At 40.8% G+C, this 57671-nt stretch carries 57 protein-coding genes and 5 pseudogenes (1 of these 62 running past the window's edge); 7 read left to right on the forward strand and 55 right to left on the reverse strand.

What is annotated here, in order from left to right:
• Nucleotides 1-631 precede the first annotated feature (631 nt).
• The 6 genes and pseudogenes from gla to B4W83_RS13645 form a co-directional block, all read right to left on the reverse strand.
• Nucleotides 632-1501, reverse strand: coding sequence for an aquaglyceroporin Gla (gene gla, locus B4W83_RS02095; protein WP_000348129.1), 870 nt, complete (start codon nucleotides 1499-1501; stop codon nucleotides 632-634).
• A 222-nt stretch (nucleotides 1502-1723) separates the two neighbouring features.
• Nucleotides 1724-2401, reverse strand: coding sequence for a mucin-binding protein (locus B4W83_RS13770; RefSeq protein WP_083022218.1), 678 nt, complete (start codon nucleotides 2399-2401; stop codon nucleotides 1724-1726).
• Nucleotides 2399-2935 (reverse strand): annotated as a pseudogene (locus tag B4W83_RS13875) (mucin-binding protein); the annotation flags it as partial. The gene B4W83_RS13770 and the pseudogene B4W83_RS13875, both read right to left, overlap by 3 nt.
• Nucleotides 2936-3520 (reverse strand): annotated as a pseudogene (locus tag B4W83_RS13880) (mucin-binding protein); the annotation flags it as partial.
• Nucleotides 3478-4593, reverse strand: a pseudogene (locus B4W83_RS13235) (MucBP domain-containing protein). The pseudogenes B4W83_RS13880 and B4W83_RS13235, both read right to left, overlap by 43 nt.
• Before the next feature lie 1813 nt (nucleotides 4594-6406).
• Nucleotides 6407-6523: pseudogene (locus B4W83_RS13645) on the reverse strand (YSIRK-type signal peptide-containing protein); the annotation flags it as partial.
• A gap of 278 nt (nucleotides 6524-6801) precedes the next feature.
• On the opposite strand from B4W83_RS13645, the gene B4W83_RS02120 reads away from it, so the two are divergent.
• Nucleotides 6802-8520 carry a phospho-sugar mutase gene (locus tag B4W83_RS02120; protein WP_000121691.1) on the forward strand — a complete coding sequence of 573 codons (1719 nt, stop codon included), beginning with the start codon at nucleotides 6802-6804 and terminating at the stop codon, nucleotides 8518-8520.
• Between the two features lie 111 nt (nucleotides 8521-8631).
• Nucleotides 8632-8979: a DUF6568 family protein gene (locus B4W83_RS02125; protein ID WP_000434638.1), complete on the forward strand. Its 348-nt coding sequence runs from the start codon at nucleotides 8632-8634 to the stop codon at nucleotides 8977-8979.
• Between the two features lie 278 nt (nucleotides 8980-9257).
• On the opposite strand, the gene B4W83_RS02135 is transcribed toward B4W83_RS02125, so the two are convergent.
• The 5 genes from B4W83_RS02135 to B4W83_RS02155 all read right to left on the reverse strand — a co-directional run bounded on the left by B4W83_RS02135 (nucleotide 9258) and on the right by B4W83_RS02155 (nucleotide 13918).
• Entirely contained in the window at nucleotides 9258-10094 is an 837-nt protein-coding gene (locus B4W83_RS02135; protein WP_000759194.1) for an amino acid ABC transporter substrate-binding protein, read from the reverse strand.
• A 12-nt stretch (nucleotides 10095-10106) separates the two neighbouring features.
• Nucleotides 10107-10736, reverse strand: coding sequence for an amino acid ABC transporter ATP-binding protein (locus B4W83_RS02140; protein WP_000891768.1), 630 nt, complete (start codon nucleotides 10734-10736; stop codon nucleotides 10107-10109).
• 9 nt (nucleotides 10737-10745) lie between these two features.
• On the reverse strand, nucleotides 10746-11387 hold the full coding sequence (locus B4W83_RS02145; protein ID WP_000120831.1) for an amino acid ABC transporter permease: 642 nt from the start codon (nucleotides 11385-11387) through the stop codon (nucleotides 10746-10748).
• Nucleotides 11388-11532: 145 nt separating this feature from the next.
• The gene (locus B4W83_RS02150; RefSeq protein ID WP_001065939.1) at nucleotides 11533-12762 is read right to left on the reverse strand and encodes a tetratricopeptide repeat protein; all 1230 of its coding nucleotides are present in this window, start codon (nucleotides 12760-12762) and stop codon (nucleotides 11533-11535) included.
• On the reverse strand, nucleotides 12752-13918 hold the full coding sequence (locus B4W83_RS02155) for an AI-2E family transporter (protein ID WP_000435449.1): 1167 nt from the start codon (nucleotides 13916-13918) through the stop codon (nucleotides 12752-12754). Before B4W83_RS02155 ends, B4W83_RS02150 begins: the two co-directional genes overlap by 11 nt.
• A 143-nt stretch (nucleotides 13919-14061) precedes the next feature.
• Here B4W83_RS02155 and B4W83_RS02160 point away from each other — a divergent pair, with 143 nt between their 5' ends.
• Entirely contained in the window at nucleotides 14062-15075 is a 1014-nt protein-coding gene (locus B4W83_RS02160) for a lactonase family protein (protein WP_000665626.1), read from the forward strand.
• On the opposite strand, the gene B4W83_RS12850 is transcribed toward B4W83_RS02160, so the two are convergent.
• The 10 genes from B4W83_RS12850 to B4W83_RS02215 all read right to left on the reverse strand — a co-directional run bounded on the left by B4W83_RS12850 (nucleotide 15072) and on the right by B4W83_RS02215 (nucleotide 22538).
• Complete coding sequence (locus B4W83_RS12850) at nucleotides 15072-15245, reverse strand: hypothetical protein (protein WP_007285142.1); 174 nt, start codon at nucleotides 15243-15245, stop codon at nucleotides 15072-15074. The two genes, B4W83_RS02160 and B4W83_RS12850, sit on opposite strands and share 4 nt — an antisense overlap.
• 118 nt (nucleotides 15246-15363) lie before the next feature.
• Nucleotides 15364-15783 carry a F0F1 ATP synthase subunit epsilon gene (locus B4W83_RS02170; protein WP_000192870.1) on the reverse strand — a complete coding sequence of 140 codons (420 nt, stop codon included), beginning with the start codon at nucleotides 15781-15783 and terminating at the stop codon, nucleotides 15364-15366.
• 10 nt (nucleotides 15784-15793) lie between these two features.
• The gene (atpD, locus tag B4W83_RS02175) at nucleotides 15794-17200 is read right to left on the reverse strand and encodes a F0F1 ATP synthase subunit beta (RefSeq protein ID WP_000094362.1); all 1407 of its coding nucleotides are present in this window, start codon (nucleotides 17198-17200) and stop codon (nucleotides 15794-15796) included.
• Between the two features lie 85 nt (nucleotides 17201-17285).
• A complete protein-coding gene (locus tag B4W83_RS02180) occupies nucleotides 17286-18164 on the reverse strand; it encodes a F0F1 ATP synthase subunit gamma (RefSeq protein WP_000301237.1) in 879 nt (292 codons plus the stop codon).
• 15 nt (nucleotides 18165-18179) lie between these two features.
• Entirely contained in the window at nucleotides 18180-19685 is a 1506-nt protein-coding gene (atpA, locus tag B4W83_RS02185) for a F0F1 ATP synthase subunit alpha (RefSeq protein ID WP_000996633.1), read from the reverse strand.
• A gap of 14 nt (nucleotides 19686-19699) precedes the next feature.
• Nucleotides 19700-20236: a F0F1 ATP synthase subunit delta gene (locus tag B4W83_RS02190; protein ID WP_000359026.1), complete on the reverse strand. Its 537-nt coding sequence runs from the start codon at nucleotides 20234-20236 to the stop codon at nucleotides 19700-19702.
• Nucleotides 20236-20730, reverse strand: a complete 495-nt coding sequence (atpF, locus tag B4W83_RS02195) for a F0F1 ATP synthase subunit B (RefSeq protein WP_000558555.1) — start codon at nucleotides 20728-20730, stop codon at nucleotides 20236-20238. The genes B4W83_RS02190 and atpF overlap by 1 nt, the downstream gene beginning before the upstream one ends.
• Before the next feature lie 13 nt (nucleotides 20731-20743).
• Nucleotides 20744-21460 carry a F0F1 ATP synthase subunit A gene (gene atpB / locus B4W83_RS02200; protein WP_000392851.1) on the reverse strand — a complete coding sequence of 239 codons (717 nt, stop codon included), beginning with the start codon at nucleotides 21458-21460 and terminating at the stop codon, nucleotides 20744-20746.
• A gap of 34 nt (nucleotides 21461-21494) precedes the next feature.
• On the reverse strand, nucleotides 21495-21695 hold the full coding sequence (locus tag B4W83_RS02205) for a F0F1 ATP synthase subunit C (RefSeq protein ID WP_001054890.1): 201 nt from the start codon (nucleotides 21693-21695) through the stop codon (nucleotides 21495-21497).
• A gap of 429 nt (nucleotides 21696-22124) precedes the next feature.
• On the reverse strand, nucleotides 22125-22538 hold the full coding sequence (locus B4W83_RS02215; protein ID WP_000499170.1) for a GNAT family N-acetyltransferase: 414 nt from the start codon (nucleotides 22536-22538) through the stop codon (nucleotides 22125-22127).
• 225 nt (nucleotides 22539-22763) lie between these two features.
• Between B4W83_RS02215 and B4W83_RS02220 the strand changes: the two genes are divergently transcribed.
• Nucleotides 22764-23811, forward strand: a protein-coding gene (locus B4W83_RS02220; RefSeq protein WP_087148660.1) for an IS630 family transposase whose coding sequence is annotated in 2 segments (ribosomal slippage) — nucleotides 22764-23260 and nucleotides 23259-23811 — 1050 coding nt in all. Because the reading frame shifts where the segments join, the coding sequence is not laid out codon by codon here.
• A 161-nt stretch (nucleotides 23812-23972) separates the two neighbouring features.
• On the opposite strand, the gene greA is transcribed toward B4W83_RS02220, so the two are convergent.
• From greA to B4W83_RS02280, 13 genes and pseudogenes are all read right to left on the reverse strand, one after another.
• Nucleotides 23973-24455 carry a transcription elongation factor GreA gene (gene greA, locus B4W83_RS02225; protein ID WP_000818760.1) on the reverse strand — a complete coding sequence of 161 codons (483 nt, stop codon included), beginning with the start codon at nucleotides 24453-24455 and terminating at the stop codon, nucleotides 23973-23975.
• 61 nt (nucleotides 24456-24516) lie between these two features.
• Nucleotides 24517-26118 carry an endolytic transglycosylase MltG gene (gene mltG / locus B4W83_RS02230; RefSeq protein ID WP_001291668.1) on the reverse strand — a complete coding sequence of 534 codons (1602 nt, stop codon included), beginning with the start codon at nucleotides 26116-26118 and terminating at the stop codon, nucleotides 24517-24519.
• 80 nt (nucleotides 26119-26198) lie between these two features.
• A complete protein-coding gene (locus B4W83_RS02235; RefSeq protein ID WP_000702440.1) occupies nucleotides 26199-26693 on the reverse strand; it encodes a GNAT family N-acetyltransferase in 495 nt (164 codons plus the stop codon).
• Nucleotides 26690-27151: a GNAT family N-acetyltransferase gene (locus tag B4W83_RS02240; RefSeq protein WP_000405299.1), complete on the reverse strand. Its 462-nt coding sequence runs from the start codon at nucleotides 27149-27151 to the stop codon at nucleotides 26690-26692. The genes B4W83_RS02235 and B4W83_RS02240 overlap by 4 nt, the downstream gene beginning before the upstream one ends.
• Nucleotides 27152-27160: 9 nt before the next feature.
• Complete coding sequence (murC, locus tag B4W83_RS02245) at nucleotides 27161-28495, reverse strand: UDP-N-acetylmuramate--L-alanine ligase (protein ID WP_001127123.1); 1335 nt, start codon at nucleotides 28493-28495, stop codon at nucleotides 27161-27163.
• A gap of 10 nt (nucleotides 28496-28505) precedes the next feature.
• A complete protein-coding gene (zapJ, locus tag B4W83_RS02250; RefSeq protein WP_000808233.1) occupies nucleotides 28506-29123 on the reverse strand; it encodes a divisome accessory protein ZapJ in 618 nt (205 codons plus the stop codon).
• A gap of 47 nt (nucleotides 29124-29170) precedes the next feature.
• Complete coding sequence (locus B4W83_RS02255) at nucleotides 29171-32269, reverse strand: pilus expression-regulating Snf2 family helicase (RefSeq protein ID WP_001096284.1); 3099 nt, start codon at nucleotides 32267-32269, stop codon at nucleotides 29171-29173.
• Nucleotides 32270-32361: 92 nt separating this feature from the next.
• Nucleotides 32362-33528: a MalY/PatB family protein gene (locus B4W83_RS02260; RefSeq protein WP_000521386.1), complete on the reverse strand. Its 1167-nt coding sequence runs from the start codon at nucleotides 33526-33528 to the stop codon at nucleotides 32362-32364.
• Nucleotides 33529-33535: 7 nt separating this feature from the next.
• Entirely contained in the window at nucleotides 33536-34630 is a 1095-nt protein-coding gene (locus B4W83_RS02265) for a cystathionine gamma-synthase (protein ID WP_000031969.1), read from the reverse strand.
• Between the two features lie 157 nt (nucleotides 34631-34787).
• Nucleotides 34788-35510 carry an ABC transporter ATP-binding protein gene (locus B4W83_RS13240; RefSeq protein ID WP_025170631.1) on the reverse strand — a complete coding sequence of 241 codons (723 nt, stop codon included), beginning with the start codon at nucleotides 35508-35510 and terminating at the stop codon, nucleotides 34788-34790.
• Nucleotides 35511-35696: 186 nt separating this feature from the next.
• A pseudogene (locus B4W83_RS13245) lies at nucleotides 35697-36470 on the reverse strand (ABC transporter transmembrane domain-containing protein); the annotation flags it as partial.
• Between the two features lie 171 nt (nucleotides 36471-36641).
• Nucleotides 36642-38600 (reverse strand): peptide ABC transporter substrate-binding protein, encoded by a 1959-nt coding sequence (locus B4W83_RS02275; protein WP_000748867.1) that lies wholly within the window; start codon nucleotides 38598-38600, stop codon nucleotides 36642-36644.
• Nucleotides 38601-38805: 205 nt separating this feature from the next.
• Nucleotides 38806-40428, reverse strand: a complete 1623-nt coding sequence (locus tag B4W83_RS02280) for a putative polysaccharide biosynthesis protein (RefSeq protein ID WP_000017786.1) — start codon at nucleotides 40426-40428, stop codon at nucleotides 38806-38808.
• A 105-nt stretch (nucleotides 40429-40533) separates the two neighbouring features.
• Here B4W83_RS02280 and B4W83_RS02285 point away from each other — a divergent pair, with 105 nt between their 5' ends.
• On the forward strand, nucleotides 40534-41979 hold the full coding sequence (locus B4W83_RS02285; RefSeq protein WP_000590274.1) for a UDP-N-acetylmuramoyl-L-alanyl-D-glutamate--L-lysine ligase: 1446 nt from the start codon (nucleotides 40534-40536) through the stop codon (nucleotides 41977-41979).
• A gap of 45 nt (nucleotides 41980-42024) precedes the next feature.
• Here the strand turns inward: B4W83_RS02285 and B4W83_RS02290 are convergent, their stop codons facing one another.
• The 16 genes from B4W83_RS02290 to B4W83_RS02370 form a co-directional block, all read right to left on the reverse strand.
• Nucleotides 42025-42219 (reverse strand): CsbD family protein, encoded by a 195-nt coding sequence (locus B4W83_RS02290; RefSeq protein WP_000051203.1) that lies wholly within the window; start codon nucleotides 42217-42219, stop codon nucleotides 42025-42027.
• 99 nt (nucleotides 42220-42318) lie between these two features.
• On the reverse strand, nucleotides 42319-42969 hold the full coding sequence (locus B4W83_RS02295; protein WP_000614472.1) for a DUF1803 domain-containing protein: 651 nt from the start codon (nucleotides 42967-42969) through the stop codon (nucleotides 42319-42321).
• Complete coding sequence (locus tag B4W83_RS02300; RefSeq protein WP_000892242.1) at nucleotides 42953-43465, reverse strand: YiiX/YebB-like N1pC/P60 family cysteine hydrolase; 513 nt, start codon at nucleotides 43463-43465, stop codon at nucleotides 42953-42955. The genes B4W83_RS02295 and B4W83_RS02300 overlap by 17 nt, the downstream gene beginning before the upstream one ends.
• A gap of 86 nt (nucleotides 43466-43551) precedes the next feature.
• A complete protein-coding gene (locus B4W83_RS02305) occupies nucleotides 43552-44487 on the reverse strand; it encodes a manganese-dependent inorganic pyrophosphatase (RefSeq protein ID WP_000036028.1) in 936 nt (311 codons plus the stop codon).
• 208 nt (nucleotides 44488-44695) lie between these two features.
• Nucleotides 44696-44980, reverse strand: a complete 285-nt coding sequence (locus B4W83_RS02315) for a GIY-YIG nuclease family protein (protein WP_000349609.1) — start codon at nucleotides 44978-44980, stop codon at nucleotides 44696-44698.
• Nucleotides 44970-45719: a tRNA1(Val) (adenine(37)-N6)-methyltransferase gene (locus B4W83_RS02320; protein ID WP_000390772.1), complete on the reverse strand. Its 750-nt coding sequence runs from the start codon at nucleotides 45717-45719 to the stop codon at nucleotides 44970-44972. Before B4W83_RS02320 ends, B4W83_RS02315 begins: the two co-directional genes overlap by 11 nt.
• A 53-nt stretch (nucleotides 45720-45772) precedes the next feature.
• A complete protein-coding gene (locus B4W83_RS02325; protein ID WP_000689593.1) occupies nucleotides 45773-46132 on the reverse strand; it encodes a S1 RNA-binding domain-containing protein in 360 nt (119 codons plus the stop codon).
• Nucleotide 46133: 1 nt separating this feature from the next.
• Nucleotides 46134-47534 carry a bifunctional Cof-type HAD-IIB family hydrolase/peptidylprolyl isomerase gene (locus B4W83_RS02330; RefSeq protein ID WP_000339011.1) on the reverse strand — a complete coding sequence of 467 codons (1401 nt, stop codon included), beginning with the start codon at nucleotides 47532-47534 and terminating at the stop codon, nucleotides 46134-46136.
• An 82-nt stretch (nucleotides 47535-47616) separates the two neighbouring features.
• Nucleotides 47617-48120, reverse strand: coding sequence for a GNAT family N-acetyltransferase (locus B4W83_RS02335; RefSeq protein WP_007284852.1), 504 nt, complete (start codon nucleotides 48118-48120; stop codon nucleotides 47617-47619).
• A 273-nt stretch (nucleotides 48121-48393) separates the two neighbouring features.
• The gene (gene rpsR, locus B4W83_RS02340) at nucleotides 48394-48633 is read right to left on the reverse strand and encodes a 30S ribosomal protein S18 (RefSeq protein ID WP_000068664.1); all 240 of its coding nucleotides are present in this window, start codon (nucleotides 48631-48633) and stop codon (nucleotides 48394-48396) included.
• Between the two features lie 31 nt (nucleotides 48634-48664).
• Entirely contained in the window at nucleotides 48665-49135 is a 471-nt protein-coding gene (gene ssbA, locus B4W83_RS02345; RefSeq protein ID WP_000609598.1) for a single-stranded DNA-binding protein SsbA, read from the reverse strand.
• Nucleotides 49136-49146: 11 nt separating this feature from the next.
• Complete coding sequence (gene rpsF / locus B4W83_RS02350; RefSeq protein WP_001151777.1) at nucleotides 49147-49437, reverse strand: 30S ribosomal protein S6; 291 nt, start codon at nucleotides 49435-49437, stop codon at nucleotides 49147-49149.
• Nucleotides 49438-49588: 151 nt separating this feature from the next.
• Entirely contained in the window at nucleotides 49589-50932 is a 1344-nt protein-coding gene (gene asnS, locus B4W83_RS02355) for an asparagine--tRNA ligase (RefSeq protein ID WP_000167155.1), read from the reverse strand.
• A 19-nt stretch (nucleotides 50933-50951) separates the two neighbouring features.
• Nucleotides 50952-51317 carry a VOC family protein gene (locus tag B4W83_RS02360; protein WP_000565214.1) on the reverse strand — a complete coding sequence of 122 codons (366 nt, stop codon included), beginning with the start codon at nucleotides 51315-51317 and terminating at the stop codon, nucleotides 50952-50954.
• Entirely contained in the window at nucleotides 51310-52497 is a 1188-nt protein-coding gene (locus B4W83_RS02365) for a pyridoxal phosphate-dependent aminotransferase (protein WP_000777796.1), read from the reverse strand. The genes B4W83_RS02360 and B4W83_RS02365 overlap by 8 nt, the downstream gene beginning before the upstream one ends.
• A complete protein-coding gene (locus tag B4W83_RS02370) occupies nucleotides 52494-52982 on the reverse strand; it encodes a cell wall elongation regulator TseB-like domain-containing protein (RefSeq protein ID WP_000747178.1) in 489 nt (162 codons plus the stop codon). Before B4W83_RS02370 ends, B4W83_RS02365 begins: the two co-directional genes overlap by 4 nt.
• Nucleotides 52983-53239: 257 nt before the next feature.
• Between B4W83_RS02370 and B4W83_RS02380 the strand changes: the two genes are divergently transcribed.
• Nucleotides 53240-53788, forward strand: coding sequence for an NADPH-dependent FMN reductase (locus tag B4W83_RS02380; protein WP_000039623.1), 549 nt, complete (start codon nucleotides 53240-53242; stop codon nucleotides 53786-53788).
• A gap of 126 nt (nucleotides 53789-53914) precedes the next feature.
• Here B4W83_RS02380 and yaaA read toward each other — a convergent pair whose 3' ends face one another.
• The 4 genes from yaaA to B4W83_RS02410 all read right to left on the reverse strand — a co-directional run bounded on the left by yaaA (nucleotide 53915) and on the right by B4W83_RS02410 (nucleotide 57187).
• Nucleotides 53915-54643: a peroxide stress protein YaaA gene (gene yaaA / locus B4W83_RS02385; protein ID WP_007284851.1), complete on the reverse strand. Its 729-nt coding sequence runs from the start codon at nucleotides 54641-54643 to the stop codon at nucleotides 53915-53917.
• Nucleotides 54644-54826: 183 nt separating this feature from the next.
• Nucleotides 54827-54991, reverse strand: a complete 165-nt coding sequence (locus B4W83_RS02395) for a YczI family protein (protein WP_000508264.1) — start codon at nucleotides 54989-54991, stop codon at nucleotides 54827-54829.
• 178 nt (nucleotides 54992-55169) lie between these two features.
• Complete coding sequence (locus tag B4W83_RS02405) at nucleotides 55170-56765, reverse strand: hypothetical protein (RefSeq protein WP_000822860.1); 1596 nt, start codon at nucleotides 56763-56765, stop codon at nucleotides 55170-55172.
• A gap of 11 nt (nucleotides 56766-56776) precedes the next feature.
• Complete coding sequence (locus tag B4W83_RS02410; RefSeq protein ID WP_000412227.1) at nucleotides 56777-57187, reverse strand: peptide deformylase; 411 nt, start codon at nucleotides 57185-57187, stop codon at nucleotides 56777-56779.
• Between the two features lie 128 nt (nucleotides 57188-57315).
• Here B4W83_RS02410 and B4W83_RS13650 point away from each other — a divergent pair, with 128 nt between their 5' ends.
• Complete coding sequence (locus B4W83_RS13650) at nucleotides 57316-57438, forward strand: hypothetical protein (protein WP_281623698.1); 123 nt, start codon at nucleotides 57316-57318, stop codon at nucleotides 57436-57438.
• A gap of 8 nt (nucleotides 57439-57446) precedes the next feature.
• On the opposite strand, the gene yghU is transcribed toward B4W83_RS13650, so the two are convergent.
• Nucleotides 57447-57671, reverse strand: partial view of a glutathione-dependent disulfide-bond oxidoreductase gene (gene yghU, locus B4W83_RS02420; RefSeq protein ID WP_001277397.1) — the final stretch only. The gene runs 573 nt beyond the window's last position; 225 of the gene's 798 nt are visible here — the last part of the coding sequence; the start codon falls outside the window, past its right edge; its stop codon occupies nucleotides 57447-57449.

The raw sequence follows: 57671 nt of genomic DNA on the forward strand, positions 1-57671 counted from the left end.
TTGAACTTGAAATTTGGCCTTGGGGAATTTCTTCAAACCACATCAGCTTGGTCAGTTCTACCTGCGACCTCAAAACTTGTGCTTTGGTCAAGCTGGGTTTAGTTTCCTAGTTTGCTCTTTGATTTTCATTGAGTATAAGATTGCAGATAAAACGATAACAATCATAGGACACAGCAGAGCCAATGTTGGTCGAAGAATAGCCCCCTAATCGCTTATTTTATGGCAAAATGAAATAAAAACTAAACATTTTGTTGAGGAAGGCAAATCAATTCCTCACAATGTTCGAGAAAGAAGGGCGGACTATTCCAACTTCAACCCACTATAAAGCAGACTTACAAGATAGGGAACCCATCTCCGATAATATAATATATAGTAGAATGAAAACTGCACAATTTGATTGGGGAATTCAAACTAATTTCTCACAATGTTTGAGAAAAAGGGTCTATTATTTCAACTGCAACCTACTATAGCCCATTAAAGTTGGAATAACCCACTGAGACTTTTAAACCACTGCTGGAGAGGAGTTTGTGTCGATTTTCTTTCATTTCCCTGAAAAATCAAAAAGAGAGAACCAATCTGATCCTCTCTTACTTATAAATGGTGCTCACTCAAATGTTAAAGGAGCTATTTCTTAGAGATAAAGGAATTTGAATACAGCTACTGCCGCAATTGCTGCTGCAATAGGTGCTACTACTGGTACCCAAGAATACCACCATTTTGAATCGCCTTTATTCTCACCAAGAACTGATTTCGGAAGGAAAGCATGAAGGAGACGTGGCCCCAAGTCACGAGCTGGGTTCAAGGCAGGTCCTGTAGGTCCTCCAAGTGATGTTACCAAAGCCATAACGAGGAATCCAAGTGCCAAGTGAGCCACAGAAAGTCCTGAAGCAGTGTGTGGAGCCACCTGTGCTTTAATAGCCAAGTCAGAAAAATCAACTGTCTGTCCTGCTTGTGTTGCCATTTGTTTCATGTATTGAAGCACTTCAGCACCAAAGAAGTTTTTAGTCAAACCGAGAGCTGCAAAGAACAAAACAAATGAACCAACAAACTCGTTTACAAAACCATTAACAGTTGCTGCATAGCGACTTTCTTTTGTACCATGGTCAATACTTGAAATAGTTGAGAAAGTTCCCAAGATGTTATTTGGGTTTTCAGTTTTCAAGTAGAATGGACGGTGTGTTGCCACAACTAAGGCTTGACCAAAGATAGCCCCCAAGACTTGCGCGATAATGTAAGGTACCACTTGTGCCCAAGGGAAAAGACCGCTAACTGCAAGTCCTAGAGTGAAAGCAGGGTTGATGTGGTTCCCAGATACGTTACCAAACATCAAGGCTGGGATCATAACCCCCATACCATAACCAACAGCGATGACGAGCCAGCCACTTTGGTGACCTTTCGTACCTTTAAGTTCAACGTTGGCAACTGCACCATTCCCAAGAATGATCAAAATGGCAGTTCCCAAAAATTCAGTGGCATATTTCAGTGCCCATGTGAAATCCATTTGCTAGATTCTCCTTAAAATTTTTTAGATATTCTTTATTCTATCAATTTTTACCCTATTTAGCAACTGATTTCTGGAAATATTTTTAAAAAAATAGGATTCAGAGTTTCCCAGTCTAATGAACTTCTAAGCGTTTTTAATCTTCTCGAAAGACCTCGTTCTCAAAACCAGGAAAAAGCCCACATCTGTGAGCTTTTCCTTGTTCCTAGATTCTAAAATCTATTATTTTTCATCTTCTTTTTTCTTGAAGAATCCTAATCCTAGACCAGCTAATAAGGTCATGATACCAGCGCTAGCCAAGGTAGCATTCGCTTCTGGACCTGTGTTTGGCAATTCCTCTCTTTTATTTGTCTCAGAAGTCGGAACTTCTGGGTCTGGACTCACTGGAATTTCAGTTTTTGGAGTACCTGGTTCTGGAGTTAGCTCTGGTATTGGAGTCTCTTGATTTGGTAGTTCTGGGTTTGGTGTCGGAACACTTGGATGCTCTGGATTTGGTTGTGGGTTTGGTTTGTCTGGAGTCGGTTCACCTGGAGCACCTGGTTCCTGAGGACTTGGAATTTCTGGAATTGGTTTTTCTGGTCTTGATAAACGGTCATACCTTACCAAAATAGTCGTACCTTTTGAATCTGCTGTTACTTCTGCATTCGATACTTTTGGTAAATCTGGTTTACCATAATTTTCAATTTCTGGCGATACGACTTCGTCCCAGTTGCCTGTTGTCCATTCACCTTCTGTCACGACTTTCGTCACTTTATTACGCTTGTTGGTTCTTGTTAATTCAACTGTTTGCGTAACTGGGCTACCTACTTCGGTTGTTTCATCAGTCGCATCTACATACTTGATGGTACGGGTAACAGTTTTGCTTTCTTTAACATCTTCTGTAGCTTGTGGGTATTTCACTACTTCGGTTGTATCTGTAGTTGTTGATGTTACAGTTGCTTCCGCTACAGTTGCCTTATCTGGGGCGTCATAGTTGGTTACAGTTGGAGAGTCTTGAGAACCCCATGTACCTGTTGACCAGTCTCCTGCTGTCACGACTTTCGTCACTTTATTACGCTTGTTGGTTCGCGTTAAGGTGACGGTTTGCGTAACTGGGTTACCTACTTCTGTTGTTTCATCAGTCGCATCTACATACTTGATGGTACGGGTAACAGTTTTGCTTTCTTTAACATCTTCTNNNGCTACAGTTGCCTTATCTGGTGCGTCATAGTTAGTGACTGTTGGAGAGGCTTGGGTCGCCCATGTACCTGTTGACCAGTCTCCTTCTGTTACTTTACCTGTCACTTTGTTACGCTTGTTGGTTCTTGTTAGTTCAACTGTTTGCGTAACTGGGCTAGCTACTTCTGTTGTTTCATCAGTCGCATCTACATACTTGATGGTACGGGTAACAGTTTTGGTTTCTTGAACATCTTCTATAGCTTGCGGATATTTCACAACGATTGTCTCATCTGTGCTTGCGGATGTGACGGTCGCAGAAGAAACCGTAGCTGTTTCGGCTGGACCATAGTTTTCTACTGATGGTGAAACTTTTTCGTCCCAGTTGCCTGTTGACCAAGTTCCTTCTGTCACGACTTTCGTCACTTTATTACGCTTGTTAGTTCTTGTTAATTCAACTGTTTGCGTAACTGGGCTAGCTACTTCTTTTGTTTCGTTGGCTTTATCGACATACTTGATGGTACGGGTAACAGTTTTAGTTTCTTTAACATCTTCTGTAGCTTGCGGATATTTCACAACGACTGTCTCATCTTTGCTTACTGATGTGACGGTCGCAGAAGAAACCGTAGCTGTTTCGGCTGGACCATAGTTTTCTACTGATGGTGAAACTTTTTCGTCCCAGTTTCCTGTTGTCCATTCACCGTAGGTTACAACTCCTGTTACCTTGTTCTCAGTTTTTGTACGGCTTAAGGTTACAGGTTGAACAACATCTTCTTTGACAGTTTGGTTCGTAACTTTATCAACGTAATGAATGGTACGCGTTATAGTCTTCGTCTCAGTAGTGGTGGCTGTTTTAGGAACCACTGTTTCCTCAACATTCTCACGGTAGTAGTAGTTAACGGTTGCACCGTCTTCTGGTACAGTTCCTGTGGCATTTTCAGGAGTTGCTACCAAGGTGTATGTTGTTTTCCTTGTGATAACTCGGTCTTCTTTGTCCTCAGTTGTTGTTTTTCCTTCAATAACTTTTGCTTCTGTAGTATACTCAGAACCTATCGCTAAATCAGCTTGTACAACAGACTCTGCCAACTTCTCTTGGGTACCTTCTTTATAGTAATTGGCTGTTACTGTAGCAGTAGTAGGCGCTTCACGTTCCTCATATACATAAGTTACCGTTCTTACCCCGCTTACGATATTTCCTTCAGTAGGGGCAGAATTTTCCCCCAAATCTCTTTTGACTCTATAATGTTTCCCATTAGTCGTTGAGATAGTGCTGAGTTTTTTATCTGTGACATTATAGCTAGTACCAATCAGTTGTTTTTTATTGGTAATGTAGGTTCCGTCACTTTCTTTTTCTCCAATTCCAGTATCATTTTTCAATGATAGCAAATGCCCTTGTTCATCAACATAGCGAACTTTCACATTTCCTGAGATTAGTTCTGCCAATTCTGAGGTTTTCTTCTTTTTCTTGATTTCTTCGGTTATTTTCTTTTTCTCTTCTTCGGGAATATTTAGTTTTGGAATGATTTTTTCAACAACGGTTCGTGATGGTTCCACAGTATCTTGGATGACTGAAAAGTCAGCGAGAATTGGAAGATTATACTGAACACGGTGACTTTGAGGATTTACCCCTACTCTGTCATTATTCTCTGAAAATACTTGTACGGTATAAGAAACAACATCTTTTGCTAATAAAACATCCCCAGTAGAGAAGTAGCCACCTTTTCCTAGATTGCTATCTCCAGGACCCACTGCGTCCTTAATCTTATCAGATAGTTGTTTATCAGTCAGTACATTCGTTCGCACAATTCCTTTGTCTACCCCTACAAAGTGTGAGAAATGTTTGAAGTCTTCAGAATCAGATCTAGCCCAACCTTTATTAAGGTTATTTGCTTTTGTATTTGTATTGTCTCTCTCAAAGGTTTGGGAATCAACACCATATGTATCTGCACTTGCAGTTGCTTCTATATCTGACCCTTGAATACCTGCTTCCTTACTACCATTTCTAGCGGCGAGATAGGTGTATTTTTCTGTTTCTACTTCTAGCTGATCATCCTTAACATGATAGGTAATTTTCTTAGCACCTGGTATAAGAGTCCTCAGTAGTTTATATACTCTGTCATCAGCTTTAGCTGGAGGAGTGCTTGAGTTTAGCCAAGTTGGGGTATTAGGAGTATCTTTATCAGCAACTTTCAATAAATTATTTAATTCGTTTGATAGCTTTGAAGTTGACTGAGATGTGCTTGTGAATGTTTTTCCCCACTCTGAATCTCTTTCTTTTGATTTTTCTATACTTAAGAAGTCTTCCGTAACATTTAATACAATATCGCCTTGTTTTTTAACTTCTTCCCTAGCTTCTGCTTCCAATTGATTGTACAGTTTGGTATCTTCTTCTGTATAATATCTTCTGGGTTTACGGTGTAATGGAGTAAATTTTATTTTCTCATTACGAATTTTATTAACACGAGATTTAAACTCATCTTTAAAAAATTTGGAAATTTGGAAATTCGCCAGTTCTACATTTAAACCTTTTTTGTACAAGTTTTCATTTTGAACGATTTCGGCTACACGGTGAATGGTTTCATCGTATACCGTCTTCTCTTGGCCAGCAGTATCCTTAGTTTTAATGACTACTCGATAGGTTCCTTTAGAACCATTAATATCTGAGATATATCCTGTCACAAATTCCACACGAACACGGCTTCCGAAGCCAGGAGAAAAGGCAGTAAACTGCTTCTCTATCCCATTATATCCAACTACACCTGGAGAATATTTATTATACTTATCTTTTTCTAAAAATGGGAGATTCTTAAATTCGGTGGAGTTCTTATTAGCACGTTCATTTTGAGCACGTGGATCATACTTCGAATTATCTGAAACCGTCTCGTCACGATTAGCTCGTGTACGTCCTTTAACAAGCATAAGCATGTATTTAAAACGACGGTCTAATGCTTGTTCGTGCACAAAGATGTTATCTAAGGCATCTGCCCCAAGCATACCACCTTGTTCAATCGTACCATCTTCTTTCTTATACCAACCTGTAAAGTAACCATCTGCATTTTTCTTACCAATAACGAATTTACCTGGTCTGCCATCTTTACCTGCAATCGCTGTCCATCCACCGAAAGAATCAAGTTCTCTTATTTCACCATCTTGTAATTTATCTCCTGTACCATCTTCACTGACTTTGCCGTTTTTAAATCTAAGAGCATCCCCAAGGGTGTTCATACTACGCAAGTAAGAACGTTCATTATTTTGGAAGTCGTCTGGCATATTTTTTACAATATCCCATAATTGTTCGAGAGTCAGATTTTCCTTAGGAGTATCAAATTTCAGATGGGCATTCTTATCATCCCCACCTGTCTCTCCATCTTTAGGCACAATGACCCCGGGCTGGTGTTCTTTTACTGTGTCACCCTTACGATTGGCATCCAGTAAATCTGAATCAGTATCTGCTGTGTCTGAACCTCCCTCATTTCCAGAAGTCGGCTCTGATTCAGTTCCTGTAGCTCCATTCGATGAATCACTTGACTCCCCATCAGCTAATTCTCTTTTACTACGAGTACGAGGTTTCGTACTTTCTGGAGTTACTAGCGGATTGTCAGCTACGGGAGCATTATAGGTGTTTGCTGCTGCATCAGTATGACTGAGGTCAGTCTTGTTTTCTGGCTCTCCAATTCCAGACTGTCCTGGATCTGTCGGGTTTGCTGTCCTCTCAGCTTCCCTCGCTGACTCCACGCCCTCAGCATGAGCAATCCCAGCTCCCATCAAAAGATAGAGCGCCCCAATGACAACACTAGCTGCACCGACACTCACTTTTCGAATACTGTATTTTAATTGTTTTTCTGGACTATTCATGACTACCTCCATATATATATATCAAAAGATATATATTATAACAGATCTTATATAATAATCCTCATTTTAAATTATACAACGAATAAGGTTTAATTTCAATTTTTTAGAGACTACAAATAGGATAAACTTGACTTGTCATTTCGGTTTGTAATTAACACACTTAAATCAAAATTATGAATAGTACAGTCTTCTTCGCTCATTGACTAAAAACTTATGCTACCGTTTTACTAAAATGCTAAAAAGTGCTATAATGTGAACGGTTAAAACAATTTACAAAAAGGAGAATTTTAATGTCTTACCAAGAAAATTACCAGAAATGGGTTGATTTTGCGGAGCTTCCTGACTATCTTCGTCAAGATTTGGAAAATATGGACGAAAAAACAAAGGAAGATGCCTTCTATACAAATCTTGAATTTGGTACTGCAGGTATGCGTGGCTTGATTGGTGCTGGTACAAACCGCATCAACATCTACGTTGTTCGTCAAGCTACTGAAGGATTGGCTCGTTTGATTGAGTCAAAAGGTGGAAACGAGAAAGAACGCGGTGTAGCAATCGCCTACGATAGCCGTCACTTCTCACCTGAGTTTGCCTTTGAATCTGCGGCAGTTCTTGCTAAACACGGTATCAAATCTTATGTATTTGAAAGCCTTCGTCCAACTCCAGAACTCTCATTTGCAGTTCGTCACCTCAACTGTTTCGCGGGTATCATGGTCACAGCCAGTCACAACCCTGCACCATTTAACGGTTACAAGGTTTACGGTGAAGACGGTGGACAAATGCCTCCACACGACGCAGACGCTTTGACTACTTATATCCGTGCAATCGAAAACCCATTTGCGGTAGAAGTTGCTGATGTGGAATCTGAAAAAGCTTCTGGCTTGATTGAAGTTATCGGCGAAGCTGTCGATGTGGAATACCTCAAAGAAGTGAAGGACGTTAACATCAACCCAGCCTTGATTGAAGAATTTGGTAAAGACATGAAGATTGTCTACACACCACTTCATGGTACTGGTGAAATGTTGGCTCGTCGTGCTCTTGCCCAAGCAGGATTTGACTCTGTTCAAGTCGTTGAAGCGCAAGCAACTGCTGACCCAGACTTCTCAACTGTAAAATCTCCAAACCCAGAAAGCCAAGCAGCCTTTGCACTTGCTGAAGAACTTGGTCGTCAAGTTGGTGCAGATGTTCTTGTGGCAACTGACCCTGATGCTGACCGTGTTGGTGTTGAAGTTCTTCAAAAAGATGGTAGCTACCTCAACCTTTCAGGTAACCAAATCGGTGCTATCATGGCAAAATACATCTTGGAAGCCCACAAAAACGCTGGAACTCTTCCTGAAAATGCAGCCCTTTGCAAATCGATCGTATCAACTGACTTGGTAACGAAGATTGCTGAAAGCTACGGCGCAACCATGTTCAACGTTCTGACTGGTTTCAAATTCATCGCTGAAAAAATCCAAGAATTCGAAGAAAAACACAATCACACATACATGATGGGATTTGAAGAAAGCTTCGGTTACTTGATTAAACCATTCGTACGTGATAAAGACGCTATCCAAGCCGTTCTTGTCGTTGCTGAACTTGCTGCCTACTACCGTTCACGTGGTTTGACCCTTGCTGACGGTATCGAAGAAATCTATAAAGAGTACGGCTATTATGCAGAAAAGACAATCTCTGTTACCCTTTCAGGTGTCGATGGTGCTGAACAAATCAAAGCGATTATGGCTAAATTCCGTAACAATGCTCCAAAAGAATGGAACGCAACGGCTATCACTGTCGTAGAAGACTTTAAAGCTCAAACTGCTACTGCAGCTGACGGTACTGTTACAAACTTGACAACTCCTCCAAGTGATGTGTTGAAATATACACTTGCTGACGGTTCATGGATTGCTGTTCGCCCTTCAGGTACAGAACCAAAAATCAAGTTCTACATTGCAGTTGTAGGGGAAACAAACGAAGAATCACAAGCTAAAATTGCTAACATCGAAGCAGAAATCAATGCTTTTGTAAAATAAAGTCCTATAAAAGATGAGACAAACCAATCTCATCTTTTTTTCGTATCAAATCTAAGCAATTTTAGAAACTTTATGGCATACTAGACTTATCAATGAAAGCGAGGTAATCTCATGGAACAATTTTTAGATAACATCAAAGACCTTGAAGTCACTACAGTTGCGCGTGCGCAAGAAGCTCTTGATAAAAAAGAAACTGCAACCTTCTTTATCGGTCGCAAAACTTGCCCTTACTGCCGTAAATTTGCAGGTACATTGTCAGGTGTCGTAGCTGAAACCAAAGCCCACATCTACTTCATCAACAGTGAAGAAGCAAGCCAACTCAATGAGTTGCAAGCATTCCGCTCACGCTATGGAATCCCAACTGTACCAGGATTTGTTCACGTTGCGGATGGACAAATCAATGTCCGTTGCGACTCTTCAATGTCAGCACAAGAAATCAAAGATTTCGCAGGATTGTAAAAAATCAGCTAACAAGTCTTAAAATCACAAAAACGCATAATATAAGGTGCCAGAAAACCTTGATATTATGCGTTTTATTGTTCCTAAAACAGTTACATCAGCATTTCATTACAGAACATTTTAATTTTGGAAGTCAAATCAATTTTTAACAATGGTTTAGAAATCACAGTGGGCTATTCCATATTCAATTATCCAGATTCAATCGCTATTATCGTTTTCCTAGATTACAAAAAACTGCGTTTTGCTAATCAAAACGCAGTCTCAGCCACTATTTTATCTTACTGTCCTTCTTTTACTTCTTTGGTTGCTACATCTTCTCCAAACCATTTTTGGCTGATTTCTTGGAACTTGCCGTCCTTGTAAAGACTAGAAAAAGCTTCATTTATCTTCTTAACCAGAGTTGTATCTTCCTTACGGGCTCCAACCGCAAAAGCTTCTGTTTCTAGTCCAACTGTAAAGACATTATAATCGTTTAAAACACCTTCTGCTTCTAAATAATAATTTGCATAGACACGGTCAATCAATAGACCATCAATTCGATCATTTTTCAAATCAATCAAGGCTTCATTAAAGGTTTGGTATTGATTCGCTTCCTTATTAGCGACAATATCCTTTAAAATCGCTGGGTTTGCTTCAAAGTCCGCATAACCAGATGAACCAGCTTGAGCTCCTAATGTCTTTCCATCCATATCCTTTGCAGTCGTGATACCAGATGATTTCTTGGTCACCAATACCTGCTCATTCTTCATATATGAGTTACTGAATGCTACCTTTTCACGGCGTTCGTCGGTAGCGGAATAGCCATTCCAAATCAGATCAATCGTTCCTTTTGTCAATTCAGCTTCTTTCAAATCCCAATCAATCGGTTGCCAGTTTACTGTGATTCCGTATTTTTCAAAAACAGCTGTAGCTAAATCAATATCAAATCCTGCATAAGAACCATCTTTCTGAGCAAATCCCATTGGAACAAAAGTGCTATCAAATCCAATAGTAATAGACTTGTTAGACTCGTACTTAGACCAATTATCTCCACTAGTTTCGCTAGTATTTTTCCCACAAGCTACTAAGAACAAAGCAGTCATCAGACTGACTAATACAAGCATCCATTTTTTCATCCATTTTTCCTCCTATTTAGGTTCTACTTTCAATAATACATCTGCGATATTTTCAGCAAACTGCAAATCATGGGTTACCACAATCTGGGTCATGCCAAGTTCCCTATTTTGCAAGATCAGTTTTTCCACTTCCAAGCGTAATTCTGGATCCAGGGCAGAAGTTGGTTCATCGTAGCCAATGATTTCTGGGTCAATCATCATAGCACGCGCCAAAGCCACCCGCTGCTTTTGCCCACCAGATAGCGAGAAAGGATAGGCATCTGCGTGTCCTCCTAATCCTAACTGTTCCAAGAGTCCACTCGCCTTCTTCTCAGCCTCCTCCTGCTTCATTCCCATGGTCTTCACAGGCGATAAGGTCAAATTGTCCAGAACTGATAAATGAGGGAACAGTTGAAAATCTTGGAAGACAAATCCCAGTAGATTGCGCTTCTGTAATTCATCCAGCTCTAAGGAATCTCCATTATAAAAGATTTGCCCTGAATCAATAGTTTCAAGACCTGCAAGCATACGTAAAAGAGTTGTCTTACCTCCACCAGAAGGTCCAACGATAGCCAGGATTTGCTTTTCAGGAATACTTAGACTGAAATTAGACAGGATTTGTTTATCTCCAAAGACTTTATTGATATTTCGTAATTCTAACATGGCAGCCTCCTATCTATAATAACTATACTTCTTCTCAACTTTTTTGGAAATAATTGTCACAATCCCAATCAAAATCAAGTAAATGGCTCCTGCCAAGAACATAGGAACCAGACTAGCATCACGGTTGGCAGCTGTTCGACTAGCCAAGATAAGATCAGAAATTCCTAGAGCATAGACCAGAGAGGTATCCTTGACCAAACTCATAACTTCGTTAAAGACACTAGGAAGAACAATCTTGGTCACTTGGGGCAAGATAATATAGCGCACTGTGTCAAAAGGGCTAAACTTCAAGACCTTGGCTGCCTCATACTGTCCTCTTGGAATAGTGTCAATTCCCCCACGGAAAATTTCTGCAAAGTAAGCCGCATAATTCAAAACAAAGGCAATAATAGCTGCAGGAAGGCGGTCTAAACGAATCCCAATACTTGGGAGCACATAATAAATAAAAATCAATTGCAAGAGCAAGGGGGTGCCACGCATAACCCAGATGTAAATGTTAATCAGATAATGGAGGGGCTTCCAATGGACTTGCAAGGCAAAGGCAATCAAAACGCCCAAAGGAATCGAAAATAGCAAGACCAGTGCAAAGACCTGTACAGTCGTGCTCGCACCATTCAGTAAACTCGGTAATATCTCAAATAAATAAGACATACTGCACCTCCTAAAAGTAATTGTTCCTATTATAGCATGAATAAACAAAATAACCAACCATTTTTGCAAAAAAATTCTATCATATACAAATAAAAACCGTAGCTATCAAAAGAGATAAACTACAGTTCTATATGTTTAAACATTCTTACAATCTCTCAAACAGTTCTTGCATTTGCACATCATCTGGAACCAGTTTTAAGTAAGCTTGTGCATTGACTTTTGCTTCCTCAAAGTAGCCCAATTCACGCAAGACATAGATATAGTGTTCCAAAAACTCTGGATTGTCCTTTAAATCTCCTGCCAACTCTTGGTAATGCTCATAGGCAGTATCCAAATCGTCCATTTCTTGATAGGAACGAGCAATCATCCACTTGGTCAAGAGATTTTCTGGCTCATCGCTCTGCAAGTCTAGAATATCCTCATAACGCTCCTGCTCCAGATAAATAGTGGCTAAACGAAGCAAGATTTCTTCTGTATCCTCAGCGTCTTCTTTAGCTGTTAGGAGATAATTTTCTGCCCCACTTGCATCATGCAATTCATAAGAGAATTGCGAAGCAGCTAGCAAGAGGCGAGTTTCAAAGGGATTTTTCTCTAAGCCTTGCTTAGCGATACGCAGGGCTTCTTGAACTTGATGTTCCTTATGTAAGGCCTGGCTATAACCATATTCATAGCCTTCAAAGTCAGGAGAAATGGTATCAAGCTGCTTAAAGTAAAGGGTGGCTTTTTGGTATTCTTCTTGATCAAAGTAAAGGCTGGCCAACTCAAAAGCTGTTAGGTCATCGTATTCTAACTCCAGGGCTTTTTCTAAAAACTCAGTAGCCGTTTCAAATTTCCCTAACTGGGCATAGGCAAAACCAATTCGTTGATAGGTGGAAATGCCCGTTTGCTCATAAATAGTACGATTATCTAACTGGGCATAGCCTTGAATGGCCTCTTGGTAATTTTCCAACTCACTATCCAACTCTGCCAAACCCAATATCAAGAGAGGATCCTCTGAGTAGGTCAAAGCCTCCAGCAATTTCTCACGCGCCACATCTGTCAAACCTTCCATCTGGTAAAGATCTGCCTTCAAAGCCAAAGCCGAAACATACCAGTCACTGTCAGCTTGGATTTCCTCAAGATAAGCAAAGGCTTCTTCGATTTGACCATCCTCGCTAGCAATTGCAGCTAGATTAAGATGAAGCTCTGGGAAATCCTCTACAATTTTCAGGTAAATCTCCTTTGCCTGAGGATAAAAACCAATTCCTTCAAGATAAGTTGCCAACTCATACAGAAGGTCACTTGGATCATTTTCTAAAGCTTTGACGAAATAGTGCTCAGCCTTGGCTAAATCTTGCTCCTCCAAAGCCTGTAACATCTGTTGACTATTGTTCACTTTTGACTTCCTCGCCCTCTAATTCATATAGACCACTGACTGCCTTATACCATTCGAAAATGGCTGAAATGACAACCTTAGCAGAGGCATAAACTGGAATACCAAGTAAAACTCCCCAGATACCAAACATAGATCCTGAAGTTAACAAAACAAAGAGAACATTAATGGGATGGATGTTTAATTGACTTCCCAAAATCAATGGAGAGACAAAACGGCCTTCAATAGTTTGTTCTACGATAAAGACAATCACTACTTTCAAAAGCATAACTGGACCAGCAATCAACCCCAATACTAGGGCAGGAAGCATGGCTAGAAAGCTACCAAGATAAGGAACCAGATTTAAAATACCAGCAGTAACCCCCAACGTAACTGCATAGCGTAGACCAATAATCTTGAAGAAAATCATAAACATTACTGCTACAATAATAGCCACTGTTACTTGCCCTCGAACATAGTTGGACAACTGTTGATTCACATCTGATAAAACTTGTCCAACAGGTTCCTTCAATTTTCTTGGCATAAATTGGGTCAAATAGTTACGCAAGCCTTTCCCATCACGCAAGAGATAAAAGAGCATGAAAGGAACGATAATCAAGGCAACAATCACTTGAGAAGCTCCGCTAATAAAGGCACTCACCCAGTTGACTGCCTGAGATGAAACTTTACTTGCCCAAACTGTAGCCTGACTAGAGAAGTTTGTCAAAACCTGCTCTAACTGAGGTCTGAAATCATCTGGCAGGTGCTGGGCTACCAATCCATTAACAATCCTATCTATATCTTCTAAGTAAACAGGAACGTTTCTTGCAAAGGTCAAAACCTGACGTTGCAGATTTGGAATAGCTACTGCCAAGCCCCAAATGATAAAGATAGCGATGATGACAAAGACAATAGTGATAGCTATGACACGATTCACCTTATGCTTCTCCATCCAATCAACAATAGGATTTAATAAATAATATAGTAAACCAGATAGAATAACTGGCAGCATCACAACTGCCAAAAAGTCTAAAACAGGTGAAAATAGAAAACTAATCTTACTTAAAATAAAAAGATTCAGTCCCAATAATAAGGTTACCAAAAATACCGTAATGGCCTTGTTATCCAAAAACCACTTGAAAAACCAAGACAGGCTAAAATGTTTCTCTTTTTGTTCCATAAATACTTCCTTTCTATCGTTCTCTCATTATACCATTTTTAAATCAAAATAACTCTTTTTTAAAGTGCTTACATCTAATTGGATGTCTTTAATTGGCTTGTTTTTGTGATATAATAGTCTTATCTTTATATAGAGGTAAAGTTATGAAAGAAACTGTTTATTTTGGAACTTACACACGTCGTACTTCCCAAGGGATTTACAAGGCTGACTTTGATACAGAAACTGGTCAGCTTTCAAACCTAGAACTTTTTGCAGCTGAACCAAGTCCAACCTACCTTGCCTTTGACCAGCACCAACATTTATACACCGTTGGTAGTCAAGACGATAAGGGGGGAATTGCAGCCTATCAAACTGACGGGACTGTGTTAAATCATGTCGTTGAGGAAGGAGCTCCCCACTGTTATGTTGCTGTCGATGAAAAGCGTAATTTGGTCTATGCAGCCAACTACCATAAAGGACAGGTACTGGTTTATAAACGTCAGAAGGATGGGAGCCTTTTACTTAGTGATGTAGATCAACACAGTGGCCAAGGTCCACATGAAAATCAAGCATCTCCTCATGTTCACTATACAGATTTAACACCTGACCACTATCTAGTGACCTGCGATTTGGGTACTGACCAAGTCATCACTTATGACCTTGACCAAGAAGGAAAATTATCTAAGCTCTACACCTATCACAGCCAGCCAGGAGCAGGCTCACGCCATATCGTTTTCCATAACCACTATAAAATCGCTTATCTGATTTGTGAACTCAATAGTACTATCGAGGTTTTAATCTACGATGGTGTTGGCGAATTTGAACGTATGCAGGTTATTTCAACTTTACCAGACGGTTATGAAGGCTTTAATGGAACCGCTGCTATTCGTCTCTCTAAAGACGGTAAATACCTCTACGCTTCTAACCGTGGTCATGATTCTATCGCAGTATATACCATCCTTGCGGACGGTAGCTTAGAGTTATTAGAAATCGTTCCAACACATGGTCAGACTCCACGTGATTTTGATTTGACACCTGACCAAAAATTTCTCATTGCTGTCCACCAAGACTCTGACAATGCAACTGTCTTTAAACGTAATTGTGACAATGGTCGTCTAGCAGAACTCTCCAACGACTTCCATGTTCCCGAAGCAGTCTGCATCCGTTTTGCTCCTTAATACTCTTCGAAAATCTCTTCAAACCACGTCAGCGTCGCCTTACCGTAGGTATGGTTACTGACTTCGTCAGTTCTATCCACAACCTCAAAACTGTGTTTTGAGCTGACTTCGTCAGTTCTATCCACAACCTCAAAACTGTGTTTTGAGCTGACTTCGTCAGTTCTATCCACAACCTCAAAACTGTGTTTTGAGCAACCTGCGGCTAACTTCCTATGTTTGCTTTTTGATTTTTATTGAGTATAAAACACCATAAAAAAATGAACTTGGAATTTTCAAGTTCATTTTTTCTTATAGTCTATTTCCGACATTAATACGGTTAATGGCACGTTGCAGCGCAATCTTCGCACGACGTTCTTGGTCAATCAAGTGTTTGTCTTGTGCTTCTTCAATTGCACGTTCTGCACGAAGTTTGGCACGTTCTGCACGACTGATATCGATATCACGAGCACGTTCTGCAGAGTCAGCGACGATTGTGATCATATCATTGGCAATTTCAATAACACCGCCATTTACTGCAATCCAGTTCACGTGATCTTCGTCATCAATACGTTTCACCTTTACTTCATCAACTGCTAAAACCGCAATCATATTTTCATGTCGTGGCAAGATCCCCATCTCACCATCCAGAGTTCGAACCGATACATAGCTGGCATGGTGATCATAGACGAGACCATCTGGTGTCACGATCTGGACAGTTAACTGAGTCATAGATCACCTCTTAAAATCCCATTTTTTCAGCTTTTGCAATCACATCTTCGATAGAACCTACACCACGGAAGGCATCTTCTGGCAAGTGGTCGTATTTACCATCAAGGATTTCCTTAAAGCCACGTACCGTTTCAGTAACTGGAACATAAGAACCTGGCTGGCCAGTAAATTGTTCCGCAACGTTGAAGTTTTGTGACAAGAAGAACTGGATACGACGGGCACGAGCCACCAAGGTCTTTTCTTCATCAGAAAGCTCATCCATACCAAGGATAGCAATGATATCTTGCAATTCATGGTAACGTTGAAGGACACGTTTTACTTCTGCAGCAACTGCATAGTGCTCTTCTCCAACGATTTCAGGTGCCAAGGCACGTGAACTTGAAGCAAGTGGGTCAACGGCTGGGTAGATACCCAATTGTACCAACTTACGTTCCAAGTTTGTTGTTGAATCCAAGTGAGCGAAGGCTGTTGCTGGCGCTGGGTCAGTATAGTCATCCGCTGGCACATAGATAGCCTGGATAGAGGTTACAGACCCCTTCTTAGTTGATGTAATACGCTCTTGCAATTGACCCATTTCCGTAGCAAGGGTTGGTTGGTAACCAACGGCTGATGGCATACGACCCAAAAGGGCAGATACTTCTGAACCAGCCTGAGTGAAACGGAAGATATTATCAATAAAGAGAAGCACGTCTTGGCCTTCTACATCACGGAAGTATTCAGCGATTGTCAAACCAGTAAGGGCAACACGCATACGTGCTCCTGGTGGCTCATTCATCTGACCAAAGACCATGGCTGTTTTCTCAATAACGCCTGATTCTTTCATTTCCCAGTAAAGGTCATTCCCCTCACGAGTACGTTCCCCAACACCGGTAAATACTGAAATACCACCGTGTTCTTGGGCAATGTTGTGAATCAATTCTTGGATTAAGACTGTTTTACCAACTCCGGCACCACCGAAGAGTCCAACTTTACCACCTTTAAGGTAAGGGGCAAGAAGGTCGATAACCTTGATCCCTGTTTCAAGGATTTCAGAAGAGGTAGACAATTCATCAAAAGTTGGAGCTTTTTTATGAATTGGCTGACGCTCTGCGTCTTCTGTAAAAGGAGCTTCCAAGTCAATGGTATCTCCCAAAACGTTGAAGACACGTCCCAAAGTTTCTTTACCTACTGGTACAGAGATTGGACGACCTGTGTCCAATACTTCCATTCCACGAGTCAAACCATCTGTTGATTCCATGGCGATAGTACGAACCATACCATCTCCCAACTCTAAGGCTACTTCAAGGACGATTTTTGTTTTTCTTTCGTCATTTTTGTAGACGACAAGTGCATTGTTAATCTCAGGAAGTTTTTCCCCTGCTGCAAACAAGACGTCTACAACGGGACCGATAACCTGAGCAATTTTACCTGAACTCATCTCCTTCTCCTATTCTATATAAGATACTGTCGGTTCCTAGCTAAACTAGGTCCTAAGTTCATTTTCATACGAGCTGGACTAAAGCCTATTCTAAGGCACTAGCTCCTGCTACAATTTCTGTAATTTCTTGTGTAATCGCCGCCTGTCTGGCACGGTTATACTGAATTGTCAAATCATTGATGACTTTCTTAGCATTATCTGTCGCTGTTTGCATGGCTGTCATACCAGCAGCATTCTCAGCTGTCTTGGCATCGATAATGGCACCGTAAATCATACTTTCTGCAAACTGAGGCAATAACTGCTCCAAAATTTCTTCTCGGCTGGTTTCCAATTCAAAAGTCAAGCTGTAGTCTTCATCCGCTTCATTTGGATCCAAGTCAACAATCGGAAGCATTTGTTCCACACGCATTTGACTGGTTAGCGTATTGACATGGTGGTTGTAGCAAACATAAAGCTCATCAAAGAGTTCATTTTGGTACATTTCAACAGTTTTTGAAATAATCTTACGAACTTGATCAAAGCTAGGTTGGTCTGCCAAGCCACGTAGTTCATAAAGTGGTTGAATACCACGAGCCTTAAAGAAATCAGCTCCCATTCCACCAATACAGATTATTTCAAAACCTGTACCGTCTGGGTGGTATTCTTCTTTCAACTCCATAACGGCTTTCAGAATAGAGGAATTATAACCTCCAACCAAACCGCGGTCTGAAGTGATAACGATATAGCCTGTCTTCTTCACAGGACGGCTAATCAACATGGGATTGGTTGAACCACCAGCTCCATTACCATGGAGGATATCTGTCAAGAGCTTGCGCACTTTCTGAACGTAAACTTGGAAGTTACGAGCAGCTTCTTCAGAGCGACCTAGCTTAGCAGCCGATACCATTTGCATGGCATTAGTGATTTGACTCGTATTTTTTGTTGAGGCGATTTTTGTTTTAATATCATTTAGAGATACTGCCATCTGACACCTCTATTCTTATTGGAAGCTGGTTTGATTGAGAAACTCTGTAATCGCAGCATCCAAGACTGCTTCTTCTGGCAAGTCTTTTGTATCACGAATGGTTTCCAAAATCTCTGGATGTTGAGCATCAAAGAAGGCATGGAATTCTTCCTCAAAACGAACAATATCATCTACTGGAACAGTATCCAAGAAACCATGTGTCAAAGCATAGAGAATGGTTACTTGTTTCTCAACAGGCAATGGTTTGTGAACAGGTTGTTTCAAGACTTCAACTGTACGACGACCGCGGTTCAACTTAGCCTGTGTTGCCGCATCCAAGTCAGAACCAAACTTAGTGAAGGCTTCCAACTCACGGTATGAAGCAAGGTCGATACGAAGTGTACCAGCAACCTTCTTCATGGCTTTGATTTGTGCAGAACCACCTACACGTGATACAGATGAACCCGCATCGATGGCTGGACGAATCCCCGCATTGAAGAGGCCATCACCAAGGAAGATTTGTCCATCAGTGATAGAAATCACGTTGGTTGCGATATAGGCTGAGATATCTCCTGCTTGTGTCTCGATAAATGGTAGGGCTGTAATTGAACCACCACCAAGCTCATCAGAAACTTTAGCTGAGCGCTCAAGCAAACGGCTGTGAAGATAGAAAACATCCCCTGGGAAGGCTTCACGACCTGGAGGACGACGAAGCAAGAGAGACAGTTCACGATAGGCTACCGCTTGTTTTGATAGATCATCGTATACAATCAAAACATGCTTCCCTTGGTACATAAATTCTTCCGCCATGGCAACCCCAGCATAAGGAGCTAGGAAGAGCAATGGAGATGGTTGTGAAGCAGAGGCTGTCACAACGATTGTGTAGTCCAAGGCACCGTACTGACGAAGTGTTTCTACTTGCGTACGAACTGTTGATTCTTTTTGTCCAATTGCGACATAGATACAGATCATATCTTGATCTTTTTGGTTCAAGATTGTATCAATCGCAATGGTTGTTTTCCCTGTCTGACGGTCACCGATAATCAACTCACGTTGACCACGACCAATCGGTACAAGGGCGTCAATAGCTTTCAAACCAGTTTGCAATGGTTCTGAGACTGACTTACGTTGCATGACACCAGGAGCTGGCGCTTCTACTGGACGAGTTTTATCTGTGTGGATTTCTCCAAGACCGTCAACTGGACGACCAAGCGAATCCACAACACGACCAATCAGACTTTCACCTACTGGGACTTCCATGATTTTACCTGTACGGCGGATTGTATCGCCTTCACGAATATCTGTAAAGTCACCTAGGATGATAATACCAACGTCTGTTGACTCTAAGTTTTGAGCCATACCATAAGAACCGTTTTCAAAGATCAACAACTCTCCACTCATGGCATTTTCAAGGCCGTGAGCACGCGCGATACCGTCCCCGATATAGGTTACAACACCTGTTTCAGTCACATCAAAATTAGGTTTGAAATTTTCAATTTGTTGCTTAATTAAAGCGCTGATTTCTTGTGCGTTAATTGCCAAAAGAACACCACTTTCTATTTCAAATTTTCTTTAACAACTTTAAGTTGTTGTTTAATACTCACATCAATTGTCTTGTGATTGGCAAAAATAACAAAACCACCAATGAGACTTTCATCGATTTGTTCTTTTACACTCCTTACTCTCAGAGACATTTTCTTCTCAATCAAAGGGAGCAAACGACTCTTTTGTTCATCAGTTAGAGGATGAGCAGCAGTAATCGTCACTTCAAATCGATTTGTTTCTTTTTCAAGTCGGTCCAAGCAATCTACAAGCACATCATAAAAAAGATTTACTCTGTGATTGTAGGCCAGAACCTGGATAAAGTTTTGTAATAAAGGTGACACAGAGTCTTGGAAAAAAGCAATCGTTTTTTTCTTGTCAGACTCATCTACTGTCACTTTTTTTAAAAAAGAAGGTAAACCTGTTTCTTCAGCAATTTGCTTGATTTGAGTCAAGTCTGAAAAGATACGGGCTTCTTCTCCTTTTTCAAGTACCAATTGGACAAAAGGCATGCTGTATTTTTCAATTACCTTTACTGTTTTCTTGTCCATTAAGCTTCTCCTAGCTGATCGATATACTGATCAATGAGTTCTTTATGGGCATGACCGTCAAGGTTTTGTGAGATGATTTTACCAGCTAGGCTGATGGTCAAATCTGCTACCTCACCCTTAACGCTTTGTAAAGCTTCAGCTTTGTTTTGAGCAATTTCTTGGTTTGCTTTTTCTTTTAAGCGTCCTGCTTCTAGTTTAGCATCTACTAAAATACTAGCCTTACTTTTCTCAGCTGTTGTTTTCGCATTCTCAATGATTGCCTTGGCTTCTTTACGGCTACCAGCCAATTCATCTTCGCGTTTTTGAGCCAATACTTCTGCTTTTTGACGAGCTTCTTCAGCACTGTCAATATCAGTAGCAATTTTTTCAGCTCTTTCTTCGAAAATGCCTGTAATATTAGACCATGCAAATTTTTTAATCAAGACTAGCAAAAGAATAAAAGAGCCAGTGATTAAAATAAAATTACCAATCAATTCACCTACTGTTACGTGCATCAGTTACTCCTTTCTATTCCTCTTCAATATTAATCTTATTCCCTAAATACACAGATGTCAAAAGAGTAAAGACATAAGCTTGGATGCAGGAAATAAAGACAGAAAATGCAGTCCAAGCCAAATTAGCTCCAAAGGCTACTGGATACCAATAAATAGCTTGGTGGGAAAGAAGAAGTAACAAACTCGTCATGACCTCTCCTGCAAAGATATTCCCAAAAATCCGCAAAGCCAAAGATAAGAAGTTTGTAAATTCTTCCAAGATATTCATCGGTATGACAAAAACAGGACTCATAAAAGATTTTATACTTTTTTTAAATCCACGACGACGAACGCTTTCTATATGTGTCAACAAAATGACAAGAAAAGATAAGGTTAAGTCATACTGTAAATTAGCGGTTGGCGAACTCCACCAGTTAGTCCCATCGATCGTTTGAAGCTTTGTCATTAAGCCAAGGTTATTGGCAATCACCATGAAAAGAAATAAACAAAGGAAAAAGAGTGAGTAATCTTTCATGTAGCGCGAACCAATGTTAGGTTCTGTAAATCCAATAACAAAGTCATAGACATACTCAAGTACATTTTGCTTTCCTTTGGGTTTCAAGGTCATATTGCGGCTTGCCCAATAAATAAAGACAAAAATAACTCCCACAATCAACAAGGTCATGGCTAACATAGTCAGATTGAAGATAACAGGACCAATAGAGATGATTGGATTAATACTTTCTTCCATCTAAAATCCTCCCTTTTCTTCTCGTTCCATGTATTTATTTGATAATAAATGAGAAGACAAGAGTTACAAAGAAAGTTCCTTCAATAAAGGCAACACCTAAAAACATCAAACTACGAAACTCAGAAAGCATATCTGGTTGGCGTGCTACTGATTTAAACAGTCCATTCATCAATAAACCTTCACCGACAGATACGCCCATACAGGCAATACATAAGCCTAAATATGTTAAATTCATAACGAATTCTCCTTTAAAATAAAATTTACTTACTTAGTGTAGTCCTAAAATTTAAATTTGTCAACTTTTAACCACTATTGGAAGCGTTTAATAAAAATTATTTCCATTTTCTTTCGGATTTCACTCTATTCTGAAAAACTCGAGAGGGGAATCTCGGATTAATGTCAATTTAAAAAGATAGAGAGTTTTTAGTTTAAATAAATTGTTTTAAAATATCAACCACATCACTTCTTTTCTTAACCCGATAAGCCTTGATTCCCAATTTCTCAGCTGCCATTGCATTGTACCCAATATTGCCCAGAAAGACACAATTTCTAGGTTATAACTGGTATTTATCGATAGTTACTCATATACATCAGTCCACCTCCATACTTATGTGCGAGCCTCTCTTTGTATTATACCTCCATACTCACCTTACAGATTCTTTTGCTAATAATATCTTTGCCCAATGTAGGGATAGTCTTGTAACCTAAAGACTTCCTTGTAGCCATACCTTTTATAAAAATCAAGAGCTTGAAACTGGTAGGTATTGACAAAGGCAAAACGACAGTTTCGATTCTTAGCTTCAGTTTCTGCTTGCTGCAATAGTTTTGAACCGATTCCTTGCCCTCTCAGTTCCTCTTTTACAAATAAATACTCGATTTCTAGCCAATTTCTAAAAGTCTCTACTATCAAACCTGCCAGGAGATTGCCCTTTTCATCTTCGACATAAAGATTAAGTGGCTCACTTTCAGCTTCCTCTCTTTTTGAACGGTTATAAACACGAATCAGATTCCCTATTTCTTGCGATTTATGTGATTCCTTATTTTTCAATCTAAAGTATAGTGAAATAAAATAAAACATGCGCAAATCGATTAAGGAATTTAATCTAATTTCTAACAATGTCTTAGAAACCAAAGTATACTATTTTAACTTCAATGCACTATACATCTAATACTCAATAAAAATCAAAGAGCAAACTAGGAAACTAGCCACAGGTTGCTCAAAGCATGGTTTTGAGGTTGTAGATAGAACTGACGAAGTCAGCTCATACTAGACTAAAATCAAAAAGCATTATATAGTAGTAATATGAAATCAACTAAAGAAGAAATCCAAGCTATCAAAACACTTTTAAAAGACTCTAGTACAGCTAAATATCATAAACGCCTTCAAATCGTTCTATTTCGTCTGATGGGTAAATCTTATAAAGAGATTATAGAGCTTTTAGACTGTAATCAAACAACGATTTGGCCAACTGTAAAAAAATATGAGGAGTTCGGACTCGATTCTCTCCTTAAAGAAACACGTGGTTGTCGTAACCATGCATATATGACAATTGAGGAAGAGAAAGCCTTTATTGCCCGTCATTTGAAGGCTGCAGAGGCAGGAGAATTTGTTACAATTGATGCCTTATTTCAGGCTTATACAAAGGAGTTAGGTTCTTCCTACACATGTGATGCCTTTTATCAACTCTTGAAGCGCCATGGTTGGCGAAATATTAGGCCACGTCCAGAACATCCCAAGAAAGCAGACGTTCAAACCATTGTCGCGTCTAAAAATAAAATCTCAATTCAAGAAGAAAAGAAAGCGCTTTAAAACCAGTAGACGTTTTCGTAAGGTTCGCTTGATGTACCAAGATGAGGCTGGTTTCGGTAGAATCAGTAAACTGGGATCTTGTTGGTCTCCAATAGGAGTAGGTCCACATGTCCATAGTCACTATATACGAGAATTTCGCTATTGTTATGGAGCTGTTGATGCCCATACAGGCGAATCATTTTTCTTAATCGCTGGTGGATGTCATACTGAGTGGATGAACGCCTTTTTAGAAGAGCTTTCACAAGCTTATCCAGATGATTATCTTTTACTCGTTATGGACAATGCCATATGGCATAAATCAAGTACCTTAAAGATTCCGACTAATATTGGCTTTGCATTTATTCCTCCATACACACCAGAGATGAACCCCATTGAACAAGTGTGGAAAGAGATTCGTAAACGTGGATTTAAGAATAAAGCCTTTCGAACTTTGAAAGATGTCATGAATCAACTTCAAGATGTTATACAAGGACTGGAGAAGGAGGTGATAACGTCCATCGTTAATCGGAGATGGACTAGAATGCTTTTTGAAAGTAGATGAGTATTAAAACATGGTTTTGAGGTTGTAGATAGAACTGACGAAGTCAGTAACCATATATACGGCAAGGCGACGCTGACGTGGTTTGAAGAGATTTTCGAAGAGTAGCAAAATGGAAAAAGGAGTGAGTGAAGTACATCGCCTCCCCACTCCTTTTTCTGTTTTTAGGCTGTTTTTTCAACCTTCAAGATTTTTACATCATAGCTACCAACAGGCGTTTCAATGGTTGCTGTATCACCTGTTTTCTTGCCAATCAAGGCTTGTCCAATTGGGCTTTCATTTGAAACTTTACCTGCAAAGGCATCCGCACCCGCTGAACCTACGATAATATAAACTTCTTCTTCGTCCTCACCAATTTCTTGGATGGTGACTGTTTTACCAATCGCTACTTCGTCCTGGGCAACTGCGTCGCTATTGACGATTTCAGCATAGCGGATTTTTGTTTCTAAGCTAGAGATTTGTCCTTCGACAAAGGCTTGTTCATCCTTAGCTGCTTCGTACTCACTGTTTTCTGAAAGGTCACCGTATGAACGGGCAATCTTAATGCGTTCTACCACTTCTGGTCGACGAACCAATTTCAATTCTTCTAATTCTTTTTCAAGTTTTTCCTTTTCCTCAAGGGTCATAGGATATGTTTTTTCTGCCATTTTTCTCAACTTTCTTCTAATAATATTTTCTAAAGAAAATTATGTGAAGTATCACATAATTTTAGTTTGTTTGGTTTAATTTGCTGTTGACATGTTCAGCGACATTGCGATCGTGGTCTTCTTGATTATTAGCATAGTAGACCTTGCCTTCTGTGACATCTGCTACAAAGTAGAGGTTATCGCTCTTAGTTTGATTGATGCTTGACTCAATCGCATCCAGACTTGGACTATCGACTGGACCAGGCATGAGACCTACATTTTTATAAACATTATAAGGTGAATCAATGTTGGTATCAATCGCAACATCCTCAGCTAAGCTGATATTTTGCCCCAGTTTTCCTTGGGCATACAAGATTGCAATATTACTTTGAAGTGGCATATCACGATTCAAACGATTGTAGAATACACCTGCAATGAGCTTACGATCTTCTGTCTTGGCACCTTCTTTTTCGACCAAGGAAGCAATGGTCAACAACTCATTGACAGTCAAGTTTTTAGATTTGATAGTACTATAGTAAGGAGATAGGTTCTTATCCATAGCAGCTAACATCTCATCAATCAAGCTCTCAACAGTTGTGCTTTCCTTGATAGAATAAGTAGCTGGGAAAAGGTATCCTTCCAAACGATAACGCGCACCACTATCTTTTGCAGGCAAACTTTCCAATAAAGTAGGATATTTGGCTACTGCTTGACTGATAAACGTCTCATCTTGAACTTTTGCCAAGAAAGCCTCCGCTGTCAAAGACTCTTTGAAGTCACCTTCCAATTGACCCACAGCTTGTGCAATCTGATCCAAGGTATAACCTTCTGGAATTGTCAAAGTCGCAAGTACAGGTTCTTGCGGTTCATCTGTTCCACCTTTTTGCAACTCTTTGAGTAAGTCTTCTGTACTCATACTCTTTTGCAAATTGTAGTAACCCGCTTTCAAGTCGGTATAATTTTTATACTTGGCATAAAAGCTAAAAATCAGACCATGCTTTACCAAACCAGCTTTTTCAAGCGTCGTACCGATTTCTTGAACGTTTGAACCTTCTGGAATTCCAACCGTCACATATTTCTTAGAATTAGCATCGATAGGTAACAAAGAATCTAGCACGTACTGGTAACCAAAGTAACCACCTGCTGAGAGCAAGGCAAGGAATACAAGGAATGAAATCACAAAAGCTTTCACATGTGACTTCTTCTCTTTCTTAGACTTAACGGGTTTTGCTCCTTCTCTACGGCTACGACGTGGTGTATCGCTGATGATATCCACTGTTTCTGTAGCAGGCGTAGGTGTTTCTGGACCTGCTTGTTCTGCTTTTTTCTCTGCCGTCTTATAGGAAACAGCTACCCTTGTTGGGGTTTCATTGTATTCTCTTTCAAATTTCTTAGGTCTAACAGGACCTGGACCTGGTCCTGGTCTTGAACCACTTTCTTCCGCTGGAGAAGAAGGTACATCTTGACTTGGGTGAGTAGGCACGGTAGGAGCTTTTCTCATAATCTCCTCTACCGTTGACAAGGAATCAGCCATGAGTTCTTCAGCTGAAGGTTCATTTGCAGGAGTGCGAACTACTGCCTTATCTTCTTTCAGAACTTCATCATAGCCTTTTACTTTTTCTAAATCTCTCAGAATCTGCTCTTTAAAGCTTAATTTCTCTTCTTCTCTTGACTTTTCACTCAAAAGTTTTTCCTCCTTGTTGACAATCCATAATATTATATCTTAAAAGTCCAAGAAAAGCAACCTATGATACTTTTCCTAGCTTATTTTTTCGTTTCCCAAACCATATCATACCAGGTTTCCCCTGCAAAGGTTGACTGGGACAAGCCTTCATTGACAAATCCGTGCTTTTCATAGTAGGCGATGAGATAGTCATGACAGGTTAGGTTAATGCCATCTCTCTTATCTTCAAGAGCAACTTCTTTCAAGGCTATTAGTAATTTTTGTCCAAGTCCGAGGCCCTGTGCTTCTTTGGCAATAGAAAGACAGGTCACAGAGATATAACCACCAGGCTCATGACTATAGTCTTTTATTTCTTCTGTAAAGGACTGGTCTTGCAGATGGCGGTGTGGTCCAACTGGCCCTTCTATGTACCCCATGATTCTACCTACTTTTTCCGCAACCAGAAAAGAGGTCTGAATTTCTCGCAAATGCGATTCAAAAACAGATCGAGGAATAGCTTCTTCTACCGAGAAATTTTCTAGTTCAATCTCAACGATACGTTCTAAATCTTCTAATCTTGCTTGTCTGATCTTCATTGTACCTCCAGATAATAGGGATTAAACCAAATCATACTAAAACCCTGGCTAGTTTCATAAAGGGAAGTTTCTTCATCAATAAAACCGCTCATTTCAAAATAGGAAAGCAGCTCATCAGGACTCTTCAAACGAATCCCTTTGTAATCCAGCTCAACTGCCACCTCTTTCAAAGCCGCAAGAAGAAGTGTTCCCAATCCTTGTCTCTGATGGTCAGACTCAATGACTAAAGAATCTACTTTTAGACATTGCGGATTGTCTGACTGGGGACTTGATAGAATATAGCCTAAAAGTTGGTTTTCATCCCTAGCTAGAAGAAAGGTATCCGCACACTTACGGATACTTTCTTCTAAGATATGGGAAGGTTGCTGCTTTTCAGCCGGAAAAGACGAAGTTTGAAGTGCCTCTATCTCAGCCAAATCAGACTGACTTGCCTGAATGATCTTAATTGGAATTTCCATGAGAATAACCTATTGAACATTGCTTGTCAAGTTAGACAAGAGTCGTTCAAATGAATATTCATAGGTTTGGATATCTCCTGCTCCCATAAAGACATAGACAGCATTGTCATGGTCAAGGAGTGGTGAAACATTTTCAACAGTGATCACTTGGTGTTTCTTGTTGATTTTATTAGCTAGGTCTTCTACCTTGACATCTCCATGGTCTACCTCACGAGCTGACCCATAAATTTGCGCTAGGTAAACAGCATCTGCTTGGTTTAAAGCGTGGGCAAAGTCATCTAACAAGGCAATGGTTCTTGTAAAGGTATGCGGTTGGAAGACTGCTACAATTTCCTTGCTTGGGTATTTTTGACGAGCCGCATCCAAGGTCGCAATAATTTCTGTTGGATGGTGAGCAAAGTCATCGATAATCACTGTATCATTGACAATTTTCTCAGTGAAACGACGCTTAACACCAGCAAATGTTTTCAAGTGCTCACGCACCAAGTTCAAATCAAATCCTGCTGTGTAAAGAAGACCAATAACGGTTGTCGCATTCATGATATTGTGACGACCAAAGGTTGGGATGTGGAATTGCCCCAAGTCTTGTCCACGGAAATGAACGGTGAAGGTTGAACCAGTCGTAGAACGAAGAAGCTCACTAGCTACAAAGTCATTACCTTCTGCTTCAAAACCATAATAATAAATTGGTGCATCAGACGTAATTTTACGCAATTCTGCATCTTCACCATAGACAAAAAGACCCTTGGTAATTTGTTTAGCATAGTCGTTAAAAGCATTGAAAACATCCTCTAGACTTGTGAAATAGTCTGGATGGTCAAAGTCAATGTTGGTGATAATAGAGTATTCTGGGTGGTAAGGCATAAAGTGACGCTCATATTCGTCAGATTCAAAGACAAAATATTTGGCATTGGCCGAACCACGACCTGTCCCATCTCCAATCAAGAAGCTGGTGTCTGTGATGTGAGACAAGACGTGAGACAACATACCTGTCGTTGAAGTTTTTCCATGCGCTCCTGCTACTCCCATGCTAACAAAGTCACGCATAAAGCTACCTAGGAACTCATGGTAACGTTTGTAGCTGATACCATTTTGGTCTGCATAGGCAATTTCGACGTTGTTATCTGGACGAAAGGCATTTCCAGCGATAATTTCCATATCACCGTCTAGATTCTTTTCATCAAAAGGAAGAATAGTAATTCCTGCCTGCTCAAGACCACGTTGAGTAAAGTAGTACTTCTCAACATCTGATCCCTGTACCTTATGCCCCATTTGGTGCAACATCAAGGCCAAGGCACTCATCCCTGATCCCTTAATTCCGATAAAATGATATGTCTTTGGCATGTTTTCTCCCCTATTCTGTCATTCTGGTCAGATTCAACTCTTGGGCAACCCGACGTTCTTGTTCTGTTTGTTTACTTTTTTTATTGTAGATTTGGCTCTTCTTTAGAAAATCATAGTTGTTTTTCTTTGGAGCAGGTGCTGACACTTCTTCATTCTTGGTAGGGATAGAATGAACTTCTTCCGCCAAGATATAATGAGACTGGGTCAATTTTTGGCTATATTTGACAAATTCACCAGGATTTTCCTTTTGGAAAGGCGCTGTCGGTTGACTGCCCTGTCTAACAAGGCCTGATTTAGAATGACGTCTCGCACGGCTGAAATCCTGAGTTAGATAGTTAGCAGAGCGTTTCTTTTTCAAGTCTGCACGCGCTTCTTCACGCGCCACCTCCGCATAGCTCTTTCCTTCTTTTTTTACCCCTAAAGGAGCTTTTTTAGGTTTCTCGACTTGCTTTTCAATCGGTTTTACTGGCGCCTCTTCAGTAATAGGAGACCATTCTAAATAATTTTTATCTCGATACTCACCCTTGATATTACTGATCAGATCAGACTCATCGTACAAGTTCATGACTGGCATCTCAGTCAGCATGACCTCGTCATCTGACACCAATGGAAATCGTTCTTGTTTCATTTTCTATTTCCTTTCAACACTTCATTATAGCGTATTGTCTTGATTTTTCAAGTGCTGGCTTCAGAAATTCCCAAAATTTCTCTAATTTCTGCTAGGCTGAGACTGCCACGTGACTCTGTTCCATCCAATACTTGTGACACCAGATGTTTCTTTTGTTCTTGGAGTTCCTGAATTTTTTCTTCAATGGTTCCCCTGGTCACCAAGCGATAGACCTCAACCGTTTCTTCCTGACCCATCCGATGGGCACGGCCAATAGCTTGCGCTTCCACCGCAGGATTCCACCAAAGGTCAACCAAAATCACTGTATCAGCACCTGTCAGGTTCAGACCGACACCACCAGCCTTGAGGGAAATCAGAAAGGCATCTCTTTCCCCTTGGTTAAAGGCCTTGGTCATGTCTTGTCTTTCCTTGGCTGGAGTTGAACCTGTAATTTTAAAGGAAGTCATGCCCAAGTCTGGCAGTTCTTGTTCTATTTTCTCCAACATTCCCTTGAACTGAGAGAAAATCAAGACACGGTGTCCACCGTCTACCACCTGTACCAGCAGGTCTCGGAGACTATCCAGTTTGCCACTAGCTCCCTGATAATCCTCCATAAAGAGGGCAGGGGTGTCACAGATTTGGCGCAAGCGCATCAGACCAGACAAGATTTCCACACGACTTCGCTGAAATTCCTGATCTGATACTTGAGCCAATCTATCTCTCATCTGTTGCAACTGGGCTAGGTAGATAGCCTTTTGCTGGTCTTCCAGTTCATTCTTATAAACTACTTCTATTAAGTCTGGCAATTCGGTCAGAACTTCTTCTTTCTTGCGCCTCATCACGAAAGGCTTGATAAACTGAGCCACGCGTTCAGCTGGCAATTTCATAAATTCTTTCTTGCTTGGCAAAAGTCCTGGCATGACGATTTGGAAAATAGACCACAGCTCACCTAGATGGTTTTCAATCGGTGTCCCTGACAGAGCAAAAACTGACGGCACCACAAACTGTCTCAAGGTCTGGGCAATCTTGGTCTGGGCGTTCTTCATGACCTGAGCCTCATCTAAGAAAAGGAAGTCAAAGGCCATCCCCTGATAAAGCTCACTGTCCTGACGGAAGGTAGCATAGCTCGTCACATAGATTTGATGGCTTTCAGCAAGAATCTCCTCACGACTAGCTTTCAAACCATGAACAACAGCCACATCCAACTGTGGGGCAAATTTCTGAAACTCATCTGCCCAGTTGTAAATCAAACCTGACGGTGCTAAAATCAAGACTCGACTTTCTTTTGTCACTTGACTGGTCAAAAAAGCAATGGTCTGCAGGGTTTTACCAAGTCCCATATCGTCAGCCAAAATCCCACCAAAACCATAGTGATGGAGCATCTGTAGCCAGCTGATTCCCTTTTCCTGATAATCTCGTAAGTCAGCCTGAACCTGAGTTGCTTGTCTAGGGAAGTCCTCTGGATGCGTCAAATCGTGAGCCAGATTCTGGAATTCTTGTGAAAAAGAAACACGGTCACGTCCTTCAAAGAGATGAGCTAAACTATAAGCCAAGGATTTCCGAGCCTGCAAGGAGCCATCTTTTAATTCAAATTGCCCCAGCTCCTGTAGATTTTGACGAATTTTCTTGGTTTCTTCATCGAAAAAGTAGACTTTATTAGACGAATCAATATAAAAATCTCGATTATCAACCAAGGCCTGCATAGCTTGGTCAATTTCCTCTTGGGCTATATCTTGAAAATCAAATTGAATTTCCAAGAGACCTCCCTTGGAAGTAATCTGCACTTGAGGGCTTGCTAGACTATAAAACTCTTCTAACTTGTCTGATAAATCAACATTTCCAAGTTTTTCAAAGACTGGAATGATTTCATGGAAGAAATGATAGACAGACTCTGCTTTTAAGGCCTGACGCCAAGATTGAAAATCTGCTTCAAAGCCCGCAGCCAAACAGACTTGGAAAATTCTTTCTTCTAAGTCCGTGTCACTTGAAAATGGTAATTCTTCTAGCTCTTGTCGGCTAGATACCTGTCTATTTCCATAATCAAACTGAATTTCTAAACGAATCCGATTATCTTCTTCCCTGTCAAAGTAAAAAGAGGGCGCAAAAGTTTTGATTTGTAGACGTTCTGGAGCTGAAACGGTACCCATCTGGATAAAAAGAGTCAGACAGGAGGCCAATTTGTCTCGATCACTGCTATCAAATTGCAGGTATTTCTTTCCTTGTTGACCCACAGGTAACACTTTAATTTCCTTGAGAAGACGCATCTGCTGGTCTGTTAAAAAATAAACCTGACCTTTATGGAAAAGTACTGCTCCCTGATAAAAGACATTGACCCTAGGACTCTCACTGATTTCCATTTCAAAATAGTCCGAGTATTCTGTTACTGTAAAGGCAAATAGATTGGCATCAGCATGCATATCCTGAAAAAGCAGGGTTTGGTAGCTATCCACTTGATGGTCAAATTGAAAATGGGGCAAGGCCATCAGTAAATTCACACCCTGCTCAAAAAAGGTCAGAGGGAAAAAGAGGTGCCGACCTTGGTTTTGGAAAAAGAGGTCTGGAACCAGCCCTTCCTCCGTTAGTCCGTGCAAGAAAGTCAAAAGTTCTTGGCTGGCCTCATCAAAAGCTTCCCAAGAAAGAGACTCCTCATAAATCTTGCCAATCATATACGACTTTCTCTGCTCGACAATCCTTAAAAAAAGTGGAATATCCCGAATGACATAGTATTTTTGGCTATTGATTTGGCCGATTCTCAGAGTCCACAAGATATGATTGGTTCCTGCTTCCACCTGACCCACAGCTGATAACTCATAGGCGCATTCTGATTTTGGAGATAAAATTCGATCCAAAAACTTGCCACCCAAGGTCACCTTGGTTTCAACGGCCTCTTTTTCTTCATGACCTTCTTCCAGACTCCACAAGATTTCCTGACCACGCTCATCATTTTTCAGAAAATGCTCTAGCGCTGCCAAATGCACACAGTAGCCCCTCTTTTGAAAAAAATCACAGGCACAAAAAACCAAATCATCCTCTAAACTATAGCGCAGTTCTTCTTCTGCAACGCGAGCATAGAGCCGATTGTTCTTTTCCTTGATGATATCAACCTTACCAGTTTCATAAAGGGCAACACCTTCGATACGAACTTTCCCCGGAATCAATTTAGCCATATTTTCACCTTTACCTTATCTGTTTATTATACCATATTTTCGCCTATGAAAATAGCCTTCTAGGAAGACTTTTCTCCTAGAAGGATGGATTTTTAACGTTTGGCAAAAGTAGCCACAATCCGCTGACAGACTTCTTGCAACAGAGATTTGGGCATGGCTATATTGATGCGGGCATGGAGACTTCCTTCCTCTCCAAAATCCAAACCACGGTTAAGGATAACCTTGGCTTCATTTCTCAACAACTCTTGCAATGTTTCATCAGTCAGGTCATAGGCTGAAAAGTCAAGCCAAATCAAGTAGGTACCTTGCGGTTTCATGACCTTGATTTTAGTCTCTTTTCCAAATAGATCCACCACATAATTGATGTGATCTTCAAAGACTTGCTTGAGTTCCTCTAGCCAATCTTTACCGTATCGATAGGCAGCTTCTGTCGCCAAATAACCCAAGCCTGAAATTTCATGCTGATTATTGGCCAACAGGCGTTTCTGGAAAGCCAGTCTCAACTTAGGATTTTCAATGACTGCATAGGAATTTTTTGTCCCAGCAATATTAAATGTTTTAGTGGCACTGCTCAAGACGATAGCAAAATTTTTGAAGGCAGGATTGATGGTATTGAAAGACTGGTGTTTGTGACCAAAGAGGGTCAAATCTTGGTGAATCTCATCTGAAACTAACAAAACACCGTGTTTTTGGCAGAGTTGGCCAATCTTCTCCAACACTTCTTTTTCCCAAACACGTCCACCAGGATTGTGAGGGTTGCAAAGAATATAGAGTTTAACCTCCTCTTCCACCAAATCCTTTTCAAGTTGGTCAAAGTCAATCTCAAACAGACCATCCTTTTCCACCAAAGAATTGGTAATCAATCTGCGGTTGTTCAACTTGACACTGCGAGCAAAAGGTGGATAGACAGGCGTGTTAATCAAAACCGCTTCGCCTTCTTTTGTGAAAGCTTGAATAGCTGTTGAGATGGCAGGTACAACGCCCTCGATAAAGACAAGAGCCTCTTTGTCAAAGTGATAACCGTGTTGTGTGGCTTCCCACTTTTGAACTTCCTTAATTAACTCTTCACTGGCATAGGTATAGCCATAGACCAATTGATCAGCGTAAGTCTGCACAGCTTGGCGGATTTCAGGCAAGACTACAAAGTCCATATCTGCTATCCAAGCTGGTAGAACTTCACTATCCGTTTCTGTTTCTTTCCATTTATAGGTATGATGCCCTAAACGATTGGGCAGGCTTGTAAAATCATATTTTCCCATCTTTATCTTATCCTTCCAAGGCTTGGCGCAAATCTGCAATCAAATCTCTAGCATCCTCAATCCCAATCGACAAGCGCAAGAGGTCATCTGTCAAACCGTAAGAATGGCGCACTTCTGCTGGAATATCAGCGTGGGTTTGTGTCGTTGGATAAGTAATAAGACTTTCTACACCACCCAAACTTTCCGCAAAAGAGAAGACCTTAAGACTGTTCAAAATATGTGGAATGCGCGTTTCATCGGCTACTTTAAAGGAAATCATGCCCCCACGACCAGTGTAGAGAACTTCCTTAACTACTGGAGAATCCTTCAAAAAGGCAACCACTTCTTGGGCATTGGCTGTTGAGCGCTCCATACGAAGAGACAAGGTCTTGAGACCACGAAGCAACTGGTAGCTGTCAAATGGAGACAAGACTGCCCCTGTCGTATTGAGATTGTAAAAGAGCTTCTCGTATAGTTCTAAACTATTGGTTACAACCACTCCAGCCAAGACATCATTGTGGCCTGCTAGATACTTGGTTGCTGAATGGAGAACCATATCTGCTCCATCTTCAATCGGACGTTGGTAGATAGGGCTATAGAAGGTATTGTCCACCACCACTTTGGCACCCTTAGCATGAGCCAATTTTGCTAGTTTTTCGATATCAAATTCCAACATTAAGGGATTGGTTGGGGTTTCGATATAGAGAACATCCACATCCTTTTCTAACTCGGCAATCAACTCTTCTTCTGTATTGGCATAGGTAAAATGGAAACGACCTTCCTGCTCCACTTGGTTAAACCAGCGAAAAGAACCACCGTAAAGATCACGCACTGCCAAGACCTTACTTCCTACTGGAAAGACGCTAAAGGCCAGTACAATAGCTGACATCCCTGAGCTAGTCGCTAGGGCATAGTCTGCTGACTCAATAGCCGCCAAGACTTCCTCAGCCTTACTACGAGTTGGATTTTTAGTGCGCGTATAGTCAAACCCAGTAGATCGACCAAACTCTGGATGCTGATAGGTCGTTGAAAAATGGAGCGGTGTCACCAATGCACCTGTCGCTTCATCTGACTTAATGCCCGCCTGGGCCAAAATTGTGTTAATGTGTAATTCCTTGCTCATACAATACCTCCAAATCTATAGTAACTATTGTACCACTTATTTTCATCAACTCATTTTCTTCTTTTCAAGAGCTAGCTATAGTTTCAAACTATATAAAAAGGGAGTTTTTCCTGCTCCCTTTAATAGACTATAAAATGGTGAATCTCAAAAGACACCTTCACTCTATCATTTGCTCCTGCACAAAACGAGCATAACGCTCATGATTTTCCAGTAGTTCCTTATGAGTTCCTGAGCCAGTGATTTTCCCCTCCTCTAAGAAGAAAATACAATCCACATCTTTTACCGTTGACAAACGATGCGCTATAATCACAACTGTCTTCTCCTTTAGTACAGAATAGAGGCTACTGATAATCGCATACTCAGAATCCGCATCAAGATTAGCAGTGGCTTCATCAAATATAAGAATTTCAGCATCTTTTAAGTAGGCTCTAGCTATTTGAAGTCTTTGGCTTTGTCCCCCTGACAAGAGTCGTCCGCGTTCACCAACCTCAGTATCTAGTCCCTCTTTCATGGAGCGAATCTCATCACCTAGTGATACTAAGTCTAGCACTTTCATCAATTCATCATCAGTTACTAAGCGATTCAAACCGAGACAAAGATTGTCACGAATACTGCCAGATAAGACTGCATTATTTTGTGAAACCCAAGCGATTTTACTTCTCCATTCTTTTAAGTTAAAATCATATATACTTGATTGCTCCATTAGAATATCTCCTGAAAGCGGTTTATAAAACCGCTCTAACAAACGCACAATCGTTGATTTTCCTGATCCAGATGGTCCAACAAAAGCAATTTTTTGCCCCTTGAAAATGGAGAAAGTAATATCCTTTAAGACAGGTCGATTTTCATCATAACCAAAATAGACATGGTTAAAATTCAACCCTTGTCCTGATACCGATTTTCCTCCCTCAAATTTTTCTTTAGGAACTGCAAGCAAGTTCTCCAGTGCAACTGAAGATCCCTTACTCCTAGAATAAACAGTTACAAAATTAGCTATATTACTAATAGGATTAAGTAATTGAAAGAGGTAAATCAAAAACGAAACCAAGGTTCCCACAGATATATATCCTGCGCTGACCCGATAACCCCCATAGGTTAGCATCACAGCTATAGTCGCAAAGATAAATAAGAGAGCAAACGGGGTCTCAAAAGAAGTAATCCTATCTGATTTCAGTGAATTGTTTTGTACCCTTTCAATACAATTATCCAAAACATCCTGTACACTTTTCTCTGCTTGGTTAGTCTTAATTAATTCATGTTCTTGAATCTTTTCAGTCAATTGCCCTGTTAAAAATCCGATTTCCTCCTGTAAACGACGACTATACTTTTCACTGATATTGGAAAGGGGCAAGATAATAAACATCATACAAGGAAGAGTGATGAATAAAAGTAGAGAAAGATTCCAATCAAGACTAAATAAGACTATGATGGAACCAAGTACCATAACTAAACTCAAAATAATATTTGGGAAAGTCGTAATTAAAAACTCACGAATGACACTCGTGTCATTGACAATGGCAGAAGTCAACTCCCCACTTTGGCTCTTATCAAAGAAGGATTTCTCTGCATAAATCAACCCCTCTATCACTTTTTTCCTGATTTTTGCTATCTTTTTTTCACCCGATTGACTAAACAGATAGTAACCAATAGAAGAAAACAAGGCTTGACCAATAAAAATCAAAAACGATTGAAATACTTTGGAACCTATATTTTCAATAGAACTCCCATCTATTAAACCCTTTAAGATAAGGGGAAGCAACAAAGCAAGTAGACTAGACAGAACAAGTAAGAAACTCCCCATAATCACCTTAGTATCTACTCTTAATAATTTTAATTTCATAAATACTCCTTATAATATTTCAACGGATAAAGTCGGGAATAACTCAATTTGAGGATAAAATCTAATAAATCTTCCTATAACAAAACGCATAACATCTAGGATTTTATATACCTGATATTATGCGTTTTTAAGCACAAAGACTTCTTACACAAACTTATCTACAATTAGATTTTATTTGACATGTTTTGCCAATTCTTCTTGGGCTTTTTTATTGGATTCTTCTTTTTCTTTCAACCATTTTTCTCTGGCTTTTGCATATTCGTCTGTTGTGACAATCTTATCTTGTACTTTGAGGTATTTATATGATTCAACCCCTTTATTACCAGCCAATGAATAAGGTGCTGAGAAAGGAACTGTTTTTCTCAAGCTAGGCGTTCCACCTAATGAAACATTTGGAATCGCTAGAGAACTATCTATCAACCATGCTTGAATATCAGCATATTTCTCATAACGTTTGGCTGGGTCTTGCTCCTTATTAGCCTCTTCCAACATTTGAGTATAAGTGTCAAGTCCAACTGCCTTAGCCTTGTCGTTGGCTTCACCAGGCTCGAGTCCAAGATTTTGTAGAACCCCACCATTCTTGACACTAAAGATATCAAGATAGGTTGATGGATCTAAGTAGTCAGGACCCCAACCACCATTGTAAAGGTCATAATCTTTTTGAGCTGCTGTTTGAGCAAAGTAACTTGAGTTATGATAGTCCTCTGTTGATAACTGTTGGATATCAATAACGACGTTCTCCGTACCTAAAGCTGCTTCAATAGATTGCTTCATAGAGCTTACTTCTTGAATCCCCTTCTTAGAAGCTTGGTCAACTGTCGCATCCAAATGAATAGGGAATTGAACTCCCTTAGCTTCTAGCTCTTTCTTGGCCTCAGCAAATTTAGCCTTGGCTTTCTCAGGATTGTAATAAGGGTCTTGACCATCCGCAAAGTTGATACCTTGCCATTCCTTACCATAATTGACCATCTTAGAGGCTACTACTTCACCAAAGTCTTTTCCCTTGATACTTACAAAGGTTGGAGGAACAACCAAGTTACGCAAAATCTTAGTCGCTCCGTCTTCTCCCTGAGTTTGAGCCCCATAGGCTGTACGATCATAGGCAAAGTTAATAGCTTGACGGAAGTTTTTATTAAGAACTGCTTCCTGAGCTGATTTCTTTTCAATGTCGGTCGTCTTAGAAGTAAATTTATAAGCTTGTCTATCTAGGTTAAAATTCCAGTAATAAGACGTAGCAGTCTGCATACTGTAGATGATATCATCTTTGTATTTTTCTTTAATCCCTTCAAAACTTGAACTATTTGGATAGAGACGAGCGTAGCTATAGGCTCCGTCTGTAAAATTACGAACAAGAGCATCTTGGTCACTACCATCATAGTAGGTCAATTTAACATCATCTACAAAGACATTTTTAGCATCCCAGTAGTTAGGATTTTTCTTGTATTCGATGACAGATTTTGAAACAAAAGCTTTCATCAAGAAAGGTCCACTGTACAAAATATTAGCAGGGTCTACCTTGCCAAAATCATCCCCTTTTGATTTTAGGAAATCCGCATTGACTGGGAAAAGAATGGTTGATGTCGTTTTTGAGTTCCAGTAAGGTTCTGGTCGAGCCAAGGTGTATTGAACCGTTTGGTCATCAAGAGCCTTGACACCGACAGTTGAAAAGTCGCTTGTTTTACCAGTGATATAGTCATCCAAACCTGCAACAGAGTCCTGCACTAGATACAAGGCTTCTGATTTTTTATCAGCCGCATATTGCAAACCTGTCACAAAATCTTGGGCAGTTACAGGAGCATATTCTTCTCCCTCAGAAGTAAACCACTTGGCATCCTTACGAAGTTTGTAGGTATAGGTCAAACCGTCCTTAGAAACACTCCAATCCTCTGCCAAGGATGGCACATAGTTCCCATATTGGTCATTTTCCATGAGACCATCTACCAGGTTGGTCACAATATCATTTGTTGTTGCGCGGTTTTCTGCTAGATAGTTCAAACTAGATGGATCACTTGAATAAACATAGTTATAGGTTTTTGATCCTGTGCTAGAATTTCCACACGCGCTCAATAAAATTCCTGTACCCAGGACAAGACCTGCCAAGGTTAGATATTTGCTCTTAGACTTTTTCATTTCCAGAACCTCCTGATTTAAATATTTGTTTTATTATACAACGTTTAGTTTGTTTAGTCAATGATTTTGTCCAAAAAAATCGAAAAAGGCCTCATCTTCTACTCTTAAAAGATAATTTTAGCTGTTTTGACGCTAAAAAAAGGAATAAGTTTCAAGTTCTCCTAAAAGATTGTTCAACTTATTCCTTTTATTTATAAATGCTATCTTAAGAAAACTTAAATTTTGCTCGCAAGTGGGCAGCTTTGGCCTGTCCAATAACCTTATCTAAGAGACGAGTATAGAGACTCATGAATCCGTAGAGTCCACCCCCCATGGCACCGACAAGAGCTACATAAAAGAAGCTCCACAAACGTCCACTTGGTTGGAAAACAAATCCTAACAGCCACTGGATGGTTCCTATTAACAGAAACATGACTAGGGTCAGCAAACTGATTAAAATGGTTCGCTTCACAATCACCTTGCGCTTAACACCCGTTACTTTACAAATATCCCGATACATCAAGACGTTAGGAATGATAAGAGCGATGGTTGTTGAAATCAAGGGACCATAACTGTGGAAAAGGGCGATGGTAGGCAGTTGCAAGACCAGCTTGGCAATAGAACCATAGATAAAATAGAGAACGGCCTTGCGGTTGCGGAACATGGCTTGAAGCATGGGGGACAAGACCATGTACAAGCCTAAAATAATAGACTGCAAAACTGCAAAGACAAATAAGCCCATAGCCAAACTGTCTGGCTTGCCATAGAAGACTGTATAAAGAGGTTCTCCTACCATAACCACTCCAACCGTTGCTGGTAGCAAGAACATAAAGAGTAGGGTGAGACTGTCCTGAACGAGACGAGAAGCTGCCTTCAAGTCCCTCTTGACATAGTTTTCCGTCAAAAGTGGCAAACCAACACTCCCAATCGAAACCCCAACAGAAATCAAAATCATCGTGATTTTATTAGGATTGGCTGAGAAATAAGAAAACATGATAACCAAGTCCTCATTGCTGTAGTTGGTAAACCAGCTCATACTATTGATAAAGGTCAGCTGGTCCAAAATCTGGAAGAGCTGGATGGCAGACCCTGTCAAGATAAAAGGAATGGCTTCCTTAATGGTATCGATCAAAAGATGCTTGCTGTTAATCTTATCCCCTGTTTCAAGGACTCTTTTGAGTGAACCTTCTTGGGCAAGGAAATAAAGCAAAACTGCAAAACTGGCTACCATACCGACAAAGGCCGCAAAGGTCGATTGGGTAACCGCTGCTAGGTAATCTCCTGAACCAAGCTTCATAATGATAAAGGTTGCTAGGAGCATCCAGATAACACGAATGACCTGCTCAGCAATTTGGCTCATGGCATAAGGTTTGAGGTTATTCATCCCTTGGAAAAATCCTCGGATAACACTCATAGACGGGAAAATCAAGACTCCCCAAGCCAAGCTTTGCATGATTGGGATCAAGTCTTTGCCCACGCCAGACAAGTCTGCTAGCCAAGGAGCAAAGAGATACAAAACTAAAGCAAAAACCAGGCCTAGTCCTGTCATAAAGCCTAAAAAGCTCCGAATCAGGGCAAAGCTATGCTCCTCTTCTCTCATGGTATTGTACTTGGCAACTTGCTTGGCCACTGCAACCGGAATACCTGCTGTTGAAACCAGCAAGAACCAAGCATAGATATTGTAACCCATGGTAAAGAGACCATTGGCCGTAGCCGCATAAGACCCCATCCAGATGTACCAAGGGATAATATAGATGGCCCCAAGCAGGCGACTGATAAAGTTACTAGCCGTTAGCCAAGCAGTCCCCCGTAACATCTGGGCCTGCTGGTGATTGTTTTCGTGCGACATAGATTCCTCATTCAATTTTGATAACTAGGAAACACTCCTTATCTTCCATTATAAACTTTTCCTTGTTACTTGTAAATTTGCGACTTTCGGTTTACAATAGAAAGTATGATAAAGATTGAAACCGTATTAGATATTTTAAAGAAAGATGGTCTCTTCCGTGAGATTATCGACCAAGGACATTATCACTACAACTACAGCGAAGTTGTTTTTGATAGTATCTGTTATGACAGCCGCAAGGCCAAAGAAAAGAGCCTCTTTTTCGTCAAGGGTGCTGCCTTTAAGAAGGTATTTCTGCTTTCTGCCATCTCTCAAGGACTCGGTTGGTATGTTGCTGAAAAGGACTATGAGGTTGGTATTCCTGCCATTATCGTCAGCGATATCAAGAAAGCTATGAGTCTGATTGCTATGGAATTTTATGGAAATCCACAGGAAAAACTCAAACTCCTTGCCTTTACTGGAACCAAGGGTAAGACAACAGCAGCTTACTTTGCTTACAACATCCTATCTCAACGCCACCCAACCGCCCTCTTGTCAACCATGAATACGACTTTAGATGGCAAGACTTTCTTTAAGTCTGCATTGACAACTCCTGAGAGTATTGACCTCTTTGATATGATGCATCAAGCTGTACAAAATGACCGTACCCACCTCATCATGGAAGTCTCCAGTCAAGCCTATCTGGTCAAACGTGTCTATGGTCTAACCTTTGATGTGGGAGTTTTCCTCAATATCAGCCCAGACCATATCGGCCCGATTGAACACCCTAGCTTTGAAGACTACTTCTACCACAAACGTCTCTTGATGGAAAATAGCCGAGCAGTCATCGTTAACAGTGACATGGACCACTTTTCTGTCTTGAAAGAACAAGTGGAAAATCAAGACCATGATTTCTATGGTAGCCAATCAAATAATCAAATCGAGAATTCCAAAGCCTTTAGCTTTTCAGCTACGGGTAAACTCGCTGGTGATTATGATATCCAACTCATTGGCAACTTCAACCAAGAAAATGCAGTTGCTGCTGGACTTACTTGTCTCCGTCTCGGAGCAAGTCTTGAGGACATCAAAAAAGGCATCGCTGCAACCCGCGTTCCTGGTCGTATGGAAGTCCTGACTCAGAAAAATGGAGCCAAGGTATTCATCGATTACGCCCACAATGGGGATAGTCTGAAAAAACTCATCAATGTGGTTGAAACTCATCAAACTGGAAAGATTGCTTTGGTTCTGGGTTCAACAGGAAACAAGGGAGAAAGTCGTCGTAAGAACTTTGGCCTCCTCCTCAATCAACATCCTGAGATTCAAGTCTTTTTGACTGCTGATGACCCCAACTATGAAGACCCAATGGCCATTGCAGATGAAATCAGTAGCTACATCAATCATCCTGTTGAAAAAATTGCGGATCGCCAAGAGGCCATCAAGGCAGCTATGGCTATCACAAATCACGAATTAGATGCTGTCATTATTGCTGGTAAGGGAGCTGATTGCTACCAAATCGTCCAAGGAAAGAAAGAAGCCTATCCAGGAGATGCAGCCGTAGCAGAAAATTATTTATAAGAATAGAAAAAATCAAGGGAAAATAAAACCCCTGATTTTTTACTATTATTTAGTAAAAACGTTTTTCAAACCTTCAACGGCACCTTCTACAGCACCTTTAGCGTCTTCTACAACGTCTTTTGCCTTAGCAACTGTTTTTTCAACAGCTCCTTCAAGTTCTGTCTTGCTGTCTCCAGTAACTTTACCAAAACCTTCTTTGACAACGCCTGTTGCTTGTTCCAATTTGTTTTCAAGTGACATATGATTGTCTCCTTTAGTTTTATTCCGATATGTGTTATCGGTTACATTAGTATAAACTTATCGGTAGATAAAGTCAAACAATGTGCTCAGAAAAAGCAATCACACTAAATAGAAAGTTAATCTCTCCTTGTCAAAATCGACAGCCAACTCATACTTTCCATCTTCATTTTGGACTATATAACCCAGGACAACTAAACTGTCCACAAAGATATCACGGCGTTTCTGCATAAGCTGGTCTTTTTTGAGAAATTTCAACAAAAAAGTTGTCATGTATTTGAGGGCATACTCAGGATTAACATCTCCTAAAATGTCATAGAGTTCCTGCTGTTTTTCTGTCAAAGGATACTGATGCTTGACCTTGTAGAAATAATTGGACAGGGTCATTTTTGTCCGCGTAAAGTCTGTCTTTTCAACTAAAATAGCTGCATTGGTTTGATTTCGTAATTCTGTCTCAAAACTCTGCTCCAACAAAGTTTGATAGGCCGGACTATCTTCGCTGACAAAAATCTCTTGATCCAGTTCGAGATTATCGAGTGATTCAAGCATAGGAAGATTGAGGTAATAACGCTTATTTTCCCGTAGAATAAAGCCAGCCTTTATATACTCTTCCATGAGTTTGTCAACTGCTACATCTGGAAACTGAGTCTTAATTTCCCGTAAAATCACATCCTCATGCTGGTCCAGATAGCGGATCAATTCTCCAAAAAATGGCTGTCTCGTCAAACGAGATGGATTAAAAATCTGAATCATGAAGATTCCTTTCTTTACATTCTAACAGAGGCGATGCTGCCAACTGACTAGGATTGGTCCCCGGCTGCTTCAAAGGAACAGGCAGACCTAGCTCTCTGTAATACTCCCTCCAAAAATCACTAATCTCCTGCTCCCCATCCCCAAATTTCATAGGTATGGTTTCAAAAATCGGTAGGATTTCTGCCATGTACTGGGAACAGTAAAAACCTTCTCCATCTGGATAGAAAGAAGCATTGTAGGGAGCTCCAAGATGTTTGCAAGCTCTTTCCTTCACCGACTGGATATCCATTTCTGGGTAAACATAGAGGTCGTACAAGTGATTGGACTCAAAGAAGTCTGCAGATTCTTGACAAACAACACCAGCTTGTCCACTAGCGTGGTAAATCATCCCATCCAAATAAATGGCAACATGGTTATAGTTGCCTGTGGAAGTCTGGATAGCCTGTCCCATGTCCGACTCATCTCTCACAAAAATCAAATCACCATTTTCTAACATACTTCACTCCTAGAAAAAAAGGAGCCGAAACTCCTTTCGATATAAGGCAAACTAGCCTTTCCTAATTTGAATTAACACTCAAAATCTTAAGCATTGAAGCTTTCAGTCAATTGAGGTACCACTTGTTTCTTACGTGAAACGGCACCCGCAAGGAAAGCATGATTGTTTTCAAGTTTGAAGTTGAAAGCCGCTTCGACCTTGCCCATATTGGCACCAAGAGCCAAGATTTCTGAGTTTGAGTTGACGATATCTGTAATCATCAAGACAAAGTCAGAATAACCATTTGCTGTGTTAGCAGCTTGCATTGCAGCTTCAATTTCTGCTTGGCGTTCCAAGACTTCAGCGATGTCAACTGTGTTTACTTGAGCAACACGGACATTATTTCCGTTCAATTCAAAAGTCTTAGCATCGATGTCAATCAATTCTTCAGCAGATTTGCTAGCCAAGTTTGTACCAGCTTTCAACATAGCCAAGCCATATTCTTCCAAGTTTACACGAGCTAATTCAGCCAATTCAGGAGCAATGACTGTATCTGTTGGGTGTGTTGTTGGTGATTTTAAAAGAAGGGTATCTGAAATCAAACCTGAAAGCATCAAACCAGCAATCTCTTTAGGAACAGCTACACCATGTTCTTTGAACATACGATAAACGATTGAAGACGCTGAACCAACTGGCTCCAAACGCATGTAGAGTGGGCTTGCAGTTTCAAAATTAGCCACACGGTGGTGGTCTACAACACCATAAACTTCCACTTCAGCGATATCTGATATAGATTGTTGGAATTCATTGTGGTCAGTCAGGATAACTTGCTCTGCTCCTTCTGCTTTGGCAGAAGTAATAACACGCGGTGCTTCTACACCAAAATAGTTCAAGACAAAGGCTGTTTCTTCATTTGGAGTTCCAAGAGCAACAGCTTCCGTATCCAAACCGTAAGCTTCTTTTGCAAGGTAGGCAAAGGCTACAGACGACCCGATGGCATCTGAGTCTGGATTTTGGTGACCAAATACTAGAATCTTAGACATGATAATACCTCATTTTGTTTATTCTCTTTATTGTAGCATTTTTTTCGCTTTTTGACAAAAGTAAGAGGAGTCAAAGGGCTCCTCACGATTCTTCAAAATAACTTATACTCTTCGAAAATCTCTTCAAACCACGTCAGCTTCGCCTTGCCGTAGGTATGGGTACTGACCTCGTCAGTTCTATCCACAACNNAGCTTCCTAGTTTGCTCTTTAATTTTCATTGAGTATAAGTAAATTTCTATCTTGATTTTCAGATAAAAATCTTTCCTTCTGTGGCCTCGTCTTACGCTTGAGAAGGGCTTCAGCTGACATGGCTTCTTCCTTACTGGCAAAACCTTGAGCATAGATGAGTTTGACTGGCAAGCGTGCTCGTGTGTATTTGGCTCCCTTCCCACTATTGTGGACAGCGAGGCGTTTTCTAACATCAGTCGTATAACCCGTATAGTAGGAACCATCACGGCACTCAAGCACATACATATAAGCCTTATGATCCATAATAAATCTCTTCGAGTTCCGGCGTATAAGAGCCATCATCATTGTGGACAATGAGAGGTGGCAAGACCTTAAAGCCACTTGTCGAGCCATCCTTGATAGCCTCAATTAAAAGCATATTGGCTTCCTTTTCCCTCTTTGGATAAACAAACTGCAGGCGCTTAGGTGCTAGATTATGTCGTTGCAACATATCCAGAATGTCCAAGAGTCGGTCAGGACGATGAACCATAGCCAACCGTCCATTGGACTTGAGAATACTCTGGGCACTACGACAGATTTCCTGCAAATTGGTCGTGATTTCATGGCGCGCCAAGAGATAATGCTCGCTCTCGTTCAGATTGGAATGAGGATCCACCTTGAAATAGGGCGGATTACACAAAATCATATCCACCTTACTTCCCTGGATATAAGCAGACATATTTTTCAAATCATCACAGATGACCTCCATCTGCTCTTCCAAACCATTCAAACGGACAGAGCGTTCAGCCATATCCGCCAAACGCTCCTGAATCTCAACAGCCAAAATCTGTGCCTGAGTACGAGTGCTAGCAAATAGCCCCACCGCTCCATTCCCAGCGCAGAAATCCACTATCAAGCCCTTTTTAGGAAAACGTGGAAAACGTGACAAGAGAACACTATCCACCGAATAGCTAAAAACCTCTCTATTTTGAATGATTTTAATATCTGTTGAGAAGAGCTGGTTAATTCGCTCCCCTGATTTTAATAATTGTTCTTCTTCCATGGTTCTATTATAGCAGATTTATATTAACATTACAAAAAATATAAAATTCTAAACTACTTCTTCTTTTTTAAATAGTGCAAGGCTTCTCTAGTCCAAATTGGCATCATTCGTTTAAGAGGCGCAAAGCCGTAGTTAAAACGGTCGCTTGAAAAGCGTCTCCGTCTCGGAAACTGGTGCTTTTCTTCCTCCAAAGTGCGGATAGAAAGACTTGCTTTCCCTGTAAATTCATCTAAATCCACTACCTGAACTTGAACCTCTTCATCGACTTTCAAGGCTTCATGAATATTTTCAATAAAGCCTGTCCGAATCTCTGAAATGTGAATCAGCCCCGTATCACCCGTCTCTAGCTCAACAAAGGCACCGTAGGGCTGAATCCCTGTAATACGTCCCTTTAGCTTATCACCGATTTTCATCTTAGTCCTCGATTTCAATTGTTTCAATCACAACATCTTCAACTGGCTTGTCCATAGCCCCTGTTTCAACAGCAGCGATTGCATCCAAAACAGCGTAAGAAGCTTCATCAGCTAGCTGACCAAAAACAGTATGACGGCGGTCTAGGTGAGGAGTTCCTCCTTGGTTGGCATAGATTTCCGCAATCGGTTCTGGCCAACCACCACGAGCAATTTCTTTCTTAGAATAAGGTAGGTGTTGGTTTTGCACGATAAAGAACTGGCTGCCGTTAGTATTTGGACCAGCATTGGCCATAGAAAGGGCACCCCGGACATTGTAAAGTTCTTCTGAGAATTCATCCTCAAAAGATTCGCCGTAGATGGACTCGCCACCCATACCAGTTCCAGTTGGGTCTCCACCTTGAATCATAAAGTCCTTGATAATACGGTGGAAAATGACACCATCATAGTAACCATCTTTTGCAAGAGCTACAAAGTTAGCTACTGTTTTAGGAGCATGTTCAGGGAAAAGTTTAATACGCAAGTCTCCGTGATTGGTCTTAATAGTCGCGATAGGACCTTCTACTGTTTCAATGTCTACTTGTGGGAAATGCAATTCTTTTTCTACCATACCAAATCCTTCTAAGGCATCAAAAATGCCATCTTCTTCTAGTGCTTTTGTAATATAATCTGCTTTTTCTTTGATCTTATCATGAGAAATTCCCATTGCAACGCTGATTCCAGCATAATCAAAGAGTTCCAAGTCGTTGAGGCCATCTCCAAAAACCATGACCTTCTCTGGTTTCAAGCCAAGATGTTCCACAACCTTTTCCACCCCCGTCGCTTTGGAGCCTGAAATCGGCACAATATCAGACGAATGCTCATGCCAACGAACCATGCGAAGTTTGTCTGAGAGACTGTCAGGCAAGTGCAAGTCATCTCCTTTATCTTCAAAAGTCCACATCTGATAGATATTTTCTTTTTCATGGAAATCAGGATCTACATCTAAATCGGGATAAATTGGATTGATAGCTTCACTAATCATATCGGTACGAGTCGACAATTTGGCATCATGACTCCCAACCAAGCCATACTCTATTTCCTCTTGCTTGGCCCAAGAAATATACTCCTCAACATCTGACTTCTCAATCTGATGTTGATAAATAACCTGACCTTTTTTATCTTCGATATAAGCCCCATTTAAGGTCACAAAAAAGTCAGGATTCAGTTCATGAATCTCTGGTACAACACCAAAAATCCCCCGTCCAGAAGCAATACCTGTCAAGATTCCTTTCTCACGTAATTGCTTAAAAACAGTTGGGATTGAAGACGGAATAAAACCTGTCTTGGAATTTCGCAATGTATCATCAATATCAAAAAAGACAATCTTAATCTTTTTTGCCTTGTATCTTAATTTGGCATCCATCTCACTACCTCTTTCAATCTAACTCTTTCCATTATACCATAAAGTAGCTAAATCCCCTATTTTCAAAGAAATTCGCCATCTCTTATTCGAACTTCTTTGATAAGTACAGAACTAAATCATCATTATTTTGAATAGTAGCATTCATTTCCAAGGGTTGATTTCGATACCAGACACCTGTCCCATCTGGAATGTAGCCCCGTCTGATATACAATCTCTGGGCAGGGCCATAGCCTAAGTGCAAACCTACACCAAGAGTGACCTTACTCGAAACAAACTTGACTCGTTTTTCTGCTTCTTCTAGCAATTGATTCCCAATCCCTTGATTTCTAAAAGGCTCAAACACATTAAAATCTGATAATTCTGGATAGACTTCTGCAAAAGGACAATGTTTAGCAGAGGGCAAAATGGTAACGTAGCCCGCTACAGCACCATCAATCTCTGCAACTAAGACTTCTCTCTCCCCACTTTCCTGTTCCAGAAAATATCTAGCCAAAATTTCCTCTCTACCAGGCCAACCTTGATTCATAAAGCCATGAGATAAGGATTCAATATCAGACTTAATCATATTTCTAATCGTACAATTCATCTTTGACTTACCCACCTTTACTCTTTCTATTACCATTATAGCACGCCAAGGTCAGAAAAAAACTATCTCGTGAAAAAAAGATCCGTTGGGGTCTTAATTCGCATTCTTGTTTCCAAGCTCATGAAAAAGAGGTCCCCCTGACCTCAACTCGCTCTCTCATTTCAAGGCTCGTGAAAAAAAGACCCGTCGGGGTCTTAATTCGCTTTCTTGTTTTCAAGCTCATGAAAAAGAGGTCCACTGGACCTGAAAAAAAGACCCAACCGGGTCTTTTCTTTAATCTTCGTTTACGAAAGGCATCAAAGCCATTACGCGAGCGCGTTTGATAGCTGTTGTTACTTTACGTTGGTTTTTAGCTGAAGTTCCTGTTACACGACGAGGAAGGATTTTCCCACGTTCTGAAACGAAACGGCTAAGAAGCTCAGTATCTTTGTAATCAACATATTCAATTTTGTTTGCTGCGATGTAATCAACTTTTTTACGGCGTTTGAATCCGCCACGACGTTGTTGAGCCATGTTTTTTCTCCTTTATAATTTTAGTTGTCCATTAGAATGGTAAATCATCATCTGAAATATCCAATGGGTTTGTTGCTCCAAATGGATTTTCATCACGTGAAAAGTCTGGTACTGAATTTGTAGGCGCTGAATAGTTTGCAGTTGGTGCAGAGTAAGCTCCACCTGTATGACCTTCACGCACACTACGGCTTTCTAACATTTGGAAATTCTCAGCCACGACCTCTGTCACGTAGATACGTTGTCCTTGCTGGTTATCGTAACTACGAGTCTGGATACGGCCTGTCACCCCGATAAGTGAGCCTTTTTTAGCCCAATTAGCAAGGTTCTCAGCCTGTTGACGCCACATAACGACATTGATAAAATCAGCCTCACGTTCGCCATTTTGACTCTTAAATGTACGGTTTACTGCAAGAGTAAAAGTCGCAACTGCTACATTTGATGGGGTATAACGCAACTCAGCGTCACGTGTCATGCGCCCTACAAGTACAACATTGTTAATCATAGTTTACCTTCTTACGCGTCAATTTTGACGATCATGTGACGAAGAATGTCAGCGTTAATTTTTGAAAGACGGTCAAACTCTTTAAGAGCTGCATCGTCGTTTGCTTCAACGTTAACGATGTGGTAAAGTCCTTCACGGAAATCTTTGATTTCGTATGCAAGACGGCGTTTTTCCCAAGATTTTGATTCAACAACAGTTGCACCGTTGTCAGTCAAAATAGAGTCAAAACGTGCTACCAAAGCGTTTTTAGCTTCTTCTTCAATGTTTGGACGAATGATATAAAGAATTTCGTATTTAGCCATTGATATGTTCCTCCTTTTGGTCTAATGACCCCAAGACTTTGCAAGGGGTAAGTGAGGTTCGCTCACAATAAACTATTATACTAGAAAAAAATTTTTTACGCAAGTAAAAACTCTGATATGCGAAAAACGCCACATGGGCGTTTTCCTATTCTTACGGTTTAATACGGTGCAACATACGTGGGAATGGAATGGCTTCACGGATATGTTTTGTTCCTGCTGCGAAGGTTACCATACGCTCGATACCGATACCAAATCCACCGTGTGGAACTGTACCGTATTTACGAAGGTCAAGGTAGAATTCATACTCTGTACGGTCCATGCCAAGTTCATCCATCTTAGCGACAAGGGAATCATAGTCTTCCTCACGCATAGAACCACCGATGATTTCTCCGTAACCTTCTGGAGCAAGCAAGTCTGCACAAAGCACGCGCTCTGGATTTCCAGGAACTGGTTTCATATAGAAGGCCTTGATGGCTGCTGGGTAGTTCGTGACAAAAGTTGGCACACCAAAGTGGTTTGAAATCCAAGTTTCATGTGGTGAACCAAAGTCATCACCATGCTCAAGATGTTCGTAGTCAGCGTCTTCATCATTCTCATGTTCTTGCAAGAGGTCAATGGCTTGATCGTAAGTGATACGTTTGAATGGCTCTGCAATGTAGCGTTTCAAGAGCTCTGTATCACGTTCCAAGGTTTCCAAGGCTTGAGGCGCACGGTCAAGAACACCTTGTAGAAGAGCTTTCACATAAGCTTCTTGCAAGTCAAGCGACTCATCATGTGTCAAGTATGAGTACTCTGCATCCATCATCCAGAACTCGGTCAAGTGACGGCGCGTTTTTGATTTTTCAGCACGGAAAACTGGACCAAAGTCAAAGACACGACCAAGAGCCATAGCACCTGCTTCTAGGTAAAGCTGACCTGATTGGCTCAAGTAGGCTGGCGTTCCGAAGTAGTCCGTTTCAAAGAGTTCTGTTGAATCTTCTGCCGCATTTCCTGAAAGAATTGGGCTGTCAAATTTCATGAAACCGTTCTTGTCAAAGAACTCATAAGTTGCATGGATAATAGCGTTACGGATTTGCATCACGGCCACTTGCTTACGAGAACGGAGCCACAAGTGACGGTTGTCCATCAAAAAGTCTGTACCGTGTTCTTTTGGTGTGATTGGGTAGTCTTGAGATTCACCGATCACTTCGATGTCTGTGATGTCCAACTCATAGCCAAATTTAGAACGTTCGTCCTCTTTGACAATACCTGTCACATAAACAGACGTTTCTTGGCTCAAGCGTTTGATGACATCAAACTTCTCAAGTCCTACTTCTTCACCAAATTTTTCGACAAAGTTTGGTTTAAAAGCCACACCTTGGAAGAAGGCTGTTCCATCACGCAATTGCAAGAAGGCAATTTTCCCTTTTCCTGATTTGTTGGCAACCCAAGCGCCAATCGTCACTTCCTGACCAACATAGTCTTTTACATCAATAATCGTTACACGTTTTGTCATTATTTTTCCTTTTTCTTTTTTATTCTTTATGGCAAACCACTTCTATATTGTTCCCATCTGGGTCAATCACAAAAGCAGCGTAGTAAATCGGATGCTCACTGCGATAATCAGGAGCCCCATTGTCTCGCCCACCTGCCTCTAAACCAGCCTCATAACAAGCCTGAACTTCTTCCTTATTTTCTGCTAAAAAAGCAAAGTGAATAGGATCTTGTGTCCCCTGAGCCAGCCAAAAATCACCACCAGGATGAGGGCTGTTCGGGGCAAGAAAACTGATTAGAGAACTAGTCTTAAAAGCCAATTTATAGCCCAAAGGAGCGAGAAAACTCTTATAAAATCCTTCTGAAATTTGTAAATCCTTTACCTTAATCTCAAAATGATCAATCATTCTCACTACCCATAAATGCTTTCAAGCGTTTAACTGCTTCTTTAAGCGTGTCTAGGTCTGTCGCATAGCTGAGGCGGACATTTTCTGGTGCTCCGAATCCTGCTCCTGTTACCAAGGCCACTTCGGCTTCTTCTAGGATAGCGGTTGTAAAATCTGTCACATCTGTATAGCCTTTCATCTCCATAGCTTTTTTGACATTTGGGAAGAGATAGAAAGCTCCTTGCGGTTTGAGCACTTCAAATCCTGGCACCTCAGCAAGAAGGGGATAGATGGTATTGAGACGTTCCTCAAAAGCCTGACGCATGCTTTCTACAGTATCTTGCTCACCTGATAGAGCCTCAACTGCTGCATACTGGGCTACTGCTGACGGATTCGAAGTTGTTTGACCTGCAATCTTGGACATGGCAGCAATAATGTTTGCTTCTCCAACGGCATAGCCAATCCGCCAACCTGTCATGGCATAGATTTTAGACACACCATTGATGACCACTGTTTGCTTGCGAATTGCCTCAGATAGGCTAGAAATCGGTGTGAACTCATGACCATTATAGACCAAGCGCCCATAGATATCATCTGCTAGAATGAGAATATCCTTTTCTACAGCCCAGTTTCCGATTGCCAAGAGTTCCTCACGGGTGTAAATCATACCTGTCGGATTGGATGGCGAATTCAGCACCAAAACCTTGGTCTTGTCTGTGCGAGCTGCTTCTAACTGCTCTACGGTCACCTTAAAGTGATTATCTTCCTTAGCAGGAACAAAGACTGGCACACCTTCTGCCATCTTGACCTGGTCTCCATAGCTTACCCAGTAGGGGGTTGGGATGATAACTTCATCACCTGGATTGACCACAGCCATAAAGAAGGTATAGAGAGAATATTTGGCTCCAGCAGCGACTGTCACTTGATTTGGCGCTACAGAATAGCCGTAAAAGCGTTCAAAGTAAGTATTGACCGCTGCCTTGAGCTCTGGCAGGCCTGAGGTTACTGTATAAAAAGAAGCACGCCCATCTCGAATCGATGCAATGGCGGCATCTTGGATATTTTTTGGAGTAGTGAAATCTGGCTCACCCAAGGTTAGAGACAGGATATCTCTTCCCTCAGACTTGAGTGCTTTGGCACGAGCTCCAGCAGCCAAGGTCACACTTTCTTCCATTTCTAAAACACGGTTGGATAGTTTCATAGGCCCTCCTTATTGACCAATACTCCTGTTTCAAAATCTACTAGATAAAAATCAGAGCCTGACTTGACTTCCCAGATTGGTTTGTCTTGATAACGGCCAAAGGTAATCTTGTCAATCTCGCCAGCTCCTTTTTCCTTCGAAACAGCTTCTGCTTTTTCTTGTGAAACACCTTGATTTGGCTGATAAACGTAAATATTGTGGTCATCTTTTCCAATCAGGACAGCAAGTGCTTCTTGTTTTTTATTACGGCCAAGAACGCTATAATAGGATTCCAAGCCATTGTATAAGTCAACCTGATCAGCCTGCTCTAATCCTGCATACTGCTGAGCTAATTTTTCTCCTTCACTTTTAGCTGTTTGATAAGGTTTCATACTCAGAAACACTAGATACAGAAAGGAAGCACTGATAACCACAAACAAAATCGTCATCCCTAGACCATACTGCCACAGTAGATTATTTTTTGCTTTTTTTTGTCTTTTTTTCACTCGTCTATTTTACCATCTATTGGGCTTTATTACAAGTGAATGCAAGAACAATCGCACTTTATTTCTTCCTTCAAACAAAACCGATTTTGAAAGTGAAACAGTTCTTACTTTTTCAGTCACAAATGACTAGAGTTTCCGAAATTTTACAATTTTCAAATAAACTCTGAGCAAATTTCTTGCAAGTTGTTTTGCTTTGTTGTAATATATTTTATAACAACGAGAAAATTCTCGTAAATTTAAGAAAAAGGAGACACATCATGTCTAAAAAAGTATTATTTATCGTCGGATCACTACGCCAAGGTTCTTTCAACCACCAAATGGCGCTCGAAGCTGAGAAAGCACTTGCTGGTAAAGCGGAAGTTAGCTACCTTGATTATTCAGCCCTTCCTCTCTTCAGCCAAGATTTGGAAGTTCCAACTCATCCAGCTGTAGCTACTGCTCGTGAAGCGGTTCTCGCTGCGGATGCTATCTGGATCTTCTCTCCAGTCTACAACTTCTCTATCCCTGGAACAGTAAAAAACTTGCTTGACTGGCTATCTCGCGCCCTTGACTTGTCTGATACACGTGGCGCTTCTGCCCTTCAAGACAAGTTTGTCACCGTATCATCTGTAGCCAATGCCGGTCACGATCAACTTTTCGCTATTTACAAAGACCTCTTGCCATTTATCCGTACACAAATCGTTGGTGATTTCACTGCTGCACGTGTCAATGACTCTGCTTGGGCAGACGGAAAATTGGTTCTTGAAGAAACAGTCCTAAACTCACTTGAAAAACAAGCGGAAGACTTGGTCAATGCGATCAAGTAACTAACATAATAAAAGCGAACAAGACTACTTTTCTGACACTCAGAAGACTAGCTTGTTCGCTTTTTTTCTCATTTATAAACTAAAATAGCTGATGATACATATTGCCAAATACAAAATATCTGATTTCTATACTTCCTTAACAAAAACCAATTCCTGTGGCTGGGACAGATCTTCTCGGTAGGTAAATCCTGCAAAGCTTAAGCGACGAGCTTCCTCCACCGTCTGTACTTGATTTTCTATCAGGGCTGTCAGGAAGGCACCACGCGCTTTCTTGGAAATGGTTGAGTGAATTTTCAGCTGACCGCCTCTATCCTCCATAAATTTGAAGATCACCATTTTTTCTCTGATTTCCTTAGAAAATACCGTCTCAAACTCGGACGACAAGAGGGAGAAAATCACTTCTTCCTGCTTCACAGCTTCATCATAGGCTGCCTTCCAATGACTCTTTAAAGTCTTACCAGCGACTTTTAACTTCATCAAAAAGTCCAAACGGTGAGGGGCCATAGGTGACAAGACTGGAACGACACCGTACAAAGCCGAGGTAATGAAAACATGATTTTCAAGATAGGCTTGTTCCGCCTCGGTCAACTTATCTCGCTTGATATGGCGGTACATAAGCCCATCAAAAAGTTTAAGAGCTGGGTAGTGTTGAGCAGTTTGCCTTTTCAAAGCTTGGATATTTTGACATTCTTCCGCAGCCTTCTCGGCTGATACCTTATAAAAACTCTCCAATTGACTAGCAGAATAGAGGGCCAAGGCATCCAGCACGGCCTGACTTTCTGGTATTAAAGGTGTTACCTCGATACTCGGCAAGTCTGTGTTCATTTCTTTTGCTGTAGGGATTAAAATTTTCATATTGATAGTGTAGCATATTTTTTAGCCACAACCAAGAAATTCATCTGATACTCAATGAAAATCAAAGAGCAAACTAGGAAGCTAGCCGCAGGCTGTACTTGAGTACGGCAAGGCGAAGCTGACGCGGTTTGAAGAGATTTTCGAAGAGTATGAAAAACCTCGGTTTGACCGAGGCTTCTCTATTTATTTGGGCCATCCTAACCAGATAGCCACGAGAACAAGGGCTGCGCCAGCTAAACTTGTTAAGATAGATAAGAATTTATCTTTTTTCTCCTTGAACTGAGAAAAACCTATCTTCAAAGCGAGCAGTCCAAGTAGCATTGAAGCAAGCATCAAATAAAAACCCATTTCTTTGTCCTCCATTAGTCTTAATTTATTTTATTATAACATATATTTCTTAAATAAACCTTTTTTATACTCAATGAAAATCAAAGAACAAACTAGGAAACTAGCCGCAGGTTGCTCAAAGCACAGCTTTGAGGTTGCAGATAAAGTTGACGTGGTTTGAAGAGATTTTCGCAGAGTATTACTGTACTTTAAAGGTCTTGAGATAGCTGTCTTTTCCTACTTGACCTTCGAAGGTTCTACCATTTTCAAGGTAAGGAAGGTCATCTGATACTGAAGCCTTAACCTTGTAAATCTTGCCATCAACTTTAAAGAAGTAGACGGTGTCGCCCTTGATAACAGCTGATTTGAGGTCTGCTACTACTCCCTTGATGCTTTCTGTCGTTGCATTGTCAATTTCAAGGTCGTTTTTATTGGCATACTTGCTGAGCATCTCTTCCACTGTAGTAGCTACGATAACATTTTGGTACTCGACTGCGTCTACTAGAGCATACTCTTTGACCAAGCCAGCATTGTCCTTCAAACCCATGATGTAGAAAGGCTTGTCATTGAGGTTGATGAGGATTGGGAAGGTTGCTTTGTAGGATTTCTCCTGAACAGCACCTTCTGCTGATTCACGGGCTGATTCTTCTGTCGCAGAAGCCAAGCTATACTTAGTAATTTCTCCTGTTCGCATATTTTCAAGGATGAAACCAAGATTACTCTCATCCGCATTAGCCGACGTCACACCTGTGTAGAGATAGATGTCATTACCGATAGACAAGTAATTATAGCCATTGGTAGTCTGGGTCACATTTTTCTTGGAAATCATGGCATTCAAGAAACCGTCCTTGTACTTGCCGTTGTAGTTGATTTGCTCAATGGTTTCCTCTGCTGGATAGATCCTATCCACCCATTCTGGAACATCTGATAAGCTGTATTCCTTGGTTTCTCCATTTGTAGCATCCAAGATAATGACTGAAGCAGGACGAGGAACCGCAAGTCCAAATTGCTTTTGGTAAACCGTTGCTACATAGAAAGGATTGCCCTCATCGTCCACCTCAAAAGATGGAGTTTTAAAGATTTTGGTCGGGTACTTCAAGCGCAGGTGACGTTTGACATCACGGTTAAAATACTCCGAGTCTGAATACTTGATTGGTGTCTTCAAGTCCACCAAATCCGCATTTCCAGTTACCATGTCCACCTTGATATACTCACCGATTCCCTTAGCTTGATTGTTAAACCACTTGATAGGGTCTGCGTATTCTAGTGGCGTCACTCGATAAGGTTTCCCATCAATTGTCAATTGGGTATAGGTATCTGCCGCTACGTACTGCGACACCTTATCTGTTAGGGAACCCAAGTAGCGGTCACCAATTTTTTCAGCAGTACTTCTATCTAAGATAGGAACCTTACTGGTGTCACTCTTAGGAAATTCAGTAAAGTCTTTTTCCGTAACCGTGACTACATTGGCATAATTTTTAGCCTGAAACATGCTGGAAGTTACCAAGGAAACCAAAGCTGCCAAGAGAAGAATTCCTCCAATCGAAGCTAACAGAATTTTCCCTAACCGATTGATTTTGAAACCCTCAAGATTTAAGGCAGCTTCCGCCTTACCGTGGCGCACATGAACCGTTTTGACAAGGTTTATCCCCTTGCCAAAGCCAAATAAGATTGCCACAACTAACAAATGCCCACAGAGGAAGAAGAGAAATTCCCAGCTGGTCAGGTTAAGGGGCGGTAAAAAGATATACCAGGTCGTTGCGATAAAAATAAGTTCAAAGACTATTCGTTTCATTTGCTTTCCTCCTAAATGATTCGTCCTTCCAAGTGATCCAGCTCATGCTGGCAAATCTGAGCTGGGAAGCCTGTCAAGGTAATGGTCTGTTCCTGCCACTTGCTGTCACGATAGGCAAGCCTTATGGTTTCATAACGCTTAGTTGATCTCACACCTACCAAGGACAAACAGCCTTCTTCTGCCTCATAGGATCCTTCAAAGGACAGAAGCACTGGGTTAAACATGACCACGGGAACCAAGCCAAGATTAAAGATAATCACGCGCTTTTGCACCCCAATCATATTGGCAGCTAGACCAATGCAGGTCTCACGATTTGCTAAGAGTGTATCCTGCAAATCTCTGGCAAGATAAAGGTCTTCCTGACTTGCCGGCTGAGATACCTGAGATAAAAACAAAATATCTTTTACAATTTTCTTTTCCACTTCCTCACACTCCTCTTGTTTTTTACTATATTATAACAATTATAGCACAAAAGCCGATAACTGCAAGCCCTTTCCCTCAACTGTAGCAAAAAGCCATCCGAAGATGACTTTTTTGCTACTTATACTCAATGAAAATCAAAAAGCAAACTAGGAAGCTAGCACAGATTGCTCAAAACACTGTTTTGAGGTTGCAGATAGAACTGACGAAGTCAGTAACATATATACGGCAAGGCGACGCTGACGTGGTTTGAAGAGATTTTCAAAGAGTATTAATTTCTTTATAAATTACTTCCATCCCACGCTTAACAGCTGGACGATTGGCAATTTTTTCTGCCCATTTTACTAAATTCTGGTAACTTGAGGCATCCAAGAATTTTGCAGAACCTTGGTAAAGTTTTCCTTGAACTAACTGTCCATACCAAGACCAGATGGCAATATCTGCAATCGTATAGTCATTGCCTGCAATATAAGGTTTCTGAGTCAA

The sequence above is a fragment of the Streptococcus pseudopneumoniae ATCC BAA-960 = CCUG 49455 genome (assembly GCF_002087075.1).
GTDB classification, from domain to species: Bacteria; Bacillota; Bacilli; order Lactobacillales; family Streptococcaceae; genus Streptococcus; species Streptococcus pseudopneumoniae.

What these genes read in the sequence shown, in the direction of transcription:
- gla (WP_000348129.1), bottom strand. Translation starts at nt 1,501, where the DNA reads ATGGATTTCACATGGGCACTGAAATATGCCACTGAATTTTTGGGAACT.
- B4W83_RS02120 (WP_000121691.1), top strand. Translation starts at nt 6,802, where the DNA reads ATGTCTTACCAAGAAAATTACCAGAAATGGGTTGATTTTGCGGAGCTT.
- B4W83_RS02125 (WP_000434638.1), top strand. Translation starts at nt 8,632, where the DNA reads ATGGAACAATTTTTAGATAACATCAAAGACCTTGAAGTCACTACAGTT.
- B4W83_RS02135 (WP_000759194.1), bottom strand. Translation starts at nt 10,094, where the DNA reads ATGAAAAAATGGATGCTTGTATTAGTCAGTCTGATGACTGCTTTGTTC.
- B4W83_RS02140 (WP_000891768.1), bottom strand. Translation starts at nt 10,736, where the DNA reads ATGTTAGAATTACGAAATATCAATAAAGTCTTTGGAGATAAACAAATC.
- B4W83_RS02145 (WP_000120831.1), bottom strand. Translation starts at nt 11,387, where the DNA reads ATGTCTTATTTATTTGAGATATTACCGAGTTTACTGAATGGTGCGAGC.
- B4W83_RS02155 (WP_000435449.1), bottom strand. Translation starts at nt 13,918, where the DNA reads ATGGAACAAAAAGAGAAACATTTTAGCCTGTCTTGGTTTTTCAAGTGG.
- B4W83_RS02160 (WP_000665626.1), top strand. Translation starts at nt 14,062, where the DNA reads ATGAAAGAAACTGTTTATTTTGGAACTTACACACGTCGTACTTCCCAA.
- B4W83_RS02170 (WP_000192870.1), bottom strand. Translation starts at nt 15,783, where the DNA reads ATGACTCAGTTAACTGTCCAGATCGTGACACCAGATGGTCTCGTCTAT.
- atpD (WP_000094362.1), bottom strand. Translation starts at nt 17,200, where the DNA reads ATGAGTTCAGGTAAAATTGCTCAGGTTATCGGTCCCGTTGTAGACGTC.
- B4W83_RS02180 (WP_000301237.1), bottom strand. Translation starts at nt 18,164, where the DNA reads ATGGCAGTATCTCTAAATGATATTAAAACAAAAATCGCCTCAACAAAA.
- B4W83_RS02190 (WP_000359026.1), bottom strand. Translation starts at nt 20,236, where the DNA reads ATGGACAAGAAAACAGTAAAGGTAATTGAAAAATACAGCATGCCTTTT.
- atpF (WP_000558555.1), bottom strand. Translation starts at nt 20,730, where the DNA reads ATGCACGTAACAGTAGGTGAATTGATTGGTAATTTTATTTTAATCACT.
- atpB (WP_000392851.1), bottom strand. Translation starts at nt 21,460, where the DNA reads ATGGAAGAAAGTATTAATCCAATCATCTCTATTGGTCCTGTTATCTTC.
- B4W83_RS02205 (WP_001054890.1), bottom strand. Translation starts at nt 21,695, where the DNA reads ATGAATTTAACATATTTAGGCTTATGTATTGCCTGTATGGGCGTATCT.
- B4W83_RS02215 (WP_000499170.1), bottom strand. Translation starts at nt 22,538, where the DNA reads ATGTTTTATTTTATTTCACTATACTTTAGATTGAAAAATAAGGAATCA.
- greA (WP_000818760.1), bottom strand. Translation starts at nt 24,455, where the DNA reads ATGGCAGAAAAAACATATCCTATGACCCTTGAGGAAAAGGAAAAACTT.
- B4W83_RS02235 (WP_000702440.1), bottom strand. Translation starts at nt 26,693, where the DNA reads ATGAAGATCAGACAAGCAAGATTAGAAGATTTAGAACGTATCGTTGAG.
- B4W83_RS02240 (WP_000405299.1), bottom strand. Translation starts at nt 27,151, where the DNA reads ATGGAAATTCCAATTAAGATCATTCAGGCAAGTCAGTCTGATTTGGCT.
- murC (WP_001127123.1), bottom strand. Translation starts at nt 28,495, where the DNA reads ATGCCAAAGACATATCATTTTATCGGAATTAAGGGATCAGGGATGAGT.
- zapJ (WP_000808233.1), bottom strand. Translation starts at nt 29,123, where the DNA reads ATGAAACAAGAACGATTTCCATTGGTGTCAGATGACGAGGTCATGCTG.
- B4W83_RS02255 (WP_001096284.1), bottom strand. Translation starts at nt 32,269, where the DNA reads ATGGCTAAATTGATTCCGGGGAAAGTTCGTATCGAAGGTGTTGCCCTT.
- B4W83_RS02260 (WP_000521386.1), bottom strand. Translation starts at nt 33,528, where the DNA reads ATGGGAAAATATGATTTTACAAGCCTGCCCAATCGTTTAGGGCATCAT.
- B4W83_RS02265 (WP_000031969.1), bottom strand. Translation starts at nt 34,630, where the DNA reads ATGAGCAAGGAATTACACATTAACACAATTTTGGCCCAGGCGGGCATT.
- B4W83_RS02275 (WP_000748867.1), bottom strand. Translation starts at nt 38,600, where the DNA reads ATGAAAAAGTCTAAGAGCAAATATCTAACCTTGGCAGGTCTTGTCCTG.
- B4W83_RS02280 (WP_000017786.1), bottom strand. Translation starts at nt 40,428, where the DNA reads ATGTCGCACGAAAACAATCACCAGCAGGCCCAGATGTTACGGGGGACT.
- B4W83_RS02285 (WP_000590274.1), top strand. Translation starts at nt 40,534, where the DNA reads ATGATAAAGATTGAAACCGTATTAGATATTTTAAAGAAAGATGGTCTC.
- B4W83_RS02290 (WP_000051203.1), bottom strand. Translation starts at nt 42,219, where the DNA reads ATGTCACTTGAAAACAAATTGGAACAAGCAACAGGCGTTGTCAAAGAA.
- B4W83_RS02295 (WP_000614472.1), bottom strand. Translation starts at nt 42,969, where the DNA reads ATGATTCAGATTTTTAATCCATCTCGTTTGACGAGACAGCCATTTTTT.
- B4W83_RS02300 (WP_000892242.1), bottom strand. Translation starts at nt 43,465, where the DNA reads ATGTTAGAAAATGGTGATTTGATTTTTGTGAGAGATGAGTCGGACATG.
- B4W83_RS02305 (WP_000036028.1), bottom strand. Translation starts at nt 44,487, where the DNA reads ATGTCTAAGATTCTAGTATTTGGTCACCAAAATCCAGACTCAGATGCC.
- B4W83_RS02315 (WP_000349609.1), bottom strand. Translation starts at nt 44,980, where the DNA reads ATGGATCATAAGGCTTATATGTATGTGCTTGAGTGCCGTGATGGTTCC.
- B4W83_RS02320 (WP_000390772.1), bottom strand. Translation starts at nt 45,719, where the DNA reads ATGGAAGAAGAACAATTATTAAAATCAGGGGAGCGAATTAACCAGCTC.
- B4W83_RS02325 (WP_000689593.1), bottom strand. Translation starts at nt 46,132, where the DNA reads ATGAAAATCGGTGATAAGCTAAAGGGACGTATTACAGGGATTCAGCCC.
- B4W83_RS02330 (WP_000339011.1), bottom strand. Translation starts at nt 47,534, where the DNA reads ATGGATGCCAAATTAAGATACAAGGCAAAAAAGATTAAGATTGTCTTT.
- B4W83_RS02335 (WP_007284852.1), bottom strand. Translation starts at nt 48,120, where the DNA reads ATGAATTGTACGATTAGAAATATGATTAAGTCTGATATTGAATCCTTA.
- rpsR (WP_000068664.1), bottom strand. Translation starts at nt 48,633, where the DNA reads ATGGCTCAACAACGTCGTGGCGGATTCAAACGCCGTAAAAAAGTTGAT.
- ssbA (WP_000609598.1), bottom strand. Translation starts at nt 49,135, where the DNA reads ATGATTAACAATGTTGTACTTGTAGGGCGCATGACACGTGACGCTGAG.
- rpsF (WP_001151777.1), bottom strand. Translation starts at nt 49,437, where the DNA reads ATGGCTAAATACGAAATTCTTTATATCATTCGTCCAAACATTGAAGAA.
- asnS (WP_000167155.1), bottom strand. Translation starts at nt 50,932, where the DNA reads ATGACAAAACGTGTAACGATTATTGATGTAAAAGACTATGTTGGTCAG.
- B4W83_RS02360 (WP_000565214.1), bottom strand. Translation starts at nt 51,317, where the DNA reads ATGATTGATCATTTTGAGATTAAGGTAAAGGATTTACAAATTTCAGAA.
- B4W83_RS02365 (WP_000777796.1), bottom strand. Translation starts at nt 52,497, where the DNA reads ATGAAACTATCCAACCGTGTTTTAGAAATGGAAGAAAGTGTGACCTTG.
- B4W83_RS02380 (WP_000039623.1), top strand. Translation starts at nt 53,240, where the DNA reads ATGTCTAAAAAAGTATTATTTATCGTCGGATCACTACGCCAAGGTTCT.
- yaaA (WP_007284851.1), bottom strand. Translation starts at nt 54,643, where the DNA reads ATGAAAATTTTAATCCCTACAGCAAAAGAAATGAACACAGACTTGCCG.
- B4W83_RS02395 (WP_000508264.1), bottom strand. Translation starts at nt 54,991, where the DNA reads ATGGGTTTTTATTTGATGCTTGCTTCAATGCTACTTGGACTGCTCGCT.
- B4W83_RS02405 (WP_000822860.1), bottom strand. Translation starts at nt 56,765, where the DNA reads ATGAAACGAATAGTCTTTGAACTTATTTTTATCGCAACGACCTGGTAT.
- B4W83_RS13650 (WP_281623698.1), top strand. Translation starts at nt 57,316, where the DNA reads ATGAAAATCAAAAAGCAAACTAGGAAGCTAGCACAGATTGCTCAAAAC.